Annotated in this window: 54 protein-coding genes and 1 riboswitch; of the genes, 25 read left to right on the top strand and 29 right to left on the bottom strand. The window is 64.1% G+C overall.

All coding sequences use genetic code 11. The features are described 5' to 3' along the window. On the bottom strand, positions 1–285 hold a 285-nt coding region (locus tag GXH28_RS11660; RefSeq protein ID WP_445082651.1), incomplete at its 3' end, for a hypothetical protein. A gap of 281 nt (positions 286–566) precedes the next feature. Here GXH28_RS11660 and GXH28_RS11655 point away from each other — a divergent pair. Beyond that, complete coding sequence (locus GXH28_RS11655) at positions 567–842, top strand: TraR/DksA C4-type zinc finger protein (RefSeq protein WP_169239201.1); 276 nt, start codon at positions 567–569, stop codon at positions 840–842. Here the strand turns inward: GXH28_RS11655 and GXH28_RS11650 are convergent. Genes GXH28_RS11650 through GXH28_RS11640 form a run of 3 tightly spaced genes read right to left on the bottom strand, consistent with a single transcriptional unit; the run spans position 792 to position 4,852 of the window. Beyond that, complete coding sequence (locus tag GXH28_RS11650) at positions 792–1,877, bottom strand: ABC transporter ATP-binding protein (RefSeq protein ID WP_169239200.1); 1,086 nt, start codon at positions 1,875–1,877, stop codon at positions 792–794. The two genes, GXH28_RS11655 and GXH28_RS11650, sit on opposite strands and share 51 nt — an antisense overlap. Beyond that, complete coding sequence (locus tag GXH28_RS11645) at positions 1,874–3,715, bottom strand: ABC transporter permease (RefSeq protein WP_240550357.1); 1,842 nt, start codon at positions 3,713–3,715, stop codon at positions 1,874–1,876. The genes GXH28_RS11650 and GXH28_RS11645 overlap by 4 nt, the downstream gene beginning before the upstream one ends. A gap of 21 nt (positions 3,716–3,736) precedes the next feature. Then, entirely contained in the window at positions 3,737–4,852 is a 1,116-nt protein-coding gene (locus GXH28_RS11640) for an ABC transporter substrate-binding protein (protein WP_240550356.1), read from the bottom strand. Between the two features lie 208 nt (positions 4,853–5,060). On the opposite strand from GXH28_RS11640, the gene GXH28_RS11635 reads away from it, so the two are divergent. Continuing rightward, entirely contained in the window at positions 5,061–6,284 is a 1,224-nt protein-coding gene (locus GXH28_RS11635) for a Gfo/Idh/MocA family protein (protein ID WP_169239199.1), read from the top strand. A gap of 3 nt (positions 6,285–6,287) precedes the next feature. Here the strand turns inward: GXH28_RS11635 and pstB are convergent, their stop codons facing one another. The 11 genes from pstB to yajC all read right to left on the bottom strand — a co-directional run bounded on the left by pstB (position 6,288) and on the right by yajC (position 17,922). Further along, positions 6,288–7,091 carry a phosphate ABC transporter ATP-binding protein PstB gene (gene pstB, locus GXH28_RS11630; protein WP_445082652.1) on the bottom strand — a complete coding sequence of 268 codons (804 nt, stop codon included), beginning with the start codon at positions 7,089–7,091 and terminating at the stop codon, positions 6,288–6,290. A gap of 103 nt (positions 7,092–7,194) precedes the next feature. Beyond that, positions 7,195–8,100, bottom strand: a complete 906-nt coding sequence (gene pstA, locus GXH28_RS11625) for a phosphate ABC transporter permease PstA (protein WP_169239197.1) — start codon at positions 8,098–8,100, stop codon at positions 7,195–7,197. Between the two features lie 16 nt (positions 8,101–8,116). Then, positions 8,117–9,049 (bottom strand): phosphate ABC transporter permease subunit PstC, encoded by a 933-nt coding sequence (gene pstC / locus GXH28_RS11620; protein WP_169239196.1) that lies wholly within the window; start codon positions 9,047–9,049, stop codon positions 8,117–8,119. 197 nt (positions 9,050–9,246) lie between these two features. Continuing rightward, a complete protein-coding gene (locus GXH28_RS11615; RefSeq protein WP_169239195.1) occupies positions 9,247–10,446 on the bottom strand; it encodes a PstS family phosphate ABC transporter substrate-binding protein in 1,200 nt (399 codons plus the stop codon). Between the two features lie 756 nt (positions 10,447–11,202). Continuing rightward, on the bottom strand, positions 11,203–11,616 hold the full coding sequence (locus tag GXH28_RS11610; RefSeq protein WP_169239194.1) for a hypothetical protein: 414 nt from the start codon (positions 11,614–11,616) through the stop codon (positions 11,203–11,205). Between the two features lie 131 nt (positions 11,617–11,747). Then, the gene (gene mgtE, locus GXH28_RS11605; RefSeq protein WP_169239193.1) at positions 11,748–13,127 is read right to left on the bottom strand and encodes a magnesium transporter; all 1,380 of its coding nucleotides are present in this window, start codon (positions 13,125–13,127) and stop codon (positions 11,748–11,750) included. A 124-nt stretch (positions 13,128–13,251) separates the two neighbouring features. Next, positions 13,252–14,709, bottom strand: a complete 1,458-nt coding sequence (locus GXH28_RS11600) for an alpha-amylase family glycosyl hydrolase (RefSeq protein ID WP_169239192.1) — start codon at positions 14,707–14,709, stop codon at positions 13,252–13,254. A 90-nt stretch (positions 14,710–14,799) separates the two neighbouring features. Next, the gene (locus tag GXH28_RS11595; RefSeq protein ID WP_169239191.1) at positions 14,800–15,702 is read right to left on the bottom strand and encodes a DUF92 domain-containing protein; all 903 of its coding nucleotides are present in this window, start codon (positions 15,700–15,702) and stop codon (positions 14,800–14,802) included. A 39-nt stretch (positions 15,703–15,741) separates the two neighbouring features. After that, the gene (gene trmD, locus GXH28_RS11590; protein ID WP_169239190.1) at positions 15,742–16,446 is read right to left on the bottom strand and encodes a tRNA (guanosine(37)-N1)-methyltransferase TrmD; all 705 of its coding nucleotides are present in this window, start codon (positions 16,444–16,446) and stop codon (positions 15,742–15,744) included. 67 nt (positions 16,447–16,513) lie between these two features. Further along, positions 16,514–17,563 carry a potassium channel family protein gene (locus tag GXH28_RS16870; protein ID WP_169239189.1) on the bottom strand — a complete coding sequence of 350 codons (1,050 nt, stop codon included), beginning with the start codon at positions 17,561–17,563 and terminating at the stop codon, positions 16,514–16,516. Next, positions 17,560–17,922: a preprotein translocase subunit YajC gene (gene yajC, locus GXH28_RS11580; protein WP_169239188.1), complete on the bottom strand. Its 363-nt coding sequence runs from the start codon at positions 17,920–17,922 to the stop codon at positions 17,560–17,562. Before yajC ends, GXH28_RS16870 begins: the two co-directional genes overlap by 4 nt. Before the next feature lie 36 nt (positions 17,923–17,958). Between yajC and GXH28_RS11575 the strand changes: the two genes are divergently transcribed. Further along, the gene (locus GXH28_RS11575; RefSeq protein WP_169239187.1) at positions 17,959–18,531 is read left to right on the top strand and encodes a LeuD/DmdB family oxidoreductase small subunit; all 573 of its coding nucleotides are present in this window, start codon (positions 17,959–17,961) and stop codon (positions 18,529–18,531) included. Here GXH28_RS11575 and GXH28_RS11570 read toward each other — a convergent pair. The 6 genes from GXH28_RS11570 to GXH28_RS11545 all read right to left on the bottom strand — a co-directional run bounded on the left by GXH28_RS11570 (position 18,512) and on the right by GXH28_RS11545 (position 25,137). Further along, positions 18,512–21,274, bottom strand: a complete 2,763-nt coding sequence (locus GXH28_RS11570; protein ID WP_169239186.1) for a YfhO family protein — start codon at positions 21,272–21,274, stop codon at positions 18,512–18,514. The two genes, GXH28_RS11575 and GXH28_RS11570, sit on opposite strands and share 20 nt — an antisense overlap. An 85-nt stretch (positions 21,275–21,359) precedes the next feature. After that, the gene (locus GXH28_RS11565; protein ID WP_320447957.1) at positions 21,360–22,610 is read right to left on the bottom strand and encodes a cysteine desulfurase-like protein; all 1,251 of its coding nucleotides are present in this window, start codon (positions 22,608–22,610) and stop codon (positions 21,360–21,362) included. Between the two features lie 5 nt (positions 22,611–22,615). Then, positions 22,616–23,227 carry a ribonuclease H1 domain-containing protein gene (locus GXH28_RS11560; protein WP_169239184.1) on the bottom strand — a complete coding sequence of 204 codons (612 nt, stop codon included), beginning with the start codon at positions 23,225–23,227 and terminating at the stop codon, positions 22,616–22,618. Between the two features lie 39 nt (positions 23,228–23,266). Then, entirely contained in the window at positions 23,267–24,127 is an 861-nt protein-coding gene (sucD, locus tag GXH28_RS11555) for a succinate--CoA ligase subunit alpha (protein WP_169239183.1), read from the bottom strand. Positions 24,128–24,302: 175 nt separating this feature from the next. Continuing rightward, positions 24,303–24,512, bottom strand: coding sequence for a hypothetical protein (locus GXH28_RS11550; protein WP_169239182.1), 210 nt, complete (start codon positions 24,510–24,512; stop codon positions 24,303–24,305). 136 nt (positions 24,513–24,648) lie between these two features. Beyond that, positions 24,649–25,137, bottom strand: coding sequence for an NUDIX domain-containing protein (locus GXH28_RS11545; protein ID WP_169239181.1), 489 nt, complete (start codon positions 25,135–25,137; stop codon positions 24,649–24,651). Between the two features lie 52 nt (positions 25,138–25,189). Between GXH28_RS11545 and GXH28_RS11540 the strand changes: the two genes are divergently transcribed. The 4 genes from GXH28_RS11540 (at position 25,190) to GXH28_RS11525 (ending at position 28,825) form a co-directional block, all read left to right on the top strand. Continuing rightward, positions 25,190–25,906: a class I SAM-dependent methyltransferase gene (locus GXH28_RS11540; RefSeq protein WP_169239180.1), complete on the top strand. Its 717-nt coding sequence runs from the start codon at positions 25,190–25,192 to the stop codon at positions 25,904–25,906. Between the two features lie 13 nt (positions 25,907–25,919). Further along, on the top strand, positions 25,920–26,681 hold the full coding sequence (locus tag GXH28_RS11535; protein WP_169239179.1) for a prolipoprotein diacylglyceryl transferase family protein: 762 nt from the start codon (positions 25,920–25,922) through the stop codon (positions 26,679–26,681). A 130-nt stretch (positions 26,682–26,811) separates the two neighbouring features. After that, a complete protein-coding gene (locus GXH28_RS11530; RefSeq protein WP_206156825.1) occupies positions 26,812–27,885 on the top strand; it encodes a hypothetical protein in 1,074 nt (357 codons plus the stop codon). Between the two features lie 13 nt (positions 27,886–27,898). Further along, the gene (locus tag GXH28_RS11525) at positions 27,899–28,825 is read left to right on the top strand and encodes an NAD-dependent epimerase/dehydratase family protein (protein WP_169239177.1); all 927 of its coding nucleotides are present in this window, start codon (positions 27,899–27,901) and stop codon (positions 28,823–28,825) included. Positions 28,826–28,889: 64 nt separating this feature from the next. Here GXH28_RS11525 and GXH28_RS11520 read toward each other — a convergent pair whose 3' ends face one another. Continuing rightward, positions 28,890–29,396, bottom strand: a complete 507-nt coding sequence (locus tag GXH28_RS11520; RefSeq protein ID WP_169239176.1) for a DoxX family membrane protein — start codon at positions 29,394–29,396, stop codon at positions 28,890–28,892. Positions 29,397–29,678: 282 nt separating this feature from the next. After that, positions 29,679–29,789, top strand: a riboswitch (TPP riboswitch). 50 nt (positions 29,790–29,839) lie between these two features. On the opposite strand from GXH28_RS11520, the gene GXH28_RS11515 reads away from it, so the two are divergent. The 4 genes from GXH28_RS11515 to GXH28_RS11500 all read left to right on the top strand — a co-directional run bounded on the left by GXH28_RS11515 (position 29,840) and on the right by GXH28_RS11500 (position 33,757). Next, positions 29,840–30,523, top strand: a complete 684-nt coding sequence (locus tag GXH28_RS11515) for a thiamine diphosphokinase (protein WP_169239175.1) — start codon at positions 29,840–29,842, stop codon at positions 30,521–30,523. Positions 30,524–30,548: 25 nt separating this feature from the next. Continuing rightward, complete coding sequence (locus tag GXH28_RS11510; protein ID WP_169239174.1) at positions 30,549–31,625, top strand: thiamine ABC transporter substrate-binding protein; 1,077 nt, start codon at positions 30,549–30,551, stop codon at positions 31,623–31,625. Further along, positions 31,601–33,361, top strand: a complete 1,761-nt coding sequence (locus tag GXH28_RS11505; RefSeq protein ID WP_320447956.1) for an ABC transporter permease — start codon at positions 31,601–31,603, stop codon at positions 33,359–33,361. The genes GXH28_RS11510 and GXH28_RS11505 overlap by 25 nt, the downstream gene beginning before the upstream one ends. A gap of 66 nt (positions 33,362–33,427) precedes the next feature. Continuing rightward, on the top strand, positions 33,428–33,757 hold the full coding sequence (locus GXH28_RS11500; protein WP_169239173.1) for an ATP-dependent Clp protease adaptor ClpS: 330 nt from the start codon (positions 33,428–33,430) through the stop codon (positions 33,755–33,757). Between the two features lie 84 nt (positions 33,758–33,841). Here the strand turns inward: GXH28_RS11500 and GXH28_RS11495 are convergent, their stop codons facing one another. Continuing rightward, entirely contained in the window at positions 33,842–34,486 is a 645-nt protein-coding gene (locus GXH28_RS11495) for an NUDIX hydrolase (protein WP_169239172.1), read from the bottom strand. Between the two features lie 206 nt (positions 34,487–34,692). On the opposite strand from GXH28_RS11495, the gene GXH28_RS11490 reads away from it, so the two are divergent. From GXH28_RS11490 to GXH28_RS11470, 5 genes are read left to right on the top strand one after another with little or no spacing between them, the layout of a single operon-like run. Continuing rightward, positions 34,693–35,604 carry a sugar phosphate isomerase/epimerase family protein gene (locus GXH28_RS11490; protein ID WP_169239171.1) on the top strand — a complete coding sequence of 304 codons (912 nt, stop codon included), beginning with the start codon at positions 34,693–34,695 and terminating at the stop codon, positions 35,602–35,604. Positions 35,605–35,632: 28 nt separating this feature from the next. After that, the gene (locus tag GXH28_RS11485) at positions 35,633–37,126 is read left to right on the top strand and encodes a phytoene desaturase family protein (protein ID WP_169239170.1); all 1,494 of its coding nucleotides are present in this window, start codon (positions 35,633–35,635) and stop codon (positions 37,124–37,126) included. Positions 37,127–37,159: 33 nt separating this feature from the next. After that, positions 37,160–38,476, top strand: coding sequence for a DUF362 domain-containing protein (locus GXH28_RS11480; protein ID WP_169239169.1), 1,317 nt, complete (start codon positions 37,160–37,162; stop codon positions 38,474–38,476). A 3-nt stretch (positions 38,477–38,479) separates the two neighbouring features. Beyond that, positions 38,480–39,325, top strand: a complete 846-nt coding sequence (locus GXH28_RS11475; protein WP_169239168.1) for a GNAT family N-acetyltransferase — start codon at positions 38,480–38,482, stop codon at positions 39,323–39,325. Between the two features lie 2 nt (positions 39,326–39,327). Continuing rightward, positions 39,328–41,001 (top strand): amidohydrolase, encoded by a 1,674-nt coding sequence (locus GXH28_RS11470; protein WP_169239167.1) that lies wholly within the window; start codon positions 39,328–39,330, stop codon positions 40,999–41,001. A 64-nt stretch (positions 41,002–41,065) separates the two neighbouring features. Here the strand turns inward: GXH28_RS11470 and GXH28_RS11465 are convergent, their stop codons facing one another. Both GXH28_RS11465 and GXH28_RS11460 read right to left on the bottom strand, forming a co-directional pair. Beyond that, positions 41,066–42,040 carry an NAD(P)H-quinone oxidoreductase gene (locus tag GXH28_RS11465; protein WP_169239166.1) on the bottom strand — a complete coding sequence of 325 codons (975 nt, stop codon included), beginning with the start codon at positions 42,038–42,040 and terminating at the stop codon, positions 41,066–41,068. Beyond that, a complete protein-coding gene (locus GXH28_RS11460; protein ID WP_240550355.1) occupies positions 42,037–42,603 on the bottom strand; it encodes an NUDIX domain-containing protein in 567 nt (188 codons plus the stop codon). Before GXH28_RS11460 ends, GXH28_RS11465 begins: the two co-directional genes overlap by 4 nt. A gap of 118 nt (positions 42,604–42,721) precedes the next feature. Here GXH28_RS11460 and ybaK point away from each other — a divergent pair, with 118 nt between their 5' ends. The 3 genes from ybaK to GXH28_RS16865 all read left to right on the top strand — a co-directional run bounded on the left by ybaK (position 42,722) and on the right by GXH28_RS16865 (position 46,997). Continuing rightward, positions 42,722–43,201: a Cys-tRNA(Pro) deacylase gene (ybaK, locus tag GXH28_RS11455; protein WP_169239165.1), complete on the top strand. Its 480-nt coding sequence runs from the start codon at positions 42,722–42,724 to the stop codon at positions 43,199–43,201. A gap of 108 nt (positions 43,202–43,309) precedes the next feature. Next, positions 43,310–44,377, top strand: coding sequence for an S-methyl-5-thioribose-1-phosphate isomerase (gene mtnA, locus GXH28_RS11450; RefSeq protein ID WP_169239164.1), 1,068 nt, complete (start codon positions 43,310–43,312; stop codon positions 44,375–44,377). 124 nt (positions 44,378–44,501) lie between these two features. Next, entirely contained in the window at positions 44,502–46,997 is a 2,496-nt protein-coding gene (locus GXH28_RS16865) for a WD40 repeat domain-containing protein (RefSeq protein ID WP_169239163.1), read from the top strand. A 14-nt stretch (positions 46,998–47,011) separates the two neighbouring features. Here the strand turns inward: GXH28_RS16865 and hypF are convergent, their stop codons facing one another. Next, positions 47,012–49,312 (bottom strand): carbamoyltransferase HypF, encoded by a 2,301-nt coding sequence (hypF, locus tag GXH28_RS11440; protein ID WP_206156823.1) that lies wholly within the window; start codon positions 49,310–49,312, stop codon positions 47,012–47,014. Positions 49,313–49,367: 55 nt separating this feature from the next. Between hypF and hypA the strand changes: the two genes are divergently transcribed. The 6 genes from hypA (at position 49,368) to GXH28_RS11410 (ending at position 53,606) form a co-directional block, all read left to right on the top strand. Next, a complete protein-coding gene (gene hypA, locus GXH28_RS11435; protein ID WP_169239161.1) occupies positions 49,368–49,748 on the top strand; it encodes a hydrogenase maturation nickel metallochaperone HypA in 381 nt (126 codons plus the stop codon). Between the two features lie 15 nt (positions 49,749–49,763). Further along, positions 49,764–50,438, top strand: coding sequence for a hydrogenase nickel incorporation protein HypB (gene hypB, locus GXH28_RS11430; protein ID WP_169239160.1), 675 nt, complete (start codon positions 49,764–49,766; stop codon positions 50,436–50,438). A 19-nt stretch (positions 50,439–50,457) separates the two neighbouring features. After that, on the top strand, positions 50,458–50,778 hold the full coding sequence (locus GXH28_RS11425; protein ID WP_169239159.1) for a HypC/HybG/HupF family hydrogenase formation chaperone: 321 nt from the start codon (positions 50,458–50,460) through the stop codon (positions 50,776–50,778). Beyond that, positions 50,775–51,863 (top strand): hydrogenase formation protein HypD, encoded by a 1,089-nt coding sequence (gene hypD / locus GXH28_RS11420; RefSeq protein WP_169239158.1) that lies wholly within the window; start codon positions 50,775–50,777, stop codon positions 51,861–51,863. The genes GXH28_RS11425 and hypD overlap by 4 nt, the downstream gene beginning before the upstream one ends. Positions 51,864–52,020: 157 nt before the next feature. Then, a complete protein-coding gene (gene hypE / locus GXH28_RS11415) occupies positions 52,021–53,076 on the top strand; it encodes a hydrogenase expression/formation protein HypE (RefSeq protein WP_169239157.1) in 1,056 nt (351 codons plus the stop codon). Positions 53,077–53,090: 14 nt separating this feature from the next. Beyond that, positions 53,091–53,606 carry a flavoprotein gene (locus GXH28_RS11410; protein ID WP_169239156.1) on the top strand — a complete coding sequence of 172 codons (516 nt, stop codon included), beginning with the start codon at positions 53,091–53,093 and terminating at the stop codon, positions 53,604–53,606. Here the strand turns inward: GXH28_RS11410 and GXH28_RS11405 are convergent. The 3 genes from GXH28_RS11405 to mvk form a co-directional block, all read right to left on the bottom strand. Then, positions 53,593–54,555 carry an aldo/keto reductase gene (locus GXH28_RS11405; protein WP_169239155.1) on the bottom strand — a complete coding sequence of 321 codons (963 nt, stop codon included), beginning with the start codon at positions 54,553–54,555 and terminating at the stop codon, positions 53,593–53,595. The two genes, GXH28_RS11410 and GXH28_RS11405, sit on opposite strands and share 14 nt — an antisense overlap. An 85-nt stretch (positions 54,556–54,640) precedes the next feature. Next, positions 54,641–55,168 (bottom strand): hypothetical protein, encoded by a 528-nt coding sequence (locus tag GXH28_RS11400; RefSeq protein WP_169239154.1) that lies wholly within the window; start codon positions 55,166–55,168, stop codon positions 54,641–54,643. 400 nt (positions 55,169–55,568) lie between these two features. Further along, positions 55,569–56,498: a mevalonate kinase gene (mvk, locus tag GXH28_RS11395; protein WP_320447955.1), complete on the bottom strand. Its 930-nt coding sequence runs from the start codon at positions 56,496–56,498 to the stop codon at positions 55,569–55,571. Positions 56,499–56,988 lie beyond the last annotated feature (490 nt).

Raw genomic sequence — 56,988 nt, 5'->3', positions numbered from 1 at the left:
ATCATATGGCTGCTGACACCGACGGCATACGCGCCTTTCAGCCGGCGTTTGAACGGCTTGCCGCGGCGGGTCTGAACGTAGGCGCCGGCATGGGTCGGGCGAAAAGAGGGTCGAGTCGAGTGTGATCGCGTCTTCCTGAACCCAACCGCCGTTATCCAGGGTGCTCGGCAGCGCCTCGTTCATCTTGTCCAAGCGACCGGCTCGCAAGCGGTGATACATCCGGTTGAGCGCGCTGTAGTCCGGCGCGGCGGTCGTCTCCAACACGTCGCGGCGTTTCTGGCTCATCAACAGAACGCTTCAACGTCGCGGTAGCTCATCTTAGCTCAGCAGCACGCACGTCGCCAACTGCGGCAGGGTGAACTGCTTCGGGCTGAACCGATGACTGGAGCGCGGGAACGCCGCCTGCGCCTGGGCGTAGATGATCCGCGCCACTTGCACATGCCGACGCTCACGCAGCCGTCTACCTTTGGTTTTTGGCTTTCATCGCTTCGCATTATGCGAGGTTTTCAACTGAGCAATCTGATCTGAATAGTCGCCGGAGCGCCCAGTTCGAAGCCTATCAGCGCATGCCGGATGACGCGCTGCTGGCCTGGGCGTGGGTGAGGCTGCAGGTCTCGGTGAACGCACTGATCAGCCGACCCGGCGTGCGCGTGACGTGCGACCGGTGCGGCGAGGAGATCATCAACGAGCGCGAGCGTTGGGTGAACGGCGCGCGCCTGTGCGCGCACTGCGCGGGCGACTCGTACTTTGTCGCGTTGGACGCCGATTCGATTGTGCAGCGCGCCGGCGCGTCAGTGGCTCAGTATGTAGGCGCGCTCGGCGGCAAAGTCCCAGCCGACTGATTCGCCCTCGGCAAAGATGTGTCCCCAGACGGCTTCAGGATCAGTCACGCTCAGCACATCGCCGTCGCTCTCGACTTCGTATTCGACGGTGTGCCCTAGGTAGGTGGTGGCGCGCACCCGCCCGACGAACCGCGTCTTCCCTCCCTCGTAAGGGTATAAGCGGATGACCTCCGGCCGAAGCATCAGCGTGGCCGGGCCCGTTGCAACACTGGGATGGGCTGGGGCGCGAAGCGCATGTCCGCGAAATTGAACGGCGGCGCATCCGTCCTCGATGTGCGCCACGTGAACCGGCAGGAAATTGGCCCGGCCGATGAAGTCGGCCACGAAGCGCGTCGCCGGCCGGACGTAGAGTTCCTCCGGCGCGCTCACCTGCTCCACGCGGCCGGCGTTCATCACCACCACGCGGTCCGATAGGCTCATCGCTTCGGCTTGGTCGTGGGTGACGTATACGCTGGTGATGCCCAGGCGCTTCTGGAGCTGGCGAATTTCGGCGCGCAGCGACACGCGCAGTTTGGCATCCAGGTTGGAGAGCGGCTCATCGAAGAGCAACACCTTCGGCTGTATGACCATCGCGCGCGCCAGCGCGACCCGCTGCTGTTGCCCGCCGGAGAGCGCTGCCGGCCGGCGCTGCTCCAGGCCGACCAGGTTCACCAGCGCCAACATCTCGCGCACTGCGCGCTCGATCTCGGCCGGCGGCTTGCGGCGCAAGCGCAGCCCGTAGGCGATGTTCTCGAACACCGTCAGGTGCGGAAAGAGCGCATACGATTGGAAAACCATCGCCATCTCGCGCTTGTTGGGCGGCGTGTGCGCGATGTCTTTGCCGTCCAGCAAAATGCGCCCCGACGTAGGGAATTCAAAGCCGGCGATCAGCCGCAGCGTTGTAGTTTTGCCGCAGCCCGACGGGCCGAGCAGGGTGACGAACTCGCCCTGGCCGATGGTCAGCGAGACGTTATCGGCGGCGGTGACCAGGCGCCCTTCGGGCGTCTCAAAGACCTTGGTGACTCCTTCGAGGGCTAATGCGTGTGCTTGCGTCATGGTAACGTGGCGCGTGTGGATGTGGCGGGAATGACTTCGCGCGCGGCCCCGCTGCGGCCGCCGATCAGCGCGAACAAGATGCCGATTGCGATCAGCACGATTGCGATCAGCACGACGACGTAGGCGAACGCGTTGCCGAACCGGCCGGCTTCGGTCTCGTTCAGGATTTGCTGAGTCATGATGCGCGTTTGCGGTGTGGTGAGGAAGAGAATGGCGCTCACCGTCGTCATCGAGCGGGCAAAGGCATAGATCATCGCCGTGAGCAGCGCCGGCCGGACAAGCGGCAGCGTAATCCGGCGAAAGGTGGTGGCTTGATCGGCGCCAATGGAGACGGAAGCCTCCTCGATGGCCGGGTCAATTTGCTGCAATGCCGCAACGCCCGAGCGCAGCCCGGCCGGCGTGGAGCGAATGACATACACCATCACGATGGCCAGCGCCCCGCCGAGGACGGCCGCCCCGCCGGTGAGCTTGGGGATGAGCGGGATGCCGAAGAGCGCGGTCGGGCTGTTGAACGCGAGCAAATAGCCAATGCCGAAGATGGTGCCCGGCACGGCGATCCCCAGCATGGTGCCCAGGTCCAGCGCGTTGCGACCGGTGAACTTGCCGCGCACCACCAGAAATGCAATCACCATGCTCAACAGGCCGGCGATCAGGGTAGCGATCACCGACATGCCCGTGGTGTCGAGCATCGCCTCGGCGCCGTAGCCCAGCAGCACATACTCGAAGTTGCGCAACGTGAACGCGTTGTTCGCGCCCAGCGAGATGGTGAACGCGCCGGCGAGGATCGTGAGGTAGATCAACACGATGAGCAGGGTAATCGCCAGCGCCGCGCCGACGAGCGGGATCACCACGCGCCGATCGCGCACCCGTTGCGCGCGGCCGCTGGGCTTGCCGGTGATGGTGACCACCGATGCGCGGGCGACCAACCGCAGTTGCACGAAGTAGAGCAGCACCGATGGCACAAGCAGGATGATCGAAAGCACTGCGCCGGTGGTGATGTCGTATTCGCCCACGATGGCCAGATACAGCCGCGTCGCCAGCACCGTGTAGTTGCCGCCCAGCACCAGCGGGTTGCCCAAATCGGCCAGCGCCTCGACGAACAGCAGCAGGAACGAGCCAACAATGCCCGGCAGGAGCAACGGCAGAGTCACCGTGCGAAATATGTGCCACTGGTTCGCGCCAATGTTGGCCGCAGCTTCGTCCAGCGCCGGGTCCAGCCCTTCCATCAGCGCAGCCAGGTTCAAGTAGGCCACGGTGAAGAACGACAGCACCATCGCCATCGTCAGGCCGGGCAGGCCGTAAATGTCGGTGCGCAGGCCGAGCAGGCTATGCGTAATGAAGCCGCTGCGGCCGAAGAGCACGATGATGGCGATGGCGACGGCGAACGGCGGGCTGACCACCGGCACCAGCGCGGTGAGGTGGATGAGTTGCTTGATCCAGTTGGGCGCAGCGACTTTCACCCGCACGTAGGCGAACAGGAAGCCGACGGCCGTGCCGATGGCCGCAGTGGTCAACCCCATCACTAACGTGTTGAGGATGATGCGGTGGTAGACCGGCCGGCGCAACACATCGGACAACACTCGGATGCCTTCGGGTGACGCCGCTTCAGCGAGCGTCGCCCCCAGCGGGTAGGTCACAGCGATCAGAACGAAGAGCGTTGCGACGATCAGCGCCAACAGCAAGGCTCGGTCGCGCGCCAGCGCGCGATATTCGCGCAGCGCGCGTCGCCAGGTTGAAGGCCGAAGCGCATCGGGCGTCGGGGCGACGGCATGGTTGGATCGCATCGTGTTCAAAAACGCGCCATAGCCGCTCAGGGCCATGGCGCGTTTGCTGTGCAAAAAAGATGAAGCGCATCAATTTTACTGCGGCGCGACCGTGATCTCGTCCTCGAAGCGCTTGGTGATGCTCTTACGGTTCTTGCCGGCTTCGTCGAAGTTGTAGTCCACCAACTTCACTTCCGAGAGCTTCACCGATCGCTCGGAGACCTTGGCGTTCGGATTGGTGGGCAACTGATACGACTTGACCTTGGGGCCGATCTCCTGCGCTTCGGCGGTGAGCACCCAGTCAATCCACATCTTGGCTGCTTCTGGCTCCGGCGCGCCTTTGATCAACGCTACACCGCCGATCTCGTAGCCGGTGCCCTCCCGGGGGAAGGAGACTTCGAGCATATTCATGCCCTCATCGGCGAACTTGACGCAGTCATGCGAAAAGATCACGCTGACAGCCACTTCGCCGCGGCCGGCCATCTGGCCGGGTGCCGAGCCGCTCTTGGTGTATTGCAGGATGTTCTGATGCAGCTTTTTCAGGTAATCGAAAGCTGCGTCCACGCTGCCCAGCCGCGCCACCTGGGTCCACACCGCTGTGTAAGCGGTGCCGCTGCTGGCCGGGTGCGCCATGGCGACTTGTCCCTTCAATTTGGGGTCGAGCAAGGCTTCCCATGAAGTGGGCTTTTCAACACCCAACTTGTTGAGCACGTCTTTGTTGGAGCAAAAGCCGAGCGCGCCGACGTAGACACCCGTCCACACGCCGTTGGGATCCTTTTGTGCAGCGGGGATCTCCGCAGCGTTGGGCGAGACATAGGGTTCCAGCAGCCCTTCAGTGTTGGCAGCGACGTAGCCATCGGCCGGACCGCCCCACCATACGCTGAATTCGGGGTTGTCTTTTGTAGCGCGCAGTTTGGCCAGCGCCTCGCCCGAAGACAGGCGGACATAGCTGGTTTGGATGCCGGTCTTCTCCTGGAAGGCCTTGGTCATGGCCTGGCACCAATCCTCTTGCGGCGTGCAGAGCACGGTGAGCTTGTCGGGTTTGGCCGGGGCGGGCGCTTCGGTCGCGGCCGGAGCCGCCGGCTGCTGAGGTTGGGCGGGCGCTTGCGCCGGCGGTGGCGCAGCGCAGGCGGCGACGGCAAACGTCGCAATCATCAACAGGGCCGGTAAACGACTTTGCATTTCATTGCCTCCTTCGATCAATTCGTTCATCCAGATTAGTAATGGAGCACAGCGGCAAATACTGCCGCCATCATTTTAAGGCTGAGTGAAGAGAATGTGAAGAATGGTTAGGGGTGTAGGTTTCTGAGCAGGCATGAATGTGAATCGTGTGTAACGTTTGACACGCCGGTCATGCTCACTACACTCGGCTCGTGTAGGGCGCGCGGGGGAGTTCACCCCGCCGTCGGAGTGATGAGCTATGACGCGCTACCGAGAGTTCCGTAACAAGGCGCGCGCGATCAACCCGCGCTTTGGCTACTTGCCTGATGCCGACCGCTACGTGCTCGCGCTCGGTCAGCCGCGCCATCGCTTCAACGTGATCGGCTGCGGCGTCAACGGCCAAGAGCACATCCGCGTGACGATGCTGGAAGGCCGCGCCGTCATCCATGGCGTCTACGATCCGAACCCCCGCAGCATCGAGGGCGCGCGGCGTGAATACGCGCAATTTGCGCCGCCGGAGCGATTGGTGGTCTACGATTCGTTGGAGGCAGCGTGCCACGACCCGGCCGTGGATGGCTTGATCATCGCCACGCCAAACCACACCCATATTGCCGTCTTGCGCGAGGCGGTCAAATCCGGCAAGCACATCTTGCTGGAGAAGCCGATGGCGACGACGCTGCAGGACGCGCACGAGATCATGCGCTTGGCCGAGGGCTACGGCGCCGTGCTTCAGGTCGGGTTGCAATATCGCTACAAGCCGATCTACGTCGAGGCGATCCACGAGGCGCTGACGCGCCGCAGCATCGGCGAGATCAAGACGATCACGATCCTGGAACACCGCGAGCCGTTCTTAGACAAGGTCAACCAGTGGAACAAGTTTTCCAAGTATTCCGGCGGCACGCTGGTGGAGAAATGCTGCCACTACTTTGACTTGTTCAACCTATTCGCGCAGTCCAGGCCGGTGAGCGTGTACGCCGCCGGCAGCCAGGCGGTGAATTTTCTCGACTTCGAGTATGCCGGCGAGAGGTCGGACGTCTTGGACAACGCTTTTGTGATTGTGACCTATGCGAATGGCGTGCGGGCAAACTTCAACCTGTGCATGTTCGCGCCGATGGTGTATGAGGAGATCGTGCTGTGCGGCTCGGCGGGTCGGCTGAAAGCCTATGAGAACGAAGACTTCCTGCCTGCGCATGGCCCGCATACCGGTCTGGAGGTGATGCGCGGTGAGGGCGGGCCGTCGCGCGTAGCCACACCCAGCTATCCGGCGCTCATCGAGATGACCGGCCACAACGGCGGCACCTACTTCGAGCACGTCAACTTCATAGACCGCATCGAGGGCCGGCCGACGAACGCAGCGACGGCGGAGGAGGGCTTCTGGTCGGTCGTGGTCGGCGTGGCCGCCGAAACGTCGGTGCGCAGCGGCCAGGTGGTGGACATCGAGGCCCTGCTGGCGCAGAACGGCATCCGACTTGACGCCGCGTGATGCTTAACCGAATCGCCCGGAGACGTAGTCCTCGGTGCGCTTGTCCTTTGGCTTGGTGAAGATCGTCTCCGTGGTGTCGAATTCGATCACCTCGCCGGAGCGGTCAGGGCGCATCATCATCATCGCGGTGTAGTCGCTCACGCGCGCAGCTTGTTGCATGTTGTGGGTGACGATGATGATCGTGTACTGCTTCACCAGCTCGATCATCAGCTCCTCGATCTTCAGCGTCGCGATCGGGTCGAGCGCCGAGCAGGGTTCGTCCATCAAGATCACTTCCGGTTCAACGGCGATGGCGCGCGCGATGCACAAGCGCTGCTGTTGGCCGCCGGAGAGCGATGTCCCGAGTTGCTTGAGCTTATCCTTGACCTCATCCCACAGCGCAGCCCGGCGCAGCGAACGTTCGACGATATCATCCATCTCTGCCTTCGACCCTTTCCAGCCGTTGATGCGCAGGCCGAACGCGATGTTCTCATAGATGCTCTTGGGGAAGGGGTTGGGCTTTTGGAAGACCATCCCAATGCGCCGACGCACTTCGACCGGGTCAACGTTGGGCGCATACAGATTGTGTCCGCGATAGAGCACCGCGCCCTCTGCGCGCGCGCTGGGGACGAGTTCATTCATGCGGTTCAAGGCGCGCAGCAGCGTGCTCTTGCCGCAACCCGATGGGCCGATCAGCGCGGTGATCTTGTTTTTCTGAAAGCTGAGGTTGACATCGTGGATGGCCTTGAAATTGCCGTAGAACACGCTGAGCCGTTGCGTCTCGAGCACGACATTTGCGCGATCGACGACGCCCATCTCCTCTGAGATCGGCTCGGTCTCTCGTTCTTTCTGCGTAACGTTGATGAGTACCGGCATAGTTTCTGATCTGCTTGAGCTAAGGGTGAGCGTGTAATTAGGCGAAACGCCGTTTTTAGAACTGTTTGCGCAGCCGTTGGCGCAGGACAATGGCAAGGAGGTTGATGAGCAGCAGGATGCCGAGCAGCACAATAATGGCTGCGGCGGCGACGTCGTGAAACTCCCTCTGCGGCTTGGAAGACCAGTTGAAGATGACGATGGGCAGCACGGTGAATCGGTCGAGCAAGTCTTTGGGCAGGAAGGGGATGAACGTGAGCGCGCCAAGCGTGACAAGCGGCGCTGTTTCGCCAATCGCGCGCGAGGCGGCCAAGATGTTGCCCGTTAGTATGCCCGGCAGCGCCACCGGCAGAACCTGATGCCAGACCGTCTGCCATTGGGTCGCGCCGATCCCGTAGGCTGCCTGTCGAATGCCGTTGGGCACGCTGCGGATGGCCTCGCGCGAGACGACGATGATGATGGGCAACACCAGCAACGCCAAAGTGAGGCCGCCGGCGAGGATGCTGCGATTCAACCCAAAGAAGCGCACGAACACCGCTAGACCGAGCAATCCGTAAATAATGGACGGCACCGCAGCCAAGTTAGCGATGTTGATCTCGATCAGCCGGGTGAACCAGTTGTCTCGCGCATACTCCTCAAGGTAAATCGCCGACATGATGCCGACGGGCAGGCTGACGATCACCGTGATGACGATCGTCAGCGCAGTGCCCACCATCGCCGCCAGGATCCCGGCGCGTTCGGGGAACCGCGAGTCGAAACTCGTCAGGAATTGCCAGTCCAACCAGGGCAAGCCGCGCACGAGCACATCAATCAGGAGCGTGAGCACCATGCCGACGCCAACGGCCAGCGCAAGGATGCTGAACGCGACGAGGAGCATGCCTTTCAGGCGGCGCGAGCCTTGAATGGCGTCGAACGACATGTCCTCGGCGGGGGCGAAATTGCGACGTATTTCGCTCGTAGCCATAGCAGTTCAGTAAGGATTAATCGTAACGCTCGCGAAACCGGCGCACGATGAGCGTGCTGCCGAAGTTGATGGCGAACGTGATAATAAAGAGCGTCGCGCCGACGGCGAAGATCGTCTTATAACCGATTGAGCCGTAGGGCGTGTCGCCTAAACTGACTTGCACGATGTAAGCGGTCATAGTGGACACGGGCACAAGCGGGTCTAGCGTGAAGGTGGGGTTTTGTCCGGCGGCCAGTGCGACGATCATCGTCTCGCCCACCGCGCGCGAGAGCGCCAGCAGCAGCGCGGCTGCAACGCCGGAAAGCGCCGCCGGAAATACCACGCGCAGCGCGACTTCGTGGCGCATGGCGCCCAGCCCGTAGGCCCCCTCACGCAACCCGCGCGGCACCGCGTTGAACGCATCCTCCGTCAGCGATGCCACGATGGGAATGATCATCACACCCATGACCAGGCCGGCGCTCAGCGAGTTGAATGATTTAATCTCCGGGATGAATCCTCGCAGGAAGGGCGTGACCGCTGTGAGCGCAAAGTAACCATACACCACGGTAGGGATCCCCGCCAACACCTCTAGCAGCGGCTTGATCAAGCTTCGCGCGCGCAGCGAAGCGAACTCGCTCAGATAGACAGCAATGGCCAGGCCGAAGGGCACAGCGACCAGCATGGCGATCGCCGAGGTCATGAAGGTCGCCGTGATCAACGGCCAGATGCCGAATCTGGGGTTGGAAAACAGCGGCGTCCACAGTGTGCCGGTCAGGTATTCGATCACCGATACTTCCCGGAAGAAGGCAACGGTGTCGCCGGCGAGCGATAGGACAATCGCAAATGTGGTGACGACGGAGAGCGCCGCTGCAGTCATGAGCAATATGCTGATGAACCGCTCGCCAAGCGCGTGGGGGCGCCTTTGTTGCAGCCCCAGCCCCGCATTGCTTGATTCAGAGGGCGCTGCCATGCTCATGTTCTACTCCAGGGACGGCCTAAGGCCACTCTGCGCGCATTTCGCATTTCTCTCGATCATTACAGGCTGCATATTCTAAGAGCATCGCGAGAAGACTGGTCCTGTGAGATGCGGTAGGGTAGGCGAGGATAATCCCTGCGCCTACCCTTGCGCTTTACAGACAGGCGGTTGGGCCGCGATCCGCGTTCCGGCTAATTCTGCAGATAGCGGTCCAACGTTGCGCCTACTTCTTCACCTTTGGGGAAGAGCGTGCCCAGCACGCGGTTGTTGAAGCGCTTCGCAGCAGCTTCGTAGATCGCGCGTTCCAGTTCGACGTAACCCACCTCGCGGCTCTGAATCAGCGGGGTGAAGCTGGGGCTGAGGTAGAAGTTGATGAACTCCTTCATGCCCGGCTTATCCACCGAAGCCGCCTTCACGTAGATGAAGATCGGGCGCGACAGCGGCTGATAGGTGCCATTCTTAATGGTCTCGAAGTTTGGCTCAACGCACTTGCCGGCGAATGGCGTGGGCTCGCCCGTCTTGGGGTTGAGGTCGTAGTCAATCGCGACGGCGCGAATCTTATCGGTGTTCTCCACCACGTAGGCGTAGCCGAAGTAGCCGAGGGCGTATTGGTCGCCTGCCACGCCCTGCACCAGCACGTTGTCGTCTTCGCTGGCCTGGTAATCGCCGCGGCTCGACTTGCCCTTACCGACGATGGCTTCAGTAAAGTAGTCGAACGTGCCCGAGTCAGAGCCGGCGCCGAACAAGACGATGTTCTTATTCGGCCAGCTCGGGTCAATGTCGCTCCACTTAAAGGTCTTGCCCTGCGAATCGGGTTGCCAGATCTCCTTGAGCTTGCTGGCCTTGATGCAGCTTGCGAAGGTGTTATCTTTGCTGACCACCACCGCAAGGCCGTCAAACGCGACGGGAATCTCGATGAACTCAATGTTGTTCTTGGCGCAGGCTTCGCGCTCGGCTGGCAGGATGGGGCGGGAGGCGTTTGAGATGTCGGTCTCGTTGTTGCAGAACTTCTTGAAGCCGCCGCCTGTGCCGGAGATGCCGACGGCGATGCGCATGTTCGGCGCATACTTGTTGAATTCTTCGACGGCAGCCGCAGTCACCGGGTAAACCGTGCTGGAGCCGTCTATCGAAATTTCGCCGGAGAGCTTGGCGAGTTCCTCTTTATTCGGAGGCTCGGGCAGCGTGCCCTCGAAGAGGCCTATTTTCTCGGCTGCCGGCGCAGTGGGTTCAGGCGCGGCCGCAGTCGGTTCAGCGGGGGCGGCTGCGGTAGGCGCTGGGGCAGCCGGCGTCGCTGTGGCGCACGCGGCAAGCGCAAGAGATGCAGCGACAAGACTCGCTATGATCTTTGGATGCCTACGGTTTGTCGTGAGGCTCGTGTTTGGTTTATGCATCGCTTCTGACTCCTTAGTTTCGCAGTTATTCAACGCCACTATAGCCACGGATGGTTAAGCGTTCTTTAAGTATTTGTGTAAAAGAGGTTTAGGACAAAATCAATCTATCAGCTTGATTTTCAGAAGATACATACTACAAGCGCCCGATAAGCACACCGCATGCGACTGCGCAAAGCGTTGAGTGCATAATCAACGCGGTGGAAGGGGGTTCCACCGCGTTGACCGTCCAAAGAAGAGGAGGAGAAAGGGAAAAAGCGCCTGAGCGTGTATTACAACGCCGAATTTAAGGTGACGTCAACGCCGCCTCAAGCGTGTGTTAAGTGGGGCTGAGGCGCTGACCGGTTCCATGGCGCGGGTCACTTGCAACGCAGCCGGCCAAACCCAGCGTCTCCCGGTTCGTGCGCCGAGCGCCGCAAAGTGTGTTACGAACGGTTGCGCCTAGGGATTAGGGGACGTTGGCTTCTCGCAGTGCGACGCTAGATGCCCGGCGGGCGCCTGCCCGGCATATCCTGAACGAACGTGTCGGCACGTTGGTCAGCCGGGCAAAACGCCCAGCGGCTCCCCCCTTGTGAATCTCGGTTTACAATGCGTGGCGTGCCGTGTCGCCGCGCTGGCGACGCCTTACGCCGCTATCTTTTAGGATGGAGGTGATGTCACAATGAGTAGTACGCAACAAAGCGCCGTGGCATCACCTCTAGCTATCCGCTAGAAAGCCACGGCGCGCAGGCGGCCCCCGAAAGGGGGCCGGCCTGTTTTTCAGCGCTTCCTCAGGAGCGTCTGCCGTGCCGCAGCGGCTGCCCCCCGCATCACTTCGACATTTCGGAAGCGCGGGCGCTTGGGCATCTCATACGCGTCCGGCAGCATGTCCATCAAGCGATCCAGGTCTTCGGCCGTAAACCGCCGCGCGTTGTAAGCCAGGCTTTCCGCAAGCTGCGCCATGGGCAGCGCCCAGCTCATCTCGCGCCGCAGCGCATCGGCCTTGCTGTGATAGGCGCGCTTGTCCCAGGCGTTGGCGCTCTTCTCGGTGTCCTCGTGGATGCGCCGTAGGTTGATCGCGATCACGGCGCACATGTCCTTGCACAGGTCGCTGTCGTCGAGATGCGCGAACAGATGCTCGCGCACGATCTCCACGACCATGTTCAAGTCTTGGCTTCGCTCTTTGACCGTCATGCCGCAAATTGTAGAACAGAGGTTCTACTTGCGGGTTGCCGCTCGGCATGCTCAGCCGTATGGCCGCTGGTTGCCAGGCTTTGGACTCCTGGTGCTACCCTCCGACGCCCGACATCTAAGGCGATCGCGCTTTAACCGCCGCCTCGTAGTTCAGGCAGCAGCAATCGGGCAATCATCAAGTAGATGGCCAGGCCGGTGGCGTCCACCAGCGTGGTGATGAGTGGGGCCGAGACGATCGCCGGATCAATTTTGAAACGCTGGGCCAACAGGGGGATCAACGACCCGATGGTGTTCGCCCAAGTACAGATGACGAGGACGGACAATCCGACTACCAGGGACAGCGAGAAGCCGCTTCCCCATAGCTCGGCGCGCAGGAACGCAATGGCACCGAGGCTGGCACCCAGCAGCAGTCCGACCATCAGTTCGCGGGAGAGCACCCGGAACAGGTCGCCGGGTTGGATCTCGCGCAGCGCCAACCCACGGATGATCGTCGAGACGGTCTGGGCGCCCGTATTCCCGCCGGTGCCGATCAACAACGGGATGAAGAACGACAGCGCGACGACCGTCGCTAATTCGTGCTCGAAGACGCGCAGCACGCTTCCGGTAAACGTCTCGGCGACGAACAGCAACACCAACCAACCCACGCGCGACCGCAACACCCGCGTGAGCGACGTTTTGAAGTAGGGCTTGTTTAGCACGCCCGGTTCGACCGCGCCGAAGCGATAGACGTCTTCAGTGGCTTCCTCCTCGATCACGTCCACCACGTCATCCACAGTGATGATGCCGAGCAGGCGGTTGTTCGCGTCCACCACCGGCAGCGCCAGGAAGTCATGTTTCTTCATCAGGTTGGCGACTTCCTCTTGGTCGGCGCCGACGGGCACGCTGATCACGTCGGGGTTCATGATGCTGCCGATCAGCCGGTTGGGTGAGGCGACGAGCAACTGCCGGAGCGACACCACACCCACCAGCCGGCGCTCGCGATCTACTACGAACAGGTAATAGGGCATTTCGTCGTCGGGGTTCCACTCGCGCAGCGCATCAATCGCCTCCTGGGCCGTCATGCCGGGACGTAGGGTGAGGAAACTGGTGGTCATCAGGCCGCCGGCGCTTTCGTCCGGATGGATCAACAACGGGCGCACGTCGTCAGCCTCCTCCATGTTGGCCAGCACCCGCGCTTGGCGCTCCTGCGGCAACTCGCCGATGACGTCCGCTGCGTCGTCCGGCTCCATCTCGTCGAGGATGCGCGAGAGCGTCCGGTCGTCCACGCGCTCGGCAATGTCAGCCTGATCCTGGGCATCTAACTCGACCACGATGTCGGCAGCCGTTTCCGGGTCGAGGCGGGGAAGGAGTTCGGCCTGATCCTCGACGTCCAGTTCGTCGAAGACCTCGACTTGTTCGTCTTGTCTCAGTCGTTCAAGCACCGCGATCGCATCTCGGACGTTGTTCCGATCGAGCGCAGCGCGGACTTGTGCAAGCGCGCGATCAACCGTATCGCGTGTCAACTCGGCCATAGCTCATCTCCTGCATAGATACAAAGCAGGGCGGCGCCTGGCCGAGCTCATGCGCCTCAGATGGCGTACATCGGCGGGGGTCGGTCAGGCGCGACCCGATGTTTGGGTTTTAAGCCCTCGATATTCATGACGTTGTCACGAGCCTGAGGACGACGCCCTTGCGCTTGGGGATGGACACGTTGCGCAGCACACCGTCGGTCACAGTGTAACTGACGCGCTCGCCCAGTTCCCCGCGCAGTTCCGAGCCCTCCGGCAAGACATCGCGCACGACGATGTTCATCGTCGCAGCAGCCGGCCCCGAGTTTAACGCAACGATCAGCTTTTCGTCACCTCGTGCGCGCAAGTAGGCGATGACCCTGCCTTCTGCAAACAACACGTTGAACCCGCCGTCGCGCAGCGCGCGATAGCGCCTGCGCAGTGCGATGCATTGCTTGAAATAGTCGCGCAGCCCGATATCCCAGGTCGCCTCGTCCCAAATGAAGGCGCGCCGGCAATCCGGGTCTTTGCCGCCCCGCATGCCGATCTCGTCGCCGTAGTAGATCGAAGGCGCGCCGGGGAAGGTCATCTGGCACAGCGTGGCCAGCTTGAGCGCAGCGACGTCGCCGCCGGCGATGGACAAGAATCGCGCCGTATCGTGACTGTCGAGCAGGTTCATCTGCACGGCGCAGACATTCTCATCATACAGCGCCAGCATCTCTTCAAGCGCGCGCCCGAACGCCGGTGCGTCCATCACCGGCACCGGCGCATAACCCACGCCCGCAGTCAGATTGACGTCCATCGCCTCGCCGACGAAAAAGCCGATGCAGGCCTTCGCAAACTGGTAATTCATCACCGCGTCGAACTGGTCGCCCTGCAACCATCGCTGCGCCGGATGCCAGATTTCGCCGACGAGGTAGGCGTCGGGATTGACGGTTTTGACGCGCCGGCGGAACTCGCGCCAGAATTCGTCATCGTCTATCTCGGCCGGCACATCCAGCCGCCAACCGTCTGCGCCGAAGCGGATCCAGTGCTGGGCCACGTCAAAGATGAACTCGCGCACCGCCGGCGTGCGTGTGTTCAACTTGGGCAGCGCCGGGATGCCCCACCAGGCGTCGTAGTTGATCGGCTTGCCCTCGTAGGCGTGCAGCGGGAAGCCACGGATGTAGAACCAATCGAGGTAAGGAGAGGCGGCGCCGTTCTCCAGGGCGTGATTGAACTGATAAAAACCACGGCTCGCGTGATTGAACACGCCGTCAATAATCACACGGATGTCGCGCCGATGCGCCTCGTCCAGTAGCGCCCGAAAGGCCGCGTCGCCGCCGAGGATGGGATCCACGCGGTAGTAATCGTGCGTGTGGTAACGATGATTGGCCGTGGACTGAAAGATCGGGCAGAGATAGATCGCGTTGATGCCCAGGTCTTGCAGGTAGTCGAGGTGCTCAACCACGCCGATCAAGTCGCCGCCCTTGAAGCCATAGTGCGTGGGTTTCTCCTCCCACGGCTCCAGGTTGCTCGGCTTGGCGACGCGTTCGCTCTTGGCGAAGCGATCGGGGAAGATCTGGTAGAAGATGGCGTGCCGGACCCAATGTGGTGTTTCGACCATGTTGATAAAAGATGAATGATGGTTGATGATCAGCGATCGGTCATCGGCGCCGGATGACTCGCGTCTATCAGGAACCCCTAATCCGAACGATTACCGATTGCCCGTTGCGATGATCCAAATCCCCGCCGCGACTGCCGCGCCGAACAGCGAAGCAAGGAAGTTCACCCAATCGTTGTTCAACCAAGGCCAACCGCGAATCAGCCGATTCGGTGTGCCGTCGCGTTCGAAGCGCTTCTCAGTCTCTTTGTCGCGCCTCTTGCTGTAGTACATCGCCTGCACGGTTGCGCCGAGCAGGCTATCGAACAGCGAGCCAGCCAGCCCAGCGATGGTCGCTGCAATGATGACAGCAAGAAAGTGAGAAGAGGCATCGGGCGCGTCGGCGGGGCCGGTAATCGCGCGATAGAGCACGGTGAAGACGACGTAGCATAGGCCGATGAACGCCGCGCCCGATGTCGCCGCGCCGGTTCCCAGCGCCGTGATGCCGCCGCTCGTTCCAGGAGCGACGCGCTGATGGAGCTGCGTGATCAGCCGCGGCGATGACCGGCTCAACACGCCGAGTTCGGTCGCCCACGTGTCGGCGTTCACCGCCGCCAATGCACCGACCATGGCCGCATACAGGGCGTCCGCCGTTGCCGGCTGCTCGCGTGCCAGCCAGCTCAGCACGGCCCAGCCGGCCGCCGCCCCGCCGTTCGCCAGGGCTTGGGCTAGGTCGCGCTGGCTGCCCTTGTCGAACATCTCGGCGGCGCGCTGCTTGCGCACGTTGTTCTCTTTAAAGTGACTCAACAAAGACGACGAGACAAAAAAGGCGATCAGCAGCAAGCCGGCGATCCAGCCACCAAACCCGAAGATCAGCGTGCCGGTGACGATCGCGCCTAGCACGCCGCTGCGGGCGAGCGACCGGCGCCAATATGCGAGCAGGCCGATGCTTGCACTGATGAACAGACCGAGGGCGAGCCGAAAGAGGACAGCATCTGTGGCGGTGGATTCGACCATGCGGGGCGGATTGTAGTAGAAGCGAGGACAAACGCAGCTTCACTCGGATGACCGCTTGGCGCGTTCGCGCGTGCGGCGTTCGGCTTGTTCGCGCCGCCACTTCGCAATTTCGGCGTGATTGCCGCTCAGCAGCACGTCCGGCACACGCCAGCCGCGAAATTCGGCCGGCCGGGTGTAGTGCGGATACTCCAGCAGGCCCGCCGCATGCGATTCTTCATCCGGCACGCCGGGCGGCAACACGCCGGAGGCCAGCCGCGCCACGGCATCAATCACCACCATCGCCGGCAGCTCACCGCCGGTGAGCACATAGTCGCCAATGCTGATCGCGTCGGTGCACAGATGCTCGCGCACGCGCTCGTCCACACCCTCGTAATGACCGCAGATCAGGGCAAGGCGCGGGTGCTGGGCCAGCTCCTTGGCGATCGCTTGCGTGAACGTGCGCCCACTGGCGCTCATCAGGATGATGGGGGTTCTCGAACGCGAGGGGGAAGGGGCAGACGGTTGGTTGAACTCATCCGCCAGGACGCTTTCGACTGCGGCGAAGATCGGCTCGGGTTTCATCACCATGCCGCCACCTCCGCCGTAGGCCATGTCGTCGGTGATCTTGTGCTTGCCGACGGCATAGTCGCGGATGTTGTGGATGTGAATCTCAATCAAGCCGGCGTCTATCGCGCGCTTGATGATGCTTTCGCCGAACGGCCCAGTGAACATGCTAGGGAAGAGGGTAAACACGTCGAAGCGCATCGTCCGACCTCCAATCGCCCACTCGTCATTTGCAATTTGTGATCCACATGCTCCGATCCGCGTTTCCTCAGCGCCCCTCATTCAGCGCGCGCACCGCCTTCAAGTCGCCCACGACGTAATAGCGCTCGCCGGGCCGTATCACACGGCTACGCTCGGGGCGCAACTGTACGCCATCGCTTGACCATGCGCCAATGACGGCACATTTCAGCTCGTCTTCGATCTGCTCAAGCGTCTTGCCGATGAAAGGCGAGGTGGGCTCGAAGGTGACCGTGCTGACGTTGAGCAATTGACCTTCCAACTTGAACGCGTAATCCACGCGGGCGCGTGTGGCGGCTGCGGCGAAGGCCGGAGCGGCCAGCGCCGAGACGCTGAACACGGTCTTGATGTTGAACCCCCGAGACACTTTCTCGGCCAGTTTGGCGTCGAACATGCGCAGCACGACCTTGATGTTGGGATTCAATTCGCGCGCGTCGAGGCCGATATCGAGGTTGGTCAGCTCATCGCTGGTGCACGCAACAATGGCCGAGGCGCGTTCGACGCCGGCCTCGATCAACGTTTGCTTGCGGCGCGCGTCGCCGATAATGACCGGCACCCCAACACGCTGCAGATGATCGAGCCACTCTTCGTCTGTGCGCTGGTTGATGCCCACGACGGTTTCCCCGAACTCCAACAGTTCGTTGACGACGCGGTAGCCGACGCGGCCGATGCCGCACACGATGACGTGTCCGCTGAACATAGATACGACCGCCACTTGTCGCTCCTTTGGATCACCGATGAGTTGGATGACACGTGCAGCGCCGCCGGCCAAGGCGAGCAAGCCGCCGAGCATGATCGCGACGGATGCAAGCTGCAACGGCAACGGCTCAGGTAGATCATCCGGCCCGGCCTGCAACGTGACGAGGTTGAGCACATATAGCAGCGCCCGCAATGGGTTCGCGTGGGTCTCGGCCAACCAGAAGAGCAGCGTGCCGCCGGCGAGCACGGTAGCCAGTATCAGCAACGGCCAGCGCGTTTTGTAAAGCGCGGCGCGGACGATGCGCGCCGCCGCCTTAAATCGCCAGAAGCGCGGCAGGCCGGGCAGGCGGCCGCTGGCGGCCCACTGCGGCCTGGTGTTCACTTCTTCGCCGATGCGTTCGACTTCTCCTTGGGCTGCGCCTTTGGCTTGCTAGCTTCCTGCTCCATGCGTGCCAGGCGCTGCATATAGTCCAGCGGATGGCTGATCGCAGCCGGGATAATGCGGATCTCCACGCCAGGCGCAACCTCGATGCGCGCCAAATCCTCCTCGCGGTTCAGATAGGTGAGCTTGCCGATCACGCCACCGACTGTAACGATTTGCTCGCCGATTTTCAGCTCTTCGATGACCCTTTCCTGATTCTTGCGGGCGCGATTTTGGGGCACGACGACGATGAACCATACCAGGATGAATACAAACGCGATCGTAATGGTCAGCGTGACAACCGCCAAGGTCAAGTCCATGGCGAGATTATAGCGAGCGCGCCCTATAATTTAGCCATGCACTTCACCGGCCGCTGCTGGGTCTACGGCGACGACGTGAACACCGACGTCATCTTCCCCGGCAAATACACCTACACCCTCACCGACATCAACCAGTTCGCTGCGCATGCGCTGGAAGATCTCGACCCTGATTTTGCCAAACAGGTGCAGCCAGGCGACATCATCGTCGGCGGCAAGAATTTCGGCTGCGGCTCATCGCGCGAGCAAGCCGCAGTGTGCCTCAAAATGTGCGGCGTGCGCGTCATCATCGCCAAGTCGTTCGCCCGCATTTTCTTCCGCAATTGCATCAACAACGGCGTGCTGCCGATTGTCTGTCCCGAAGCCGTGGACGTACTCCACAAGGGGGATCGCATCCGCGTTGACCTGGCGCAGAACATGATCTACATCGAGGAGCAATCCGCGCGTGACGATGGCGCGAACGAACCGGATGCGCATCGCAGCTTCTCCTTCCCTCCGCTGAGCGCCTCGGTGATGGCGATCATCGAGGCCGGCGGGCTGATCCCCATGCTGCGCCGCAAACTGGGCACCGAGCATCTGCCCATGCCGGAGATCAAGTTCGCCGCAGAGTAATGGGCGGACCAAGCCGATGCGAAGCAAACGCGCCGATGGCCTTGAATCTCGCGCTTACCAACGCCAGCCATAGCACGACGCCGGCTGCGCTCACCATGAACCCCCAGCGGACGCTCTGCGGCTCGTAGCTGAACGTCACTTCTTGCGCGCCGGCGGGCAGCGCGACGGCGCGGAAGAGCGTATCAACGCACACGATTGGTGTCTCGACGCCATCCACGCGGGCAACCCAGCCGGGGAAACACGCATCGCGCAGGATCAGTCGCTTGTTCGAGTGGGATAGCAAATCCTGCGGCGTCGCATCGGAGAATCGAACGCGCACGAACTCCGGTTGCTCCTCGACAATCTCCCCGCCCACCTGTCTGATGTCAATCGGCGCGCCGGCCGCATCCTGCACAGCGACGCGCGGCGCGCGCCGGAGGTTCTCGTAGATCTTCACGTCGCCGGAGTGAACCAGACGCATATCGTGATCGCCCGTCACCATCTGCGAGAGGAACGTCCCGTCCACCTCGTCAATGCCGGTCATGCCGCGCAGCGTGACAGGCGTCGCCTCGGCGTTTTCAATGCTGCGCAAGAAGATGGTGAGCGGTGTTTTGCGCCCTTCCCAACTTAACCGCGTGCCGAAGTAAGGCGTGATCGGCTCCGCAGCGCGAATCGCGAAGGTCTGCGTCTCGCCGCTGCTGAAACGCACTTCCGCCGTTGCGATGGCTTCGCCGGCATGCGCACCTTCGGCGCTCAGCACCAGCCCCAGCGCCGTGGACGGAAAGGGGCGCAGCGGGATGCCGGTTGTGATCGGCGTGATCGGCACGCTGAACAACAGGTCGTAGTACACGCCATCGAGAAAGACATCCTGCGTCTTGTCGGCGATGAGGTAGCGCACGGCCATCTGCTCGAACCACCGATTGGCCGGCGGGCCGTCCAGAAACTCGCGCAGGCGGCCGTCCACCGTACCGGCAGGCATGGCCGCAAACTGACGCACGAACTCGGCGTAGCGTCGCGTCGGCAATAGCCCGCCGTCATAGCCGTCCACGCCGGGCAGCCGGTAATACAACGATAGGTTGGGCGACATGATCTCCTTGTGCTTGGCAGCAATCAGCCGGTCATAGATTTCGTCCGCGCTGAGCGACGCGCCGAAGAGCAGCTCTTGTTCGACCTTGTCGCCGGGATCGAAGAAGAGCGAGGACAGCGCCAGGATGCGGCCGGTGCGCATCGTCCCTGCTTCGGCCTCGGCCAGCAAGTGCGCCGTCGCCGGCCGCAGCGAGATGAGCGCTTGGCGGTCCGACGCGCGGGCGTAGGGTTGGAATTGCGAAGCAGCCAGGAGTTCGAGCGCGAGGATGAGAAAGAAGAGGTTGGGGATTAGAGACTGGAGATTGCGATTCAATCTCCAATCTCCTATCTCCAATCTCCATGCACACGCGACCCACACCGTCACCGTTCCCAGCGCCACGATCCAGCCCATCATCACGTTGCGATCAGGCAACGCGCGATACTCCGGCTCCAGCGCAAAGCGCACACCGGCCAGCACCCCCACGCCCCACAGCCCCATGAGCAACAACCAGGCAATCAGCCAATCGCGCGCCTGCGCCGCGCTCAGGCCGCGTTGCAGGCGTTGCACACCGAAAGCGACCAGCATCGCCGCCCCTAGCGCGAACACCACCAGCCAGCGCGCCTGGGCGCGAAAAAGGTTGAAGCCGGGCATGAAGCGGTACAAGACGCCGAACAGCGGCGTGGCTAGGCCCAACGCCAGCACAAAGCCGATCACGACGAGAATCAAAGGAAGGAGATTAGAGGTCGGAGATTGAGCCTCCGCACGAGCTTGCACCCCTAATCGCCAATCTCTAATCTCCAATCCACCAAGCAGCGCCAGCGCCAATCCGCCTGCGCCGAGGTAGGCAACATACTCCGGGAACAGCGGGTCGCCGTAGGTTGGCATGAGCGCCCGCGCGGCTACCCACGGTCGCCAGGAGAACGACGCTGCCTCGTTGAAGGGCAAGCCACCGGCGCGCGCCGACTCGCGCGAGAGTTCGAGTGTAGGCAACAATTGGATGCCGCAGATGGCGGCGGCGAGGATAGCCGCCGTCACGACGACGCAGAGTGGCGTTGCAGCACGGAACGTCGCCTTCACGCTGAGCGGCCGGCTGCGCCACAGCCCGGCCATCGCCAAGATGAGCGCGATCAGCCCCAGCGTCACCAGGCTGATATAGAGCGATTGCATGTGGCCGGCCAAGATTTGCAACGCGAGCACAAGCGCCAAGGCCGCCACGCCCGCGCTCCAACTGGCCCGCTCCACAGTTCTCACGACGATCAAAGCGCTTAACGGGAGCCAGGCCAGGGCTTGAAGTTGGTTCAGGTGCTCCACCTGCGCGCCCAGATAGCCGCCCAACCCAAACGTCACGGCGCCGGCAAACGCCGCCAACCGGCCGAGCGCAAATCCTCGCCGTGCAAGGGCATAAGCGCCCAATGCAGCGATGGCCAAGTGAAGCGCGATATTCCACGACACGGCGCGTTCGACCGGCAGCCAGGCGGTGAGGACGTTGAACGGGTAGAAGAAGCCGACTTGGGAGTTGGCCAGGAACGGCGCCCCCATGAACGTATAGGGATTCCACAGCGGCAGGCGTCCCTCGCGGATGGCCTGTGAAGCGTAGTCGCGCAAAGGATAGAAATAGAGCAGCAGATCGCCCCGCGCGATGATCCGGTCGCCCAGCGTGAGTTTCCACGTCGCGCCAAGCACCAGCAAGACAAGCACGCTGGGCCACGCCAAGCGCCCCAGGAGGTGCACAACGCTCCCGCGAGGCGCTGGCGTTGCGCTCACGACATCCCGGTCATGCCTCTCACTGCGCGAGCACATCCAGGAGTCGGTCCACCTCTTCGCGCGTGTTGTAATGGGTCAAGCCAATGCGCACCAGGCCGCCGCCGTCCTCGACGCCCAACCGTTCGGTGAGGTTGATGGCGTAGTAGTTTCCGTCCCACACGCAGATGCCGTGCCGCGCCAGGCGCTCGGCCGTCGCGCGCGGGTGCTCATCCTTGTAGCGAATGGCAATGGTGGGCACGCGCTGATCCATGCGCTCGCGAATGCCAAAGAAGCGCACGCCAGGGATCGCTGTCACGCACTCGATCAGGTAGCTGACCAGTCCGGTTTCGTACGTGCGCACGGCATACATGGCGCGATGAATCTCGGCGGCGCGCGGGCTGCGCAGGTTTGCATTCGGTTCCGGCGCAACGTCGGCCTGTGCTGCTAGCCACTCCAGATACTCGATCACGCCAAGCAGGCCGGCCTGATTCTCATGGCTTTGGGTGCCGGTCTCGAATTTGTGCGGTGGGCGGTCGTCGGCGGGGCGCACCTTGTAGGCCGGCAGCCGGTCGAGCAGATCATATTTGCCGTAGAGGATGCCCTGGTGCGGCCCCCAGAACTTGTAGGTCGAGCAGACCAGGAAGTCGGCGCCCAGGTCGCGCACATCAATCGGCAAGTGCGGCGCAGCAGCGACGGCATCCACGAAGACCCACGCGCCGACTGCATGGGCCACGGCAGCGATTTGCTTGACCGGGTTGATCGTGCCGACGGCGTTGCTGACGTAGCCGACGGCCACCAACCGGGTGCGCGCGTTCAGGTAGCGCGCGAAGTCTTCCATGACCAGCGTGCAATCTTCAGGATGGATGTCCACCACATGTACGCGGGCGCCGCGCTCTTCGGCCATCAAGCGCCACGGCGAGAAGTTGGCGTCGTGATCCAGCCGGGTGAGGATGATCTCGTCCCCTTCGCGCAGCGTGCGGCCGATGCTGCGGCTGAGCGCGAAGGTCAGGCTGGTCATGTTCTGGCCGAAGACGATTTCCTCTTTGCGCTCGGCGTTGAGTAGATCGGCGGCGGCTTCGTGGGCGGCCTCGATGAGTGCGTCGCTTTCCTGGGCGGTGATGAACGCGCCGTGCGTGTTGGCATTGTGGCGGGTGAGGTACTCGACTATGTAGTCCAGGCAACGCCGCGTGACCTGCGTGCCGCCGGGCGCGTCGAAGAAGATCAATGGCCGGCCGGCATGTTCGCGCGCCAGCGCCGGGAACTCGCTGCGGACTGCGGAGAGGTTGAACATTGGTTTCATTTCCTGCCGAAATCGGCCGGATTCTCGCCCCATTCCTCCGTGCGCCACTTCAGCACGGCGTTGCAGTAGTCGTGCTCGTCCAGCCAGCGCTCCGCTTGCGCTATGCGTGTCCGCAGGGCCGCGTTACGGGGCGTGGGCGTCAGCGTCGTCCGGCAACGCCCCTGGGCCACCCATAGGATCGCGTTGTTCGAATCGGTGTACACCGCCGCTCGGCTGTGGCGCTCCCGCAACCAGGCCAGCGCCTGCACCACGGCGAGAAACTCGCCGACGTTGTTCGTCGCATCCTCGAACGGCCCGGTGCGGAAAATCTCTTGGCCCGTGGCGATCGCCACACCGCGGTATTCCATGACTTTGGATTGAGCATCCCAGGCGGCATCCACCGCATAGCCGGCGCGCACCTTGTCCGGCAAGCACGACAGCCGGGCCGATCGGGCCGCCTCCTCCGCAGCAGCGCCTAAACCGGCGGCAAAGGCGGCCTCTGCCTGGGCGCGATCTGCGTAGGCTTTGAAGCGCGCGCCCGGGAAGCCCAGCACTTGCACCCGCGCTTCCTCCCAGGTGTCATACACCCCCGGCACGCGTCCCCGCCACACCACATAGTGCTTGGTCATCACATCCTGGCATCTTGCGCCGCACGAGACGCAACGCCGCTATCGCAGCAGCGCCGGAATGTCCGTCGGCAGTTCGGCCATGCGAATGCCGGCGGCTTTCATCGCAGCGATCTTGCTCTCGGCGGTGCCCATGCCGCCCTCGATGATGGCCCCGGCGTGCCCCATGCGCTTGCCGGGCGGCGCCGAGCGACCGGCGATGAAGCCGGCCATCGGCTTCTTCACGTTGTCCTTGATCCACGCCGCCGCCATTTCCTCGTCGCTACCGCCGATCTCGCCGATCATCACGATCTTCTCCGTCTGCGGGTCCTCGTTGAACATCTGGATCACTTCGAGAAAGCCCAGGCCGCGCACCGGGTCGCCGCCGATGCCGACGATGGTGCTCTGGCCCATACCGGCTTGCGTCAGGGCGTTCACCGCCTCATAGGTCAACGTGCCGCTGCGCGAGACCACGCCCACGTTGCCGGGCATGGCGATGTTGCCGGGGATGATCCCGATCTTGGCCTGGCCAGGGGTGAGCAATCCGGGGCAGTTCGGGCCCAGCAGCAACGATTGTTTGGTGTCAAGGTAGGCGCGCACACGGATCATGTCAATCACCGGGATGCCCTCGGTGATGCAAACGATCAGCTTGATGCCGGCGTCGGCGGCTTCCATGATGGCGTCGGGCGCAAAACGCGCCGGCACGTAAATCACGCTGGCATTCGCACCCACTTCGCGCACCGCTTGGCCGACGGTGTCAAAGACGGGCACGCCGTAGTCCGTCACCATGCCGCCCTTGCCGGGCGTGACGCCGCCGACCACGATTGGGCTGTAGGCTTGCATCTGGCGGGCGTGAAAGTCACCCTCTCGGCCGGTGATCCCCTGCACGATCAGGCGCGTGTGTTTATCTGCGAGGATAGCCATGAAAAGACCTTCTGTGTGCGGATGTTGAAAGCGCTATGTGCGTCAAGTCACAACCTCGACGATTATAGCGACCAGCACGAGATTTGAGGTGACGCCACTGTCGGCGACCATCAAAAAGGGGCGGCATCACCAGGCGATGCCGCCCCTTTCAAACTTCGGACAAATGCGGATAGCGCTACTTGATAATGCCTGCCCGGCGCATCCATTCGACGCGCTGTTGGATGTAGTCGAGCGCAATATGCTCGGCTTTGGACAGCGCATGCCAATCGGGCAGCCCCAATGGCGCCGTCTTGATCGCTTCCAGAATTGTCCTCTCTAGCTTGGTCAGCTTGATCACGGTGTGCCCCTCCCTCCTGATAAGCTCTGAAGAGCAGCCGATAAGCAAAGCTGCATTATACCAGCGCAGATAACCAGCCGCAAATTTTTATGGATAGATTTGCGGTGCAAGCACAAGTTCGGGCACAGGTCAGGAACAGCTAAATCGGGCCAAGCTGGTGTTTGCCGGATTTCCATCGCAGCGCTCAGCGCAGGAAGGGTTGTGGAGCACCTGCGAGCGCGTCCTGAATCCGAATCTTATGCGCAAGCAACACAGGCTCCGGCAGCGCGTCCGGTGGATAGAAGCCGATGTCCACGCTCTCGGATGAGATCGCCAGTTGTCCACCGATGATCTCGCACTCGAAGCACATATTGCAAATTTGCACCACCTCGCCGCCTGGATAACGGGCCACCAGGAACTGCGTCGGGTCGGAGTAAATGCCAATTAACCGCTTGACCCGCACGCGCAGGCCGGTCTCTTCCCACACCTCGCGCACGCACGTTTGGGTGATGCTCTCACCGATGTCTTGTCGCCCACCGGGCATCGCCCAGTGACGATTATCCTGGCGCAATTGCAACAGCAAATGCCCCTGCTCGTTCAAGATAAAAGCCGAAGCGCTGCACTGAATGCGACTGGGCAGCCGTTCCACGGGTGCGCCGGTCCAGTCGTAGAGGATCGTCGAGGATTGTGTCATGAAGGCTGATGATACGCGATCGGTCAACGCCTGGATATGTTAGGCTGCAGGTGTGCTTTCGCTGGACAGGCAGAACCGATACCGCGAACGCTATCGCGCCATGCGCCCCGGCTGGCGTACGAGCGGAGAGGTCTACGAGTCGCGCGTCCGTCAATATGCGACCAGCGACGCAATCGTGCTCGACCTGGGCTGCGGCGCAGGTGGCGTGATGGAACTGCTGGGCGCGCAGGTGAAGATGCTGGCCGGCATAGACCGCCATTGGCCCTCGCTGTCGTGCAACCGCGTGCGCGCCATGCATCGCGTCTTGAGCGAAGCGGACGCAATCCCCTTTCGGGCGGCATCGTTTGATCTGGTGGTGTGTTCGTGGGTGATCGAGCACATCGCCCGACCGGCTCGCTTATTCGCCGAGGTGAGTCGGGTGCTCAAGCCGGCCGGCCATTTCGTTTTCCTGACGCCCAACGCAGCCAACTACGTCACCCTGCTCAATCGGCTGACGCCAAAACTGGCGCAGGCACCGCTCGTGCGCATATGCTACGGGCGCGTCCGGGCGGATACCTTTCCGGTGACCTATCGGGCGAACACACTGCGCGCGCTACGCAAGTTGGCCGGCGACTTCGGCCTGCGCGTCTGCGCGCTGGAGACAATCCACGATCCCACGTATCTCGCCTTCGGCGAGATTGCGTTCCGCTTGAGCGCGCTCATCGAGCGATTCATCGCCGATGCGTGCGCAGTGCACATCGTTGGGGATTTCGCTAAAAGCGCACCGTGAAACCAAACGAAGTATGCTTTCGCAGTTCATCTCGGTCGGCCCGTTCGCGCTCAATCTCTACACCGCGCTCATCGCAGCAGCAGTGCTGGCGACCTCGGCCTGGGCCTGGCGCCACACACGCGATGGGCGCGTCATCATGGGGGTGTGCGTCGTCGCCCTTTTCGCCCTGGCCTTTGGCCGCATCGGCTACGTCGCGTTGCACTGGGAATACTTCCGCGAACACACGCATGAGCTTTTCTCTTCGGCCGGCTTGTCGGAACATGGGGCGGTCGGGGGCGGCACCATTGGGCTGATCCTGGCGTTGCGCGTCGTGCGCTGCATGTCTCCGGCGTTTGTCCGGCAGTGGCTTCCGCTCGCGCTTTCGCTCGTCGGCATCGCCGCGTCCATCGGTTGTATTCCGAACGGCTGCGCGTATGGTCGTGAGGTGTTCTGGCAAACAGATGGGGAAAGTTCGCCGGCATGGCTGCTGCGCGCCGACTGGCCGGATGCCTATTCGATCCACAACCCGCGCTGGCCGACGCAGGCATTGATGGCATCCTGGCTAGCGGCGACGGGCGCGAGCTGGGCGGTTTGGACGGGGCTGCGGGCAAACCGCCGGGGCTGCCGATCAGTCTCACCGGCCATCAGCTTCGCCATCCTGTGCTTTGCCGCCGGCGACTTTCTGATCCAGTTCCTTCGCGGCGACCCAGCGCCGATGTTGGCTGGCTTGCGCATTTACCAGTGGCTGGACTTAGGGGGGTTGGCATCCGCCGCGATGATCCAACGTTTACCATAACGCGCGCCCGCTGAGCCATCGGTTGCGTCGCACCCAATTCTGGTACACTGTTGCCGCCGCATCCTGACAGCGCGGTCGCGCTTTTGCCCTATTTCGCGGCCGTCCGATCACGGCTATCTCGGAAGGGGATATGGCCATGCGACGCACGCGCGAGTTGCTGTTTCAAACGGATACGCTCAAACTTGAGCTGCTCAACACGCCGATCAACCAACTCGACTTGAAGTTCGAGGACACGATCTTTGCTCAGGCTATCCCGCTGGTGAAAGAGGAGCTGCGACGGGCCGGCGTTCGCAAGCTCGAGCCGGTCTTCTACATCTCAACGGGCTATGGTTGCATCGCCGGCCAGCCGATCATCTCGTTAGGTTTTTACGACTTTCACCCGCTGCTCAAGGAGCTGAACGAGGAGTTTCGCGGCTGGCGCTACAGCGACGCCGACATCTTCGACTTGCTGCGCCACGAGTGCGGACATGCCTTCTGCTATGCCTACAAGCTCTACCGGCGCAGGGACTTTCGCGAGTTGTTCAATGTGCGCGGCCACTTCTTCAACACCTACCCGGAGAGGGACGAGTATCGCTACAACCCGTGGAGCCGCAGCTACGTCAACCCCAATGGCGACTACTACGCGCAAAAGCACCCGGACGAGGATTTTGCCGAGACGTTCACCGTATGGCTCACACCGCGCTCAAATTGGCAGCGGGTATATCGCCACTATCCAACCGCGTTGAAGAAACTGCGCTTTACCGACCGCGTGGTCAAGGAGCTGGGCGTCTGTCCGCCGCTGGTCGAGGTGGATGAAAGCTGGATGCTCGAACCCTACACCGAGGTGAAGCTGACCGTGGCCCAATTCATGAAGGCCAAACCTAACCGCTACTACCACAAGGTCACCGGCTATGTGGACCCTGACCTGAAGGAGATGTTTCGTCCGCAGCCACAACGCTGCACACGTCGCGAATTGTTTAGCCGGTTCATGCGCGCCGAAGCCTTCATCAAAGCGCACAAGCAACTCTTGATCTCGCGCATCGCCTACTGGGTCAGCGTGGATTCGGTGGTGGTCTTTGACCTGCTCGACAAGTTAATCACGCGCGCCAGGGCGCTCAACTTGTGGCTCGAGAAGGCGCAGGAAGAGAAGAAGCTGATCGAACTGACAACCTACGTCGCCGCCTTGTGCACGCGCTACAAGAACACCGGCCAATATCTGGCTTGAACCACGGATCCCCATGGCGACGATCCTCATCACCGGCGGCGCCGGACTGATCGGCCGACACGCGGCAAAACTGCTGTGCGCGCGCGGCCACGCCGTGCGCATTCTTTCGCGCCGCGCCCGGCCCGATGTGCCCTTGCTGCGCGGGCTGCCCGTTGACTATGCGCAGGGCGACGTGCGCGACCCCGCCTCGCTGGCGCCAGCATTCGCAGGATGCGATGCGGCTGTGCTCTCCCACCAATTCCAGAACTTTCCAGTTGAGAACCCAAGGCGTAACGAGACGTTCGACGCCGTGGATCGCGCCGGCACGGAATACTGCGTCGCCGCTGCGCGAAAGGCCGGCGTGCGACGTCTGGTTTACATGAGCGGCATCGCCCTTGGCAACCCAAACCCACCCCACCCCGGCATACGGGCCAAGCAGGCGGCCGAGCAGGCCATCTTCGAGAGCGGCATCCCGGCCATCGCGCTGCGCGTGAACGTGGTCTATGCCGCGGACGACAAATACTTCCCCCGGTTGGCGCGCGCCGCGCAATGGTCGCCGTTCGTGCCCATCCCCGGCGCCGGCGCTGCGCGCTGCGCGCCCGTGCATGTGGATGACGTGGCGCGCGCAATTGCGCACGCCATCGAGCGTTCGACAATCCGCGGCGTGGTCAACGTGTGCGGGCCGGACGAGGTGACCTGGAAGGAACTCCTGTTGGCCGTCGCTCAGGTCAACGCTGCGGGACAGCGCAAAATACCGGTGCACATCCCACAGCGCCTGCTCCTCCTGGCCGGCTGGATGGGCGAACGCTTGCCCACGCCGGCGCTCTCGCGCGATGCCGTGATCTTTGCCACGCAGTTCGACCAGTCGTGCCGCGACGGCATTAGCTGCAGCGAGGCGTTTGGCTTCCAGCCCATCGGGCTGCGCGAGGGCCTGCGCATGACCTTCGCCGAGCGCGGGTGATGCAGCCCACCTTGGGAGCACCGTTCGCGCTCGTCAGATGCGCGCGACATGTAATCGCAGCGCGCTATCGGCAGTCGCCTGGCTCGGCCAGCACGTAGCCGCCGCGCACCGTCGCGCCGATCACCAACGCCGCGCTGATCAGCACGATGTTCTTGATGATGTACTGGCCCTCCAACGTCGGCGCAATGGGGAAGATGGCCCACGTTTCGCCGGGGAAGAGCGCCAGCGGCGTGAGCGTGCCCAGCATCTGCGCCAACAACAGCAGGATGGTGACGCGCATGAACTTGCCGCTGATCATCCCCAGGCCGATCAGGCACTCCCAGATGGCCAGCGCCGGCACACTCACCGCCGGCGGCACCAGCCCAAAGGTGAGCGCGCCGATCGTGCGCGCGGCCAGGTCTTGCGCCGGGCTGAGGCCGGGGATCAACTTGAGCGCCCCGAACCAGAGGAACACGACGCCGAGGCCGGTGCGCAGCAGGGTGATGCCGTGCCGTGCCATCCAACGCGTGATGCGCCGGTCAATCTGATTGAAATTCAGTTGCAGCAGTGCAATTGATTTATCCGTTGACATGATCCACCATCCTTGGACATTAGCACGAATCGTCTCACATTCGCGTTCAATTGTCATGGTCGGTCCGCGCCGGTCAGACCTGACTTTTCTCACCCGGGTGGACGCATCAAATCGCGCTATGCAACACCGAGCTACTTTTCCCATGGCCGGCGATTCAGCCCCAGGGGGACAAACCCCGCTTAGGGAAGAGGCAGGCGGCGGCTCTGCCTTCGCCTACCCGATTGGCTTGCCCTTTTGGAGAAACGTCGCCCAGGTCATGGCGGTATAATTTGCCCACAATCCAATACGCGAACGGGGAGTCCGCGGACGCGGGCTGAGAGGGCGCCCAATCCGGCGCCGACCCTTGAACCTGATCTGGGTCATGCCAGCGGAGGGAAACGCGAAGCGCTATCGGCTCTTACCACGTCCCCACTGGCATCCCCAGTGGGGATTTGCTTTTACCGATGCGCATTGTGATCATTGCCAACGGCGATCCGCCGGGACAAGACGAAGCCGCGCGCTGGCTAGAGGCAGGCGCCATGCTCATCTGCGCTGACGGCGGCGCGCGCACCGCGCTGGCTTTGGGGCTGACGCCGGCGCACGTCATCGGCGACTTTGATTCGCTGGACGAAGATGCGCTCGCCGAGCTGGCGCGGCGCGGCGCACAGTTGCACCGTCACCCAACCCGCAAGGACGAAACCGACCTGGAGCTTGCGCTGCTGTTCGCTGCCCGCACCCTGCGCGACGAGGAACGGCCGGAGATCGTCATCCTCGGCGCGTGTGGCGGGCGGTTAGACCACGAGTGGGCCAACATGCTGCTGCTGGCGATGCCGGCGCTTAAGCATGCGCACGTGTCGCTGGCGCACGGATGCGAGCGCGTCTTCCTGATAGACGCGCGCGATCAGCCGGCGACGTTGACCCTGCGCGGCAGCGCCGGTGACACCGTCTCGCTCCTGCCCTTCGGCGGCGACGCCCACGGCATTTGCACCACCGGGCTGGAATATCCGCTGCGCGACGAGTCGTTGTTCATCGGCCCGGCCCGCGGCGTGAGCAACGTCCTGCTCGGCGAGGAAGCGACTGTCTCCCTGCGACAAGGGATGCTGCTATGCGTGATCATCCATCACGCCCCGACGACTGACAACCGATAACTCCCAATCTGTGAGGCAAATGAAGATGAAACGCTTGACCCTTTCTCTAACGATGGCGACGCTGCTGACAGCATGCGCCCTGCAAGCGCCGCCGACCCGACCCGTGATGCAGCCGCAGCAGGCTGCGCCGCGCACACTGACGATCATGACCCACGACAGCTTCAGCGCCAGCGAAGACGTGATCGCCGAATTCGAGCGGACCAACAACGCCAAGGTCGTCATCCTCAAGTCCGGCGATGCCGGCTCGACGTTGAACAAGGCCATCCTGAGCAAGGATGCGCCGCTGGCGGACGTGATCTACGGCGTGGACAACACTTTCCTCGGCCGCGCGCTGGCCGCCGACATCGTCGAGCCGTACAACTCCCCGGCGCTGGCCGACATCCCCGACCGCTTCAAGCTCGACCCGCAAAACCGGATGCTGCCGGTGGATTACGGCCATGTGATCATCAACTACGACAAAGCCTACTTGCAAGAGAAGGGGCTGGCGCCGCCCACTTCGCTGCGCGAGCTGACCGAGCCGCAATGGAAGGGCAAGCTGGTGGTGCAAAACCCGGCCACATCGTCACCCGGCCTCGCCTTCCTGCTGGCGACTATCGCCGCCTTCCCCGAAGGCAGCGCATACGATTGGAAGCAGTTTTGGCGCGACCTGCGGGCCAACGATGTGTATGTCAGCCCCGACTGGAGCGATGCCTACTACGCCCAGTTCAGCGGCAGCAGCGGCAAGGGACCGCGCCCGCTCGTCGTCTCCTACGCCACCAGTCCGGCTGCCGAGGTCTTCTTCAGCGAGGGCAAGCTGGAAGAACCGCCCACCGGCAACCTGGAGGGCACGGCCTTCGAGCAGATCGAGTTCGTCGGCATCTTGAAGGGCGCGAAGAACCGCGACCTGGCCGAAAAGTGGGTGGACTTCATGCTGAGCAGGCGCTTCCAGGAGGATATCCCACTGCAAATGTTCGTCTATCCGGTTGCGCAGACGGCCAAGTGGCCGGAGGTGTTTGTGAAGTTCGGCCAGCCGCCGGCGCAGGCTTTCTCCCTGACGCCCGAACAGATTGATCAGGGCCGCGACCAGTGGATCGAGACGTGGACGCAGCTCGTCCTCAAGTGAGCCCTGGGCAATGGGGGCGATCGGCGACTCTGCGCGCTCGGCCTCAATCGGCGATCGCTCCCCTCCTCATCGCTTCGCCGGCGCTCGTCTTCCTCGCCGTCTTCTTCGCCTGGCCGCTCATTGAGATCGCGCGCGTCTCGTTTACCCCCAGCGAAATCAGCCGAGGGGCAACCCCGCTGACGGTGCTGCGCGACCCGGCGCATCTGCGCGCGCTGGGATTCAGCGCGGGCCAGGCGGCGCTCTCCACCGCGCTCACGCTCCTGGCCGGCATCCCGATTGCTCTGGCCTTCGCCCGCTATCGCTTCGCCGGCCAGCGCCTATGGCGCGCGCTGGCTGTGGCGCCGTTCGTCATGCCCACGGTAGTCGTTGCGGCGGCGTTTAGCGCGCTGCTCGGCCCGCGCGGCGCGCTGAACAGCGCGCTGCAAACCGCGTTCGGCCTCGAACAGCCGCCCATACAGTTGATGGGCACGCTGCCGATGATCCTGCTCGCGCATGTGTTCTACAACGTCGCCGTGGTGCTCCGGCTGGTGGGCGGTTTCCTCGCCGCCTTCGATCCGAGCATGGAGGAAGCCGCCGCCGGGCTGGGCGCGAACCGTTGGCAGACCTTTCGCCACGTCACGTTGCCCGTGGCCATGCCGTCGGTCGGCGCGGCGGCAGCGCTGACCTTCCTGTTCACCTTCACCAGCTTCGGCGTGGTGCTGATCCTGGGCGGCGCGCGCTTCGCCACGCTGGAGGTGGAGATTTACCGACAGACCGCGCAATTGCTGCGCCTGGACGTAGCCACGTCCCTGGCCATCGTGCAGATCGTTGTCACATTGCTCGTGGGTTGGGCTTCGGCGCGCCTGGAGACGCGCGCCGGCGCACCGCTAGCCGCGCGCCCAGCCGATGACATCCGCCGGCCGGTCAACAGTCCGGCGGCGCGCGCGCTCGTCGCCGGCAGCCTGGCGTTCATCATCCTCGTCTTGGGCCTGCCCCTGGCCACGCTGGCCTGGCGTTCGCTAGACCTATCAGGGAGCGACCCGCTGCGTTATTACGCAGCGCTGAGCGAGAATCCGCGCGGGTCGCTGTTCTTCGTCCCACCCCAGACGGCGATCCGCAACTCGTTGTTCTTTGCCGGCGCTACGGCGACGCTGGCGATGCTGCTCGGTGTGCCGCTGAGCTACGCCATTGCGCAGGGCAGCCGCTCAGCGGCCGGCGGCGCGGCGCGCCTGGCGCAATCGCTCGACGCGCTGCTGTTGCTACCGTTGGGGACCAGCGCGGCGACGCTGGGGTTGGGCTTCCTGGTGGCCTTCGATCGGCCGCCGCTTGAACTGCGCACGTCGGTCGCACTGTTGCCGCTAGCGCATACGCTCATCGCGCTGCCGTTCGTCGCGCGCGCATTGGTGCCGGCCATCCGTGCGCTCGACCCGCGCCTGCGCGAAGCGGCGCGTGGTCTGGGCGCCGGCCCGTTGCAGGCGCTGCGCTACGTGGACCTACCACTGCTGGCGCCGCCGTTCATTGCTGCGGCGATCTTCGCGTTCACCGTCTCGTTGGGGGAATTCGGCGCTTCGCTGCTCATCGCGCGCCCGGAATATCCTACGATGCCGATGGTGATCTATCGCTTCCTCGGACAACCCGGCGCGCTGAACTACGGCCAGGCGCTGGCGATGAGCACGCTGATGATGCTCGTCACGCTAGTCAGCGTGATCGCCATCGAGCGCGTCAACGAGCAGGCCCTATCGGCGCGCAAGGCGTAAGCAGAGGAGAGAAGAAGGCGGCGCCTTCGCCCATGCCCAAGGGAGTTTTTATAATTTTGCTCGGACGTGGACGAGCCGATTCGACTGCCCAACCGCGAGCGCGAAAGCGAAACCGATGTCATCGCCGACGAAATGGTGTGGGTTGAGCCGCCGTGGCGCGTGCTGATCCACAACGACGATGTGACGACGTTTGAGTTCGTAGAGCGCATGTTGCAGACGATCTTCAAGCTCTCGCGCGAGATCGCCGAGCACATCGCCTGGCTCACGCACACCGAGGGGATCGCGCTGGTGTGCGTGCGCCCGCGCAGCGAGGCAGAGCGGCTGGTCGGCCAGGCCATCTTCGCCGCACGGCTGGAGGGCTTCCCGCTCATGCTGACGTGCGAGCCGGACGAGTAGTCGGCGCAACCCGTCCAGCCGTCCGCCGCGGGCGCGCTGGAATCGGCGCGCGCCTCATCCTGCAAGCCAAGCTCGACGCATGGCTCAAGTCGCCTCCCCTTCCCGGTTGTGGTGCAGCAAGGCTTCAAATTCGCTGAGCACCATCGCCGTCGCGCCCCACACCTTGTGCGCGCCGAATTGGTAGTGAGGCGTCATCCTTAGCAAACCACCCAGGCTGACTAGCGGACGCAGCTCCGCGCCCCGTCGTGTTGGATCGAGCAGGTCGCGCAGCGGCACTTCGATCACCTCGGCTACTTCGTTCGCGTTGGGGCGAAAGTCCGGCCGCGTCGGCGCGTAGGCGACGGCCGGATGGATGACGAAGTGGCTCGGCGGCACATACAAAGCCGTGAGCGCCCCCAGCAGCTCGACGTCCTCCAGCGCGGCGCCTAACTCTTCGCGTCCTTCGCGCAGCGCGGTGGCCACGAAGTCAGCGTCGCCCAGTTCGCGTCGGCCGCCTGGCAGCGAGATTTGCCCGCCGTGATTGCCCAGACAATCCGCGCGCCGCGTCAGCACAAAGTGCAGCGCGCCGTCGCGCGGATACAGCAGCAGTAGCACGCCGGCCTGGCGCGGCGCGGCCTCGCGCGCCACGGGGTTGGCGAGGCCCGGCGGCGCCATGCGCGACTGCGCTGCCCATCCAGGCAGCGGCTGTTGCATTGCGCGGCGCACGGCATCTAGGTTCAGCGCATCCATCGGCGCCCCTATTATCCGCCGGCGCCACGCGCTACCGTTTCGCCTGCAGGCGCGCGCGATTCCGAAGGCCCACAGCGCACGGCTGCCGGCAATCCCGCGCGGAGCACGCCGGCAACACGCAACTTGGCGATGGCCTCGGACACGCCCCTGCGGTTTCACGCTGACCAACGTCAAACGCAAGCGGCGATCCGGCTAAACTCTACCGCATGACGACCGAGCGCTTCCCTCGCCTCGCGGCGTTTCCCAAGTGCTACATCGAGGAGATCGCCTTCAAGCGGACGATGTCGCTGTTCGACTGGATCGAGATGGCGAAGGCGTTGCCGGCGGAGGGGTTGGAGTTATACGAAGGCTTCCTGGAGAGTCATGACGACGCGTATCTCGACAGCGTCGGCGAGGCCATCAGCAAGGCCGGCTTCTCGATGCCGATGATGTGCTGTTCGCCCGACTTCACGCACCCCGACGCCGACATGCGCCGGCGCGCCTTCGATCACGAGGTCGAGATGATGCGCATTACGCGACGGCTTGGCGGGCCGGGCGCAACCTGTCGCGTGCTCAGCGGCCAGCGCTATCCTGAAGTGCCGCTTGAACAAGGCATCGAATGGGTGGTGGACGCTATCATGCGCTTGATTCCGATTGCGAAAGAATACGATGTGGTGCTGGGGATGGAGAATCACTACAAAGACGGCGCTTGGCGCTACCCCGAATTTGCGCAGAAGAAAGATGTATTTCTGCGCATCGTGAACGCTATCCCGGAGCGGACGCACTTCGGCGTGCAATATGACCCGTCCAACGCGATCGTCGCCGGCGATGATCCCATCGCGCTGCTGCAAGCGGTGAAAGACCGCGTGGTGAGCATGCACGCCAGCGATCGTTACCTGGCGGAAGGTGTGACGCTGGACGACCTGCGACAACACGATGGCACGCTGGGCTATTCCCCGCATCTGCGCCATGGCGTCATCGGCAGAGGGCTGAACGACTATCACGCCATCTTTCGTATCCTGCGCGAGATGGACTACGCGCGCTGGATCAGCATCGAAGATGGCCTGGACGGGATGGACGAAATGCGCGACTCGCTCCTCTTTCTGCGCCGCATGCGGGAAGAGTACTTCGGCCGGTGATCGCTTTCGGCCAGGCGTCATCCTCGCTATGAGCAGCAAGGCGCGCTACGATGCTGTGGTGGTCGGCGCAGGGCCGAACGGCCTAGCTGCGGCGATCACGCTGGCCGAAGCCGGCTGCGCCGTATTGCTGATTGAGGCCGCTGAAACCGTGGGCGGCGGGTGCCGCTCGGCCGCGCTGACGCTGCCCGGATTCGTCCACGACATCTGCTCGGCCATTCACCCGCTAGGCGTCTCTTCGCCGCGCTTTCGCACGCTGCCGCTGGAACAATACGGCCTGAATTGGGTTCATCCGTCGGTGCCGTTTGCGCATCCCTTCGACGACGGCCGCGCGGCGGTCGCCGAGCGCTCGCTTGACGCTACGGCTGAGCGCCTGGGGGCGGACGGGCCGGCCTATCGCCGGCTGATGGCGCCGCTGGTGGAGGCGTGGGATGCGCTGGTCGAGGATGTGCTCGGGCCGCTGCCTTTGCCGCCGCATCACTTCGCGCCGCTGGCGCGTTTTGGGTTGCGCGCTGTTTGGCCGGCGCGCGCGCTGGCCAAGTTCTGCTTTCGCGGCGAGGCGGCCCGCGCGCTGTTCGCCGGTCTGGCGGCGCATTCTGTTCTGCCGCTCGATGCGCCGGTCACTGCGGCGTTTGGGCTGGTGCTGGGCGCGAGCGCGCACGCCGTGGGGTGGCCGATGGCGCAAGGCGGCTCGCAGCGCATCGCCGACGCCCTGGCTCAGCATTTCAGGGCGATGGGCGGCGAGGTCGTCACCGGCTGGCGGGTGGAGTCGCTGCGCGAGTTGCCACCGGCGCGCGCGACGCTGCTCGACGTGACCCCGCGCCAGCTCGCGCGCATCGCGGGCGACCGTCTGCCGGCCGGCTACCGCCGCCAACTGATGCGCTATCGCTATGGCGCGGGCGCCTTCAAGGTGGACTATGCGCTCGACGGGCCGATCCCGTGGAAAGCGCCGGAGTGCGCGCGCGCCGCAACGGTGCACCTGGGTGGCACACTGGACGAGATCGCCGAGGGCGAGCGAGAGATCATGCGCGGCCGGCACCCGGAGCGGCCGTTCGTGCTTCTGGCGCAGCATACCCTCTTCGACCCCAGCCGCGCGCCGGCCGGCGGTCATACCTGCTGGGCCTATTGCCACGTGCCGCATGGTTCAACGGTGGACATGACCGAGTGCATCGAGGCGCAGATCGAACGGTTTGCGCCGGGCTTCCGCGAACGCATCCTGGCGCGCCATGTGATGAACCCCGCTGCGATGGAGCGTTACAACGCCAACTATATCGGCGGGGACATCAACGGCGGCGCGCAAGACCTGCGCCAGCTCTACACGCGCCCGACGCTGCATCAACCGCCCTACGCCACGCCGGTAGCGGGACTCTATCTCTGCTCGTCCTCCACGCCGCCAGGCGGGGGGGTGCACGGGATGTGCGGCTATCATGCGGCCCGGCTGGCGCTGAAGCGAATGGGGGCGATGGTCAAAAACTCAGATGGCCGATGCCGATCGCCGACCGAGCGATCGGCATCCGGCCTATAATCATCAAAGTCCCGTCCCGATACAGACTGCGCGATGCGACTGCTCGAACAGATTCCCCACCTTCGCTTTCCTGCTCCTTTGCCCTCGAGGTTGCTCGAAGTGCGTCAGGCGTTCGATGGGGCGCGCGTGGATGACCCGGCCCTCGCGACGCGCCGCGCGCTCGAAACGAGCGGCATCCTCGCGCGGATCAAAGCCGGCGATAGCGTCGCCGTGGGGGTGGGGAGTCGCGGCATTGCGAACATCGTCACCATTGCGCGCGCGGCCGTGGATCGGCTGAAAGAGCATGGCGCACGCCCCTTTGTGGTTGCAGCGATGGGCAGCCACGGCGGAGCGACGGCGGAAGGCCAGCGCGAGCTGCTGGCCGGCATGGGCGTCACCGAGGAGAGCATCGGCTGCGAGTTCCGCATCACGATGGAGGTGAAGGAGATCGGCCGCATCCCCGGCGGCCCGGCCCTGCACCAAGATGTCCACAGCGCAGCGGCCGACCACACCATCCTCATCAGCCGGATCAAGCCGCACACCGACTTTCACGGCAAGCTGGAGAGCGGGCCGTCGAAGATGGAAGTGATCGGGCTGGGCAAGCGCCACGGGGCGGAGATGATGCACGCCTGGGGGACGATTGGTTTTCAGCGCTTCCTGGCGCCAGCGGCGCGTATCTATGAGGCGAACACCAACGTGCGCGGCGCGATCGCCATCCTCGAGAATGCTTACGAAGAGACCGCCGAGATCGTCGGCCTCACTGCCGACCAGATCGGCACGGAGGCCGAAGCGCGCCTGCTGCAAAAGGCCAAATCGCTCATGATGAGCCTGCCGTTCAAAAGCATAGACATCTTGGTGATCCGCGAATTGGGCAAGAACATCAGCGGCACCGGTATGGACACCAACGTCCTCGGCAAGCTGGAGGTCAACCGCCAGCCGGAGCCGGAAGACCGCAACGACATCGGCGCGCTGGTGCTGCTCGACTTGACCGAAGCGACGCACGGCAACGCCTCCGGCATTGGCCTGGCCAACGTGACGACGGCGCGCGCCGTGCGCAAGATAGACTTCATCGCGACTTACACCAACGCCATCACTGCGACGACCTTCGGCCTCAAGCGCTCGGTCATTCCGATCACGATGGCCGATGACCGGCGGGCACTGGAAGTGGCCGTGCGCTGCTGCGGCGTACCGCCCGATCGCGAGCCGACGTTCGTCTTCGCGCGCAATACGCTCCACGTTGAGCACTTGTGGATGAGCCCCAACCTGCGTCCGCAGATCGAAGCTCATCCGCGACTGACCATCCTCGGCGAGACGCCGTTGGCCTTCGACGAAAGCGGCTGTATGACTTCGCCGTGGCGGATGGAACCTTGACGCATGCATCTGTTCACCCCTGCCGGCGCCGATGAGTTTTTGGCGCACACTCAGGGCGCCCTCGAGGCGCGCGAAGTGGCCAGCAACTTGATGCTAGGCGTGGCGCTGCAGTTGCGGGCTTACCCCGTCGTCGAACAACAGCCATACTTCGCCGTCGTGGAAGATGAAGGCGGCTTGGTCGCTGCTGCGCTGATGACGCCGCCGCATCGCTTGATCGTACATGCCGAGCGCGGTGATGCGCAGATCGGCTTCACGCGCATCGCGCATGACCTGCGCGAGCATCGCTGGCAGGTGCGGGGTGTGATCGGCCCCGGCGATGCTGCAGACGAATTCCTGCGCATCTGGCAAAGGCTCACTGGCGCAACCGTCAGGCGCATGACGCATGAGCGCGTCTTTCAACTCGACCACGTGATCGAGCCGCGTTGGCCGCCGGGTGAGTTTCGCGCTGCACATGCAGATGACGCGCCGCTCGTCGCCGAGTGGATCGAGGCCTTTCATCGCGAAGCTCTGCCAGACCACCATCATCCGGATCCGGTGGAATGGGCCAAACGTCGGATTGGCGAAGGCGACATCTTCCTTTGGGAAGAGGGCGGGCGACCCGTGTCCTTGGCAGCGCGCAGCCGCGAGACGCCCAACGCGCGAGCGATCGGGCCGGTGTACACTCCGCCCGAACGACGCAGGCGCGGCTATGCTTCGGCCGTAACGGCGCGGCTCAGCCAGCTCATCCTAGATTCCGGCAAGCGCTACGCCATGCTCTTCACCGATCTGTCGAACCCTACATCGAATAGCATCTATCGCAAGATCGGCTACAAGCCCGTGTGCGATTACAACGCATACCTCTTCGACTGACCATGCCACACGCTTCACTCGTCCTCCGCAACGCCCGTATCTACACGCAGGTGCGCACCGACCCGTGGGCCGAGGCGCTGGCCATCGTCGGCGACCGCATCGCCTGGGTTGGCCCAGATATGGGGGCTGCCGACTGGGTTGGGCCGAATACTCAAGTGATTGACGCCGGCCGGCGGCTGGTGTTACCCGGCTTGATTGACAGCCACTTTCACTTGCTGATGGGCGCGCGCGCCCTGCGCGACCTGCAACTGGACGACGCGCGCACCGTGGATGAAGTGCAAGCGCGCCTGCGCGCCTTCGCCGATGCGCATCCGGAGCGCGAATGGCTCACCGGCCGTGGTTGGCAGCATAGTCTGTTCGCCCGCGACGGCCGGCCCCATCGCGCTGTTCTGGATGCCGTCGTAGCGGACAGGCCAGTCTGCCTAGTTGCGTCCGATGGACATAGCGCCTGGGTGAATACGGCGGCGCTGGAGCGCGCCGGCATCTTAAATGGCCCAGCACATCAGCCGTCGTTCGGCGCAGTGATGATGGGCGAAGACGGCCTGGCCACCGGCGAGCTGCGCGAAGCCGGGATGGACTTCGTCCGCCGTCTGATCCCACCCCTGACGCGCGCAGAAGAGGACGAATTGCTGCGCCGGGCATTGCGCGCCTGCGCCGAATACGGCATCACCAGCGTCCACAACATGGATGGCGACGCGCAGTCGCTGGCGATCTATCGCGATTTCGCGGCGCGCGGCGAACTGACGCTGCGCATCTATGTGCCGCTCACCATCGAGCCAGGCACGCCGGAGGCGGCGATCGAGTCCTGGGTGGATGAGACGAAGGACATCCATCGGGCGGCGCTCGACGCGCGCGCCGAGCCAGGCGAGATACCGTTCATCCGCACCGGCTGCGTCAAACTGTTTGCCGATGGCGTGATCGAGTCGAAGACGGCCTGGATGCTGGAGCCATACGACGACGGCAGCGGCGAGCGCGGTCGGCCCAACTTCGATCCCGACGAGTTTAAGCGGTTGATCACCAAGGCCGATGCGCTCAAGCTGCAAATCTTCGTGCACGCCATCGGCGACGCGGCGGTGCGCGCGGCGCTGGATGCGTTTGAGCTGGCGCGCAAGCTGAACCAGCCGCGCGACTCGCGCCATCGCCTCGAGCATATCGAGGTGCTCGATCCGGTGGACCTGACGCGCATGAAGCGCAAGCGTGTGTTGGCTTCGGTGCAACCGCTGCATGCGGCATTCGGCAGCGATCCGGACAATCCGTGGCGCCGGTTGGTCGGCCCGAAGCGTTGGGCGTGGGGCTTCCCCTGGCGCGCGATTCTGAACGCCGGCGTGCCGATGGCGTTCGGCAGCGACTGGCCGGTGGTCACCATGAACCCGTTCGAGGGCATGCGCGCCGCGCTCACCCGACCCAAGCTCGACTTCAGCGACGCGCGAAGCCACTTCCCAGATCATCGCCTGACGCTGGAAGAACTCATCGCCGGCTATACGTTCGACGGCGCTTTCTTCGAGTTTCAGGAGCGTGACAAGGGCCGTATCAAGCCGGGGATGCTAGCCGACCTGGTCGTGCTGGACACCGACCTGTTCAACCTGCCGCGCGCCGACCTCGAGGCCAGCATCGCGAACACGCGCTCCGCGCTCACCATCGTCGGCGGCCGCATCGTGCATCGCGCGCTGGCGTGATGGTGTGGACGTAGAGCGTGACCCCCCACTCCAATCATGAGTCGGAGTGGGGAGTAGGGAGTGGTTATGAATCCATCACCAGCACGATCTTGCCGATGTTGTGGTTGGCCTCCACGCGGCGATGCGCCTCGGCGGCGTCGCGCAGTGGGTAGATCGAATCAATGATCGGGCGCAGTTCGCCTCGCTCGAAGCGTGGCATGGCGAACGCGGCGAATGCCTGCGTGAGCGCGATCTTCTCCGGCAGCGGCGTGCGGCGCAACGTCGTGCCGGTCACCGTGATGCGCTTGGCCATGATGAGTCCCAGATCGAGTTCACCCCTCGAACCGCCCAACATGCCGATCAGCATCAGCCGGCCATGCGTTGCGATTGCGCGCAGGTTAGCGTTCCAGTATGGCGCGCCGACGAAGTCGAGCACGACATCGGCGCCGTGGCCCGAGGTGAAGGCCAGGACGTGCTCGGCGAAGTCCTCTTGCTTGTAGTTGACGGCGAGCGATGCGCCCAGGTCGCGGCAGAACGCCACTTTCTCCGGCGCGCCGGCAGTGGCGATGACCTGAGCACCAGCAGCGCGCGCCAGTTGGATCGCGGCACTGCCTACGCCGCTTGCGCCGGCATGGATCAGGACGGTCTCGTTCGCCTGCAAGTTACCCAGCGTGAACAGGTTGAGATACGCAGTGAGAAAGGCCTCGGGGATGGCTGCGGCTTGCTCGAACGAGAATCGGTCGGGAATGCGCATGGCCATACCGGCGGGCACCGTCGCCAGCTCGGCATAGCCGCCGCCGGTGACGACGGCCATCACACGGTCGCCGGCGTGCCAGAGACCGGTCGGCTGCACCACCTCGCCGGCCAGCTCTAGGCCGAGGATCGGTGAGGCGCCAGGCGGAGGCGCATAGTGGCCCCTGCGCTGTAGGATGTCGGCGCGGTTCACCGCCGCGGCCCGCACGCGCACGAGCAGCTCGCCCGCAACCGGCTGAGGATCGGGGGCATCGCCGTAGCGGAGCACGTCGGGGCCGCCGGGTGCGTCGAAAAGAATCGCTTTCATCGTCTTTGCCTCGCCGCCCACAGCACCGCAATCACCGTCATGGCGTCGCGAATCTCGCTATCGAGCACCATCTTCAGCACATCGGCGAACGGCAGTATGGCGACTTCGAGAAATTCGGTGTCGTCCGGCGCGATCGCGTCATCGGCGGCGCGAATCAGATCGCGCGCGATGAACAAGTGCGCCACTTCGTGGCATACCGATTTCGACGTGTAATGCGTGTTGATGTGCTGCAGGACGCCGGCGCGATGGCCGATTTCTTCGATCAGCTCACGCTGGGCGCTGGCCTCGGGGGATTCGCCGGGCTTGCAGCCGCCGGTCGGCATTTCCCAGCGGTGCCCTTCGCCAAAGACGTAGCGATACTGGCGCACCATCACGACGTGCTCATCGTCCACGAAGGGCAGCACGCCGACGCAAGCGTTCATCTCGCACACGCCGTAAATCGTCGTCTTGCCGTTGGGCAGTTCGGCGATGTCCTCGCGCAGTCGAATCCACGGGTTGCGGTAGATCTCGCGCGTCGAAAGGGTCTTCCAGGGTTGGGGCGTCATCGGTTTGGCAGCTTGCAAGTTGATCCGTTGATAGGCCGGTAGGTTACCAGATGGACTGGGGCGCGGTTGGATGGGGCTGCCACGCCTGCTGCTCGGCAATTCGTCGGCTTTGCCAATACAATGTCGCGGGACGCCGATGAAACGCACGCGCGCGCTCGACATTCTGGCGAAGGCCGGCGTGCCTCACGAGGTGCGCGAATTCGCCGCACGCGAGTTCACCGTCGAAGAAGCCGCCGAGAAGCTTGGCCTATCGCTGAGTCTGGTGTTCAAGACGCTGCTGGTCAGGGGCGAACGCAAAGGGTTGGTCTTTGCGCTCACACCGGGCGATGCCCGGCTCAGCCTGAGCAAGCTGGCGAAGGCGATGGGCGACAAGCGCGCCGAACTGGTGGATGTCGAAGACCTGTTTCGGCTGACCGGCTACCTGAAGGGTGGGTGCGCGCCGCTCGGGGCGAAGCGCGACTTCCCGGTGTTCATGGATCAATCGGCGATGGCGCATGCGCGGATTTGTGTGAGCGCCGGCCTGCGTGGCCTGCAGGTGCTGATCGCGCCGGCCGACCTGCAGCGCATGACACGGGCGACCCTCGCCGACCTTTGTGAGGGTGAGCCGGCGAGTTGACGGCGCCGGCAGCGTTCGCGTGTCGTTCATTTGCTCGGCACAAACCTTTGCGCCCGATGCGCGCTCCCGATTGGGCATGGCGCACCGTCATCGGTTACAACAGAGGCCATGATACCGGTCAAAACGATTGAATGGATTGGCGAGCTCGATGGCGTCGCCCGGCTGATTGATCAGACGTTGCTGCCGAACGAGCTGCGCTACCTGGATGTACGCGACGTGGAGGCGATGTGGGAAGCGATCAAGATGCTGCGGGTGCGCGGCGCGCCGGCCATCGGCATTGCCGCGGCGATGGGCATGGTGCTGGCCGTGCGCGACTGCGCGCCAAGCTGTCGCGACGCATTCGTCGCTGCAGTCGATCGCGCCGCGGCCTACCTCAACAGCGCGCGCCCCACTGCGGTCAACTTGTCATGGGCGACGCGCCGAATGCAGTCGTTTGTCGTCAACCACCTTGCGCTGCCCATCGAAGACCTGAAGCAGCTCATGCTTGCCGAAGCGAAGCAGATGGTGCAGGAAGATAACGCCGTGTGCCAAGCGATCGGCCGGCTGGGCGAGCCGTTGATTCGCGACGGCGATTCATGGCTGACGCACTGCAACGCCGGCGGCCTGGCGACGGCGCAATGGGGCACGGCGACCGCGCCGATCTACATGGCGCATGCCGCCGGCAAACGGGTACACGTCTTCGCCGACGAGACGCGCCCATTGCTGCAGGGCGCGCGCCTGACCGCCTGGGAGTTGCAACAGGTCGGCGTGCCAGTGACGGTCATCACCGACAACATGGCCGCTACCGTAATGGCGCAGGGAAAGGTGCAAGGCGTCATTGTGGGGGCAGATCGCGTAGCGGCCAACGGTGACTTCGCCAACAAAATCGGCACGCTCGGCGTGGCCATCCTCGCCAAGGAGTTCGGCATACCATTCTACGTCGCCGCGCCGACTTCCTCGATAGACATGCAGCTCGCCTCGGGCCACTTGATCCCCATCGAGGAGCGTCGCCCCGAGGAGGTGAGCGAAGGTTTCGGCAGACGCACTGCGCCGCTCGGCGTGCGCATCTACAATCCCGCCTTTGATGTGACCCCGCATCGCTACATCACGGCCATCATTACCGAGCGGGGCATTGTGCGTGCGCCGTTTAGCGAAGGATTGCGCGCCCTCTTCGAGCACAGCCCGTCGTTGCGATAAGTGAGTCATGCGCCGTTGGGCGAACGCGCAGGCACTGATCTCCCAGCCGGTATAAACTTGAGGATGCCTACCAGATGTTCGCAGCGGCCAACCCCCGAGAGGGCATCCAGGTAATCGTCGAGCTGTGAGTGACCAAAACCAACCTACAACGACAGACTACCCGAACGTCTACACGGCGGAACAAGCGGCATTGCTGATCGCGCGCTACCAGTCCGTGCGCCAGCCGCATCCGTTCGATGGACGCTGCCCTTATGTGGGCGCGGTGCCTTTTCGCGAAGCCGACGCGCGGCTGTACTTCGGTCACGAGAACCAGCTCGAAGCTCTGCTCGATCAGATCGAGCGCGGTGAACATTTCATCTGCATTTACGGGCCGGCGAAGAGTGGCAAGACCTCGCTGATCCAGGCCGGCTTGACCTTCGCGCTGCGCAACGGCGCCCTCATGGATAGCAACACCTGGCCGATTCAGACCTTCACGCCCGGCGACGCGCCAATGCGCCAGCTGACCGACGCCGGCGCAAGCCTGATCGAACGCGCCGGCTTGAACCAGGGGATTGCCGATGCCCTTCGCCGACACGGACTGGCCAGCCTGGACGACATGCGCGACTTCGTGGATGCCTTGCTCGGAGCGGATGCCCGTCGGCGCGTCGTGCTGGTCGTAGACCAGTTTGAGGATGTGTTCACGTCGGCGGATGAGTCTGAGCGACGCGCGTTCATCGGCCTCATCACTCAGCTCGCCAAAAAACCGCTCACGCGGTTGATCCTCACCCTGGTGATGCGTTCGGAGTTTTTGGATCAACTCTCGCGCTACCCTGAGTTGCACAAGCCGTTCATTGCGCATGGGGTCGAACTGCCGTTGATGGAGCCGAGGGAGCTGGCGCGCTCCATCGTGCTGCCGGCGCTGGAGACGGGCACAACCATCGAGCCCGCGCTGGTTGCGCGATTGGTGAACGACGTGTATGGCGCACCGGACATGCTGCCCAGCCTGCAGAAGGTCCTGCGCGATCTGTTTATGGCCATTCCGGTCAAACGCGGCGCGGAGAAGACGCTGCTGTTGGCTGATTACATAGACTTCGGCCCCCTGCGCGAACGAGAAGGCGACCGGCCGCCGGTTGCGACCGGTAAGGCAGCAACGCCCGTCCGGCGTCCGCTCCGCGAGGCGCTGGGCGAGCAGCGCGCAATATCGCACTTTGCCCGCCAGGAGGCGCGCCTGCGCCGAATGAAGACCGTGACGATCATCGCAGCGATGTTCGGTGTACTCGCAGTGACATTCGGCGCATTCGGCCTCGTCCAGCGTGCGCAATTCGGCCAACAGGCCGAAGCGGCGGCTACGGCAGAAGCGATTGCCCAAGCCGACGCCACCCGCGCCGTGCAGACGGCCCGCGCCGCTGGCTTCGCCCAGGCCACAGCCGAGGCTCACGCGACGCGCGCCGGGGAGGAACGCCAGATCGCCGTCGCGACGCGCGCCGCCGCCGAGGCCGCCGCGACCCAGTCGGCTGTGGCGCGCCAGCTCGCGGTGGATGAGCGCGCTACGGCGGTTGCGCTGGCCACCAGCGTCGCCAACCGCGAGCAAAACGCCGTGATGATGGAGGCGACAATCAGCGCGGTGGCGACGCGGTCGAGCGCGCAAGTGCGCGATGCGCTCGCCGCCAAGGCCACCGCCGAAGTGAATCTGCTGACTACGCGCTCGCGCGAGCTGGCTGCCGTCGCGCTCAATCAACTGGCCGATGACCCGCAGCTTGCGCTCTTGATCGCGATCGAGGCAGAGCAGACTGCCCACACCGTGCAATCGGAGGACGCATTGCGGCGATCTATGGCGCGTGCCTTCCCCAACGAGGGCGCCTTTCGTCATCCGGCTGCAGTGGCCGACGCGCGTTTCTCATCCGACGGCAGGTATCTGCTCACAGCCGGCCGCGATGGTGTGGCGCGCCTCTGGGACATCGCGTCGGGCGAGGTGATCACAGCGCTTCGCGGGCATCTGGGGCAGGTGACGCGCGTCGCGTTCTCGCCGACCGGGGGTCAAATCGCCACAGCCAGCACTGACCGCACAGCGCGCATTTGGAACCTGGGCACCGGGCGCATCATTACCGTGCTGGCAGGGCATACCGGCATTGTGAACGATGTCGCCTTCTCACCCAACGGCGAGCTGCTCGTGACCGGCAGCGCAGACCGCACCGTACGCGTGTGGGATCTGGCGTCCGGGGCACTGCTCACTAACCCGATCCAACTGAGCGCAGTCGTCAGCCAGGTCGTCTTCCTGGAGAACGGCGAGATTGGCGTCTTGACCGCAGATGGCGCAGAGCGATTCAACCCGCGCACCGGCCAGAGCGTCGGCCCGTGGTCTCAGGACGAGCGGACTTCGTTCGTCCGCTTGCCGAACGGATTGCCGGCTGTGCGACGCGCGGGCGATGTGGTGGGCCTATATGGCCACACTGCGCCGGCGGCGGTGACGGATGTCGGCGCCGACCGCGTCGCCACGGCAAGCGCCGACGGGACAGCGCGCGTGCATTGGTTGCGCGCAGCGGCGCTGATCGAGCGGGCGCGCTCGCTGCTCGGTCGCGAGTTGACCTGCGCCGAGCGCGTCCGCTTTCTCAACGAGGCGCGCCCATGCCCTGCGCCATAGCAGTGGGGTATTGGCTATAAGCAGCCGCTCCATCCGCCCACCGCTGCCTGGCCCAGCGCCAGTCCGCCGTCGTTCGGCGGCACGACATGGTGCATGAGCACCTCGAACCCCGCCGCGCGCAAGCGCGGCAACGTCCGCCGCAACAACTGCACGTTTTGGAAGACGCCGCCGCTCAGCGCCACGACGTTCAGGCCGGTTTGTCGGCGCACGTGGTCGCTCACCTGCGCGATTAGCTCAGCGATGGTGTTGTGCAACCGGGCCGCGATAACCTGGCGCGCAACGCCGGCGCGCAGGTCGTCCACCATGCGACGTAGCATCGGCGCGGGGTCGAGCAGCAGCGCGCCGCCATCGGCTGCTGGCGCGGTCACCCATTCATACCGTTCCTGTTCCGCGTCATCGCAGAGCGCCTCCAACTCAATCGCGGCTTGCGCTTCGTAGGTGACCGTTTGCCGCACCCCCACCAGCGCTGCAACGGCGTCGAACAGTCGGCCCATGCTGCTGGTCGGGGGGCAGTTGAAACCGCGCTCCAATTGTTGGCGCAGCGCGCGCCGCTCCTGGGGCGGACATGCCGACACACACGGCAGGTCGTCGTCCCATGGGATGCCGGCCACCCATAGATGCGCCAGCGCGGCGCGATACGGCCGCTTGATGCTGGCATCGCCGCCGGGCAGCGGGACGTACTTCAGTTGCGCCACCCGCGTGAACGTCCGACAGTTGGCGACTAACACCTCGCCGCCCCAAATGGCGCGATCGCTGCCGTAGCCCGTGCCGTCGAAGCTGACGCCGATGACATCCACATCGGGGGCGAAGCCGTGTTCGGCCAAGCAAGCCGCGATGTGCGCATGGTGATGCTGCACCTTCACCAGCGGCAAGTTGTGCTCCGCCGCGAAACGCTCGGCCCACTGTGTGGAGAGGTAGCCGGGATGGAGATCGCAAGCCACCCGCTCTGGCGTGATGCGAAAGAGCTTGACGAAGTGCGCCAGCGCGCGTTCGAACGCTTGAAGCGTCTCCAGATTCTCCATGTCGCCGATGTGCTGGCTGAGATAAGCTTGCCGATCGCGGGCGACGCAAAACGTCGCCTTAAGCTCGCCGCCCACTGCGATGAGCGCTGGGACTGACTGCGCCAGCCGAATGGGGAAAGGCGCATAGCCGCGCGAGCGCCGGACGGGCAACGTGCGCCCTGCGAAGGCGCGCATCACGCTGTCGTCGCACCACATGTGGATGTCGCGGTTGTGCAACAAGAACCCATCGGCCAGCGACGCCAGCCGGCGCAGCGCTTCGTCGTTGTCCTTGCAGATTGGCTCGTCGCTCAGGTTGCCGCTCGTCATCACCAGTGGCTGCGTCAGGTCGTCCAGCAACAGGTAATGCAGCGGCGAATAGGGCAGCATCAGGCCGACGTAGGCATTGCCCGGCGCGACCAGTTCGCTCAACGGCGCATCGGGCCGGCGGCGCAGCAGCACGATCGGTCGGGCTTTGCTGGTCAGCAGGGCGATCTGGTCATCGTCCATCTCGGCCAACGCGCGCGCGGCGGCGAGATCGCGCACCATCACGGCAAAGGGTTTATCGCCCCGCCCTTTGCGCCGACGCAGGGCGCACAGGGCGGCATCGTTCGTTGCGTCGCAAGCCAGATGAAAGCCGCCGATGCCTTTGACCGCGACGATCCAACCGTCGCGCAGGGCGGCCTGCGCGGCGCGGATGGCGTCATCATCGTGCAGCGTCGGTTGGCCAGGCGCCTCGAACCACACGCGCGGCCCGCACGTCGGACACGCCACCGGTTGGGCGTGAAAGCGACGGTCGGTCGGGTCGTGATATTCGCGCGCGCACACCGGGCACATCGGAAAGGCCGACATCGTCGTGAGCGGCCGGTCGTAGGGGATGTCTTGGATGATGGTGAAGCGCGGCCCGCAGTGGGTGCAATTGATGAACGGGTAGCGATAGCGCCGGTCGGCAGGGTCGAACAGTTCGCGCAGGCAATCGTCGCAGACGCATACATCGGGCGAGATGGAGGTGTTGGCTTCGGCGCGCGCTTCGCTCTCGACGATGACGAAAGCCGATTCGCCACGCACCGGCACAGCTTCTACTTCAATGCTGTCCATCATCGCCAGCGGCGGCGGGTTGGCGCGCAGCTCGCGCAGGAATGCGGCCAGCGCGCTGGGGGCCCCTTCAACCTCGATGAACACGCCGCCGCTATCGTTGCCCACGTGTCCGGCGAGCGCCAGCCGCCGGGCAAGGCCGAACACAAACGGCCGGAAACCCACGCCCTGCACGATCCCCCGCACGATCAGCCGCCAGCGTGCGCGCGCACCATCAGACATCGCTCGGCATTGTAAGCACCTTTCGGTCGGCCGTACATCCCTTAGAATTACCTCGGTGCACGAGCTGTCCATCGCTGCCAGCCTGGTCGAATCGGTCGAGCAAGCGGCGCGCCGGGCGGGGGCGCAGCGCGTCGCGCGGGTGTTTCTGCGCTTGGGCGCGCTCTCCGGCGTGGCCAAGGATGCGCTGTTGTTCGGCTACGACGTTGCCACGGCGGGCACGCTGCTGGAAGGATCGCGCCTGGTAATAGAGGAGGTAGCGGTGGCCGTGCATTGTGAGACTTGCCGCCGCGATGTGAAGCTATCGAGCATTCAGGACTTTCGCTGTCCGGTATGCGGCCAGCCTTGCGCACAGATCGCGGCGGGGCGGGAGCTAGAGATCACCGGCATCGAAATCGAAGTGGCCGACGACGCGAGCCTTCAAGCGGAATCGGCCTGACAAGCAGGGAGACGTATGGCGACGCGCTACCTCGAAATTCGACAAGGGGTGCTGAGCAAGAACGATCAACTGGCGGCCGGCCTGCGCGAACGCTTCGCGCGCGCCGGCCTGTTCGTCGTCAACCTGGTGTCCAGCCCAGGCACCGGCAAGACCGCGCTGTTGGAACGCCTGCTCGCCGAGATGCGCGCCATGGGCCTGCACGTAGCGGCGGTGGTGGGCGATTTACAGACCGACAACGACGCGCGACGGCTGGCGCGCAGCGGCGCACCCGTGCGCCAGATCACCACGGACGGCATGTGTCATCTGGAAGCGGACATGCTGGCCGGCAAGCTGGAGGGGTGGGACCTCGACGCGCTCGACTTTTTGTTCATCGAGAACGTCGGCAACTTGGTGTGTCCTACGTGGTACGACCTGGGCGAGGATATTCGGCTGGTGCTCCTCTCGGTGACCGAGGGCGAGGACAAGCCGTTGAAATATCCGGTGATGTTCAACTCCGCCGATGTCGCGGTGATCACCAAGACCGACCTAACTGCGGCGTGTGAGTGTAACCTGGACGCGATGCGCGCCAACATTCGCGCCGTGCGGCCGGGGATGCTGATCTTCGAGACCTCGGCCAAGACCGGGGCGGGGTTGTCGGAGCTGCTCGCCTTCCTGCTCGCGCAGCGCCGGGCGAAGTATCCAACTGCGTGAGCGCGCAGGAGCAACAGCGATGTGCTTGGGCATTCCAGGTCGCGTGCAAGAAATCTACGAAACAGACGGCATCCGCATGGGCAAGGTGAACTTCGGCGGCGTCGTCAAAGAGGTGTGCCTCGACTACGTGCCGGAGATCGCCGTCGGCGACTACACCATCGTGCATGTCGGCTTCGCCATCACCCGCATTGACGAGGCGTCGGCGCAGGAGAGCCTGCGCCTCTTTCAGGAGCTGGGCGTGCTCGATGAGGAGTTGCAGCCTGAACAGCACGCGGGGGCGTCCGGCCCGCCGGCGTGTCCGGCTCACCCTTGGGGCGGCGTGGCGCCGGATGAACGATGAAGTACCTGGCCGAGTTTCGCAACGGTGAGATCGCGCAGCGCCTGGCCGCTGAAATCCGGCGCATGACCACGCGGCCCTGGGCGATCATGGAGGTGTGCGGCGGGCAGACGCATGCGATCATCCGCAACGGCATTGACCAATTGCTGCCGCCGGAGATCGAGTTGATCCACGGCCCCGGCTGCCCGGTGTGCGTGACGCCGCTGGAGGCGATTGACAAGGCGCTGGCCATCGCCGCGCGCCCCGACGTGATCTTCTGCTCGTTTGGCGATATGCTGCGCGTGCCCGGCAGTCGCCACGACCTCTTCCGCGTCAAGAGCGAGGGGGGCGACGTGCGCGTGGTGTACTCGCCGTTGGACGCCGTGGCGATTGCGCGCGACAACCCGCACAAGCAGGTCGTCTTCTTCGGCATCGGCTTTGAGACCACGGCGCCGGCGAACGCGATGGCCGTCGTCGTCGCCAAGCGCCAGGGGCTAAAAAACTTCTCGATGCTCGTCTCGCACGCGCTGGTGCCGCCGGCCATCGAGGCGATCATGAATTCGCCATCCAACCGCGTACAGGCCTTCCTCGCCGCCGGCCACGTGTGCAGCGTGATGGGCTACTGGCAATATCCGCCGCTGGCCGAGAAATATCGCGCGCCGATTGTGGTGACCGGCTTCGAGCCGCTGGACATCCTGGAAGGCATCCGCCGCGCCGTGCGCCAGTTGGAAGCCGGCACAGCCTACGTCGAGAACGCTTACCCGCGCGCCGTCACCTTTGAAGGCAATCAGCCGGCGCAGCGCATGCTGGCCGAGGTGTTCGAGCCTACCGACCGCGTCTGGCGCGGCATCGGCATCATCCCCAACAGCGGCTGGCGCCTGCGCGACGCGTACCGCGAGTTCGACGCCGAAGCCCGGTTCAACGTCGCCGACATCCGCACGCAAGAGTCGCCGATCTGCCGCAGCGGCGATGTGTTGCAGGGCAAGATCAAGCCAACGGAATGTCCGGCGTTCGGCGATCCGTGCACGCCTCGCACGCCGCTGGGTGCGACGATGGTGAGCAGCGAAGGCGCCTGCGCGGCTTACTACAACTACGGGCGGTTCGCATGAGCGGTGAGCCGTGAGCTGTGAACCATGAGCGGTGAGCTGTAAGGGATGAGACCGACTCCCCACTCCCGACTTCCGATCTCTGACTTCTGGACTCTGGACTCTGGACTCTGGACTCTGGACTCTGACTCTGACTCTGGACTCTGGCTTCTCATTTCCCATGTCCCTCGACTTCAGCACCTGGTCTTGTCCTCTACCGTTGCGGGACTATTCTCACATCGTCATCGGCCACGGCGGCGGGGGAAAGCTGACGGCCGAGCTGATCCAACACCTGTTCGCGCCGGCCTTCGACGACGAAGCACTGCGCCAGATGGGCGATGCGGCCGTGTTGCCGATAGATGGCGCGCGCCTGGCGGTCTCGACCGATTCGTTCGTGGTGCGGCCGTTGTTCTTCCCCGGCGGCTCGATCGGCGAGCTGGCCGTCAACGGCACGGTAAATGATTTGGCCATGATGGGCGCGCGGCCGCTCTACCTGACCGCCGGCTTCATCGTCGAGGAGGGGCTGCCGCTTGCGCAGCTTGGCGCGATTGTCGCGCGCATGGCGGCAGCGGCGCGCGCCGTCGGCGCGCGTGTTGTGGCCGGCGACACCAAGGTGGTGGACAAAGGCCACGGCGATGGCGTATTCATCAACACGACGGGCATCGGCCTCATCCCCGACGGCGCGCGCATTGGGCCGGATCGCGCCCGGCCGGGCGACTGCGTGCTGGTCAACGGCTCGATCGGCGATCACGGCATGGCCATCATGAGCGTGCGCGAGGGCCTGGAGTTCGAGGCGACGATCACCAGCGACACTGCGCCGCTGCACGATCTCGTCTCAGCGATGCTGGCAGCCGCGCCGGACGCGATTCACGCCTTGCGCGACCCCACGCGCGGCGGCCTGGCGGCCGCGCTGAACGAGATCGCGGCGGCTTCGCGCGTTGGCGTCCAGATCGATGAGCGCGCGCTGCCGGTGAACCCTGCTGTGCAAGCGGCCTGCGACCTGTTGGGCATGGATCCGCTCTACGTAGCCAACGAAGGGAAGCTGGTCGCGTTCGTCACGCCAGAGGCGGCCGAGGCGATTCTGGCGCGCATGCGCGCCCACCCATTGGGCCGCCAGGCCGCGATAATCGGGCAAGTCGTGGAGCAGCCGGCCGGCCTGGTGACTGCGCGCACGGCCATCGGCGGCACGCGGGTCATCCCCATGCCCCTGGGCGAACAACTGCCGCGCATCTGTTAGAGGAGAGTTCCCGTATGTCCGACACGGCTTATCTGATGATCAGCGGCGCGACAACGGCCCATCGCGCCCCGGAGTTCGTCGCCGCGCTCAGCGCCCGATTTGCGCATGTGATTACAGTGCAGACGCCGAACGCCATGCGCCTGATCAGCCCGCATGACCTGCGCCGCATCCCCAACAACCAACTGGTGGAGAGCTACTTTGACGCGCGCATTTTGCCGCGGCCGACGCCCGGGCCGGTGTTGTTCGCACCGTGCAACTTCAACTCACTCAACAAGCTGGCCGGCGGCGTGGCCGACAACCTGGCGCTGTCCATCGTCGCCGAGATGATCGGCTTCGGGCAGCCGGTCGTCGTCGCGCTGTCGCTGAACGAGCCTTTGTTCGCTCATCCCATTGTTCGGGAGTCCATCACAACGCTGACCCGTTGGGGGGTTACGGTCGTCGAGCCACAGGATGTGGGCCAGGGCCTCACCATGGCGCCGACCGAGGTCGTGCTGAAGGCGTTCTTCGCGCGCGCCGTCACGGCGGGTTGACGGCCGGCGTCGGCGCATCCGGCTCGATCAGCTCGCGCGCTTTTAATTCGGCCCAGAACGCCGGCGGAATCGGCACAGCGAAGTCGGCGAGGTTTTGGTCAATCTCGCTCGGCTTTGCCATGCCGACGATCAACGCTTGCACGGCCGGATGCGCCGCGGCGAATTGCATGGCCGCCGCGCGCAGCGAGACGCCATACCCGGCGCAGACGCGCGCGATCATCCGCGTCAGGCGCAGGATCGGCTCCGGCGCAGGCGCATACTGGTAGCGCGCGCCCGGTTGCGCGCCGGTGGCCAAAATACCGCCGTTGAAAACCCCAGCGGCGAGAATGCCGATCCCCTTCGCCATGGCGAGCGGAAAGGCCTCGCGCAGCGGCGCCTGCTCCAGCAACGTATAGCGGCCGGCCAGGATGGCGCAATCGAGCGGGGCATGGCGCGCGAAGTCCAACAGAAAGTCGGTCTGGTTCAAGCCGGCGCCGATCGCGCGAATGACCCCTTGCGCTTTCAAGTCCAGCAGCGTCGGATAGGCTTCGTCCATGATCTGCGCGCGGTAGTCGCCGGCTTCCGGGTCGTGCACGTGCACAATGTCCAGATGCGCCACGCCCAGGCGCGTGAGGCTGCCCTCGATGCTGCGCAGCACCGCATCGCGCGCGTAGCTGCGCACGCCGGCGCCCTGCTGGCCGATGCGGTCTGGGTCGGGCAGCCAACCGACCTTGGTGCTGATCAGAAACCGGTCGCGCGGGATGCCGCGCAGCGCCAGGCCAACGCGCATTTCAGATTGGCCGTTGGCGTAGAACGGCGCAGTGTCCAGCAGGTGGACGCCGCGTTCGAGCGCGCGATGAACCGTCGCAATCGCGTCGGCTTCGCTCACGCCATAGCCGAACGTGCGCTCCATCGAGCCGAGCGGTGCGCAGCCGAGGCCGAGCCGGGGAATCGAAAAGGCAAGCCCCATAGGCGGGCAGGATTCGCGTCACTTGCAACCCGGAGACCACAGAAAAGGCCCCGGGCACAAATGGCGCGTGGTCAAGTCGGGCGCTTTATGATCCCGCCGGCGTCGTCACGACGTCGCCGTCGAAGCGCAAGAAGAACAGGTTCATGGCCGTGTCGTTCTCGTTGCGCATGGCGGCGAGCACGAGGAAGGACTTGTTCGTGGGGTTCTGCTTGCCGAACAAGCAGAAGGTCGCGCCGGCGCTTGGTGAGTCGCTCATGCCGGCGCAGCCAGGCTGATCCGGCATGTTCCAGCCTGCCGATTGCATGCGTTCGTTGGTATAGAACGCCTTCACGTCCTCGGGTGTCTTGACCGACGTGAAAGTGATGATCTCGAAGTTGTCCACGCGCACGCCTTCGCTCGACCCCGATGCCTTGACGAGGGCCTGCACGGCCAGCTTGATCGGCAACGGCAGCTCGATGTTGTCTTGCTTCATGCCCTCCATCGCCGGCACGTCGGCCCATAGCGCTGCAGTTTGCGTCCCGCTGCCCCCGCCGACCAACGAGCCGATGGGACCACAACCCGAAGTCACAAGCAACACCCAGGCGAGCGCGATTGCGATCGTTTTTGCATTCATCAACATCCCTCCTTGGTTCAGTGGAAAACCTTGCGAGGGCAAAGTGAGCGATACGCGTCTTAGACAACAGGCTTGACCTGGGCTTCACGATGTGGGCAAGCAGACGTGTACTGAAGCGCAGCAGCGCCATCTGCGTCCGGGCGCGGGTGATCCGTGCCAACTTCACATGCCGGCCTTCTCGCAACCCTGTCGCAGTCGCCTTTCTCCCTCCATGGCTTCGTGTTATGCAGGGTTTTCCAACTGCACAATCCTCCTTTCAATTTGTCGTAGCCAATTGCTCTCAATCATAGCAAAGATCGGCCAATTGAAAAATCGGGCGATGCATCGCTGATTGTGGTGGTGGTTCGCGTTGGTTGGCAGAAGCCGAAGCAGGTCTTAAGCTATCCTACGAAGATAGGCGCTAAGTGAAGACCCGCTTCGCGCCTGCGCGCAAGAGCGCTTCGCGCAGTGCTTCGGCATGGGCGACATCGCGCGCCAGGGCGATCATGTTGCCGCCGCGCCCGCCACCGCTCATCTTCGCGCCCAGGGCGCCGGCTGCTCGCGCGGCGTCGCACAGCGCGTCCAGCTCTGGGCATGACACGCCGAGCTGTTGCAACAGCGCGTGATTGGCGTTCATGGCGTGGCCGAGCTGCGCCAGATCGTTGCGCTCCAACGCCTCGCGCGACCGATGCACCAATGCGGCGATCGCATCGAAGTAGCCCTCAATGCGATCCCGGTCGCGCTCCCACGCAGCGCGCACGTCGCCGACGGGGATGCGCGTCGGCGTCGCGATGCCGGTGTCGGCGATCACAAGCGGCAGCCCGGCGCCGATCTTTGCGTCGAGCAGTTCCAGCGGCTTCCCGCGCGCGAACCACACGGGCTGCTCGTAAGCGATCACGGTGTTGTCTATGCCGCTGGGTGAGCCGTGATGCAATTGTTCGACTTCGTAGGCCATCTGGCTCACCTCCTCCGGCAGCAACGCGCGGTCGAAATGCGCAGCGATCGCTCGTCCGATCGCAACCGACACCGCCGCGCCGCTCCCCAGATTAGCGCCGACCGGAATATCGGAGGTCACGGTCAATGTGGCGCGCGGGGGGCGTTGGCCGATAAGCTCGAAGGCCGCCAGGGCCGCGCGCGCCAGCGGGTTGCGCGTCCGGCGCGAGTGACGCCACAGCGAGACGGTGACGCCGACGTCGGGCGCGACGATCGTAAAAGCGCACGAGCCGGTCTCGATGCGCGCACGTGCGCGGAGCGTTGGCAACGGCAGCGCGATGGCCGGCCGGCCATACACTACGGCGTGTTCGCCGCACAAAATCACTTTGGCGCAGGCGCTGCGCTCTACTGTTGTCACCTGTTCGATCCGTGCTGTTGGGCGATCAGCTCCGGTCCCAATTTTGCCACCTCGCAGGGCAAACGCGATTTTCAGGCTGCCTGCTGACCGGGTGCAGGCGGCAGCGCCCGTCCCAGCCAGCAAGCAGGCGCTTGGGCTTGACGCCCTGTTTCGCGTTCTCCACCACCCCATGGCAGCAGATGGCGATGCTAGAGCGAGCATGAATGCCTGCGTCCATGCTGCTACCCGGCTGCACCCTGTTCACCGGTTAATGTGATGCGTTAGGTGGCCCGTTTGGGTGCATTTCAGTTTTGGGGCAGGAGCGCACTCAAAAAGCGCGCAGATTGACCTCGCCCGCGTGAACATCCGAAGATCACGGACGTCGTCGTGGATTGACAGACCGGCATCTCAGCGAGGGACGACAAGCCGCAGGCCGCTGCGGGCATAATGCGAGGACAGTTATATCCGGGAGGTGTGCCATGAAAGAGACCAGGGCGACGACACAGCGCAA

Origin of the sequence: Candidatus Roseilinea sp. NK_OTU-006, from assembly GCF_012931985.1 — a bacterium.
GTDB lineage: Bacteria > Chloroflexota > Anaerolineae > J036 > Brachytrichaceae > JAAFGM01.
The sequence above is the reverse complement of the archived record's forward strand: the minus strand, read 5'-3'. Positions and strand labels throughout refer to the sequence as shown.

Excerpts from the sequence above, each read along its gene's own strand:
- GXH28_RS11650 (WP_169239200.1), bottom strand. The coding sequence starts at position 1,877 with ATGACGCAAGCACACGCATTAGCCCTCGAAGGAGTCACCAAGGTCTTT.
- GXH28_RS11475 (WP_169239168.1), top strand. The coding sequence starts at position 38,480 with ATGCATCTGTTCACCCCTGCCGGCGCCGATGAGTTTTTGGCGCACACT.
- GXH28_RS11595 (WP_169239191.1), bottom strand. The coding sequence starts at position 15,702 with ATGGTCGAATCCACCGCCACAGATGCTGTCCTCTTTCGGCTCGCCCTC.
- GXH28_RS11560 (WP_169239184.1), bottom strand. The coding sequence starts at position 23,227 with ATGACCAAGCACTATGTGGTGTGGCGGGGACGCGTGCCGGGGGTGTAT.
- GXH28_RS11410 (WP_169239156.1), top strand. The coding sequence starts at position 53,091 with ATGTCCGACACGGCTTATCTGATGATCAGCGGCGCGACAACGGCCCAT.
- hypE (WP_169239157.1), top strand. The coding sequence starts at position 52,021 with ATGTCCCTCGACTTCAGCACCTGGTCTTGTCCTCTACCGTTGCGGGAC.
- GXH28_RS11490 (WP_169239171.1), top strand. The coding sequence starts at position 34,693 with ATGACGACCGAGCGCTTCCCTCGCCTCGCGGCGTTTCCCAAGTGCTAC.
- GXH28_RS11610 (WP_169239194.1), bottom strand. The coding sequence starts at position 11,616 with ATGACGGTCAAAGAGCGAAGCCAAGACTTGAACATGGTCGTGGAGATC.
- GXH28_RS11640 (WP_240550356.1), bottom strand. The coding sequence starts at position 4,852 with ATGAACGAATTGATCGAAGGAGGCAATGAAATGCAAAGTCGTTTACCG.
- GXH28_RS11495 (WP_169239172.1), bottom strand. The coding sequence starts at position 34,486 with ATGGATGCGCTGAACCTAGATGCCGTGCGCCGCGCAATGCAACAGCCG.
- GXH28_RS11535 (WP_169239179.1), top strand. The coding sequence starts at position 25,920 with ATGCTTTCGCAGTTCATCTCGGTCGGCCCGTTCGCGCTCAATCTCTAC.
- GXH28_RS11510 (WP_169239174.1), top strand. The coding sequence starts at position 30,549 with ATGAAACGCTTGACCCTTTCTCTAACGATGGCGACGCTGCTGACAGCA.
- GXH28_RS11525 (WP_169239177.1), top strand. The coding sequence starts at position 27,899 with ATGGCGACGATCCTCATCACCGGCGGCGCCGGACTGATCGGCCGACAC.
- GXH28_RS11575 (WP_169239187.1), top strand. The coding sequence starts at position 17,959 with ATGCACTTCACCGGCCGCTGCTGGGTCTACGGCGACGACGTGAACACC.
- GXH28_RS11485 (WP_169239170.1), top strand. The coding sequence starts at position 35,633 with ATGAGCAGCAAGGCGCGCTACGATGCTGTGGTGGTCGGCGCAGGGCCG.
- GXH28_RS11615 (WP_169239195.1), bottom strand. The coding sequence starts at position 10,446 with ATGCATAAACCAAACACGAGCCTCACGACAAACCGTAGGCATCCAAAG.
- yajC (WP_169239188.1), bottom strand. The coding sequence starts at position 17,922 with ATGGACTTGACCTTGGCGGTTGTCACGCTGACCATTACGATCGCGTTT.
- GXH28_RS11545 (WP_169239181.1), bottom strand. The coding sequence starts at position 25,137 with ATGACACAATCCTCGACGATCCTCTACGACTGGACCGGCGCACCCGTG.
- mtnA (WP_169239164.1), top strand. The coding sequence starts at position 43,310 with ATGATACCGGTCAAAACGATTGAATGGATTGGCGAGCTCGATGGCGTC.
- GXH28_RS11565 (WP_320447957.1), bottom strand. The coding sequence starts at position 22,610 with ATGTTCAACCTCTCCGCAGTCCGCAGCGAGTTCCCGGCGCTGGCGCGC.
- GXH28_RS11465 (WP_169239166.1), bottom strand. The coding sequence starts at position 42,040 with ATGAAAGCGATTCTTTTCGACGCACCCGGCGGCCCCGACGTGCTCCGC.
- GXH28_RS11425 (WP_169239159.1), top strand. The coding sequence starts at position 50,458 with ATGTGCTTGGGCATTCCAGGTCGCGTGCAAGAAATCTACGAAACAGAC.
- trmD (WP_169239190.1), bottom strand. The coding sequence starts at position 16,446 with ATGCGCTTCGACGTGTTTACCCTCTTCCCTAGCATGTTCACTGGGCCG.
- GXH28_RS11480 (WP_169239169.1), top strand. The coding sequence starts at position 37,160 with ATGCGACTGCTCGAACAGATTCCCCACCTTCGCTTTCCTGCTCCTTTG.
- GXH28_RS11400 (WP_169239154.1), bottom strand. The coding sequence starts at position 55,168 with ATGAATGCAAAAACGATCGCAATCGCGCTCGCCTGGGTGTTGCTTGTG.
- GXH28_RS11405 (WP_169239155.1), bottom strand. The coding sequence starts at position 54,555 with ATGGGGCTTGCCTTTTCGATTCCCCGGCTCGGCCTCGGCTGCGCACCG.
- hypF (WP_206156823.1), bottom strand. The coding sequence starts at position 49,312 with ATGTCTGATGGTGCGCGCGCACGCTGGCGGCTGATCGTGCGGGGGATC.
- mgtE (WP_169239193.1), bottom strand. The coding sequence starts at position 13,127 with ATGGCCGAGTTGACACGCGATACGGTTGATCGCGCGCTTGCACAAGTC.
- hypD (WP_169239158.1), top strand. The coding sequence starts at position 50,775 with ATGAAGTACCTGGCCGAGTTTCGCAACGGTGAGATCGCGCAGCGCCTG.
- hypB (WP_169239160.1), top strand. The coding sequence starts at position 49,764 with ATGGCGACGCGCTACCTCGAAATTCGACAAGGGGTGCTGAGCAAGAAC.
- sucD (WP_169239183.1), bottom strand. The coding sequence starts at position 24,127 with ATGGCTATCCTCGCAGATAAACACACGCGCCTGATCGTGCAGGGGATC.
- pstC (WP_169239196.1), bottom strand. The coding sequence starts at position 9,049 with ATGGCAGCGCCCTCTGAATCAAGCAATGCGGGGCTGGGGCTGCAACAA.
- GXH28_RS11600 (WP_169239192.1), bottom strand. The coding sequence starts at position 14,709 with ATGGTCGAAACACCACATTGGGTCCGGCACGCCATCTTCTACCAGATC.
- GXH28_RS11470 (WP_169239167.1), top strand. The coding sequence starts at position 39,328 with ATGCCACACGCTTCACTCGTCCTCCGCAACGCCCGTATCTACACGCAG.
- GXH28_RS11515 (WP_169239175.1), top strand. The coding sequence starts at position 29,840 with ATGCGCATTGTGATCATTGCCAACGGCGATCCGCCGGGACAAGACGAA.
- GXH28_RS11655 (WP_169239201.1), top strand. The coding sequence starts at position 567 with ATGCCGGATGACGCGCTGCTGGCCTGGGCGTGGGTGAGGCTGCAGGTC.
- pstA (WP_169239197.1), bottom strand. The coding sequence starts at position 8,100 with ATGGCTACGAGCGAAATACGTCGCAATTTCGCCCCCGCCGAGGACATG.
- ybaK (WP_169239165.1), top strand. The coding sequence starts at position 42,722 with ATGAAACGCACGCGCGCGCTCGACATTCTGGCGAAGGCCGGCGTGCCT.
- GXH28_RS11520 (WP_169239176.1), bottom strand. The coding sequence starts at position 29,396 with ATGTCAACGGATAAATCAATTGCACTGCTGCAACTGAATTTCAATCAG.
- GXH28_RS11530 (WP_206156825.1), top strand. The coding sequence starts at position 26,812 with ATGGCCATGCGACGCACGCGCGAGTTGCTGTTTCAAACGGATACGCTC.
- GXH28_RS11635 (WP_169239199.1), top strand. The coding sequence starts at position 5,061 with ATGACGCGCTACCGAGAGTTCCGTAACAAGGCGCGCGCGATCAACCCG.